The 57,671-nt window shown below is 48.2% G+C and carries 51 protein-coding genes (1 of these 51 cut by a window edge); 30 read left to right on the top strand and 21 right to left on the bottom strand.

All coding sequences use genetic code 11. The annotated features are described in order from the left end of the window. The first annotated feature begins 265 nt into the window (after nucleotides 1-265). From DXD65_RS05020 to miaA, 24 genes are all read left to right on the top strand, one after another. On the top strand, nucleotides 266-1,804 hold the full coding sequence (locus tag DXD65_RS05020) for a peptide MFS transporter (RefSeq protein WP_005823668.1): 1,539 nt from the start codon (nucleotides 266-268) through the stop codon (nucleotides 1,802-1,804). A gap of 41 nt (nucleotides 1,805-1,845) precedes the next feature. Then, nucleotides 1,846-2,382, top strand: a complete 537-nt coding sequence (gene hpt / locus DXD65_RS05015) for a hypoxanthine phosphoribosyltransferase (protein WP_005823670.1) — start codon at nucleotides 1,846-1,848, stop codon at nucleotides 2,380-2,382. A gap of 42 nt (nucleotides 2,383-2,424) precedes the next feature. Beyond that, the gene (locus tag DXD65_RS05010) at nucleotides 2,425-2,997 is read left to right on the top strand and encodes an adenylate kinase (RefSeq protein ID WP_005823672.1); all 573 of its coding nucleotides are present in this window, start codon (nucleotides 2,425-2,427) and stop codon (nucleotides 2,995-2,997) included. Between the two features lie 14 nt (nucleotides 2,998-3,011). Continuing rightward, complete coding sequence (gene obgE, locus DXD65_RS05005; RefSeq protein ID WP_005823673.1) at nucleotides 3,012-4,193, top strand: GTPase ObgE; 1,182 nt, start codon at nucleotides 3,012-3,014, stop codon at nucleotides 4,191-4,193. Further along, nucleotides 4,190-5,017 (top strand): peptidoglycan editing factor PgeF, encoded by an 828-nt coding sequence (pgeF, locus tag DXD65_RS05000; protein WP_009037100.1) that lies wholly within the window; start codon nucleotides 4,190-4,192, stop codon nucleotides 5,015-5,017. The genes obgE and pgeF overlap by 4 nt, the downstream gene beginning before the upstream one ends. Further along, a complete protein-coding gene (locus tag DXD65_RS04995; RefSeq protein ID WP_005823677.1) occupies nucleotides 5,017-5,682 on the top strand; it encodes a B3/4 domain-containing protein in 666 nt (221 codons plus the stop codon). The genes pgeF and DXD65_RS04995 overlap by 1 nt, the downstream gene beginning before the upstream one ends. Next, on the top strand, nucleotides 5,683-6,402 hold the full coding sequence (locus DXD65_RS04990; protein ID WP_005823679.1) for a M23 family metallopeptidase: 720 nt from the start codon (nucleotides 5,683-5,685) through the stop codon (nucleotides 6,400-6,402). A gap of 9 nt (nucleotides 6,403-6,411) precedes the next feature. After that, nucleotides 6,412-7,413, top strand: a complete 1,002-nt coding sequence (locus DXD65_RS04985; protein WP_005823681.1) for a PhoH family protein — start codon at nucleotides 6,412-6,414, stop codon at nucleotides 7,411-7,413. 27 nt (nucleotides 7,414-7,440) lie between these two features. Then, on the top strand, nucleotides 7,441-8,382 hold the full coding sequence (locus tag DXD65_RS04980) for a phosphoribosylaminoimidazolesuccinocarboxamide synthase (protein ID WP_005823683.1): 942 nt from the start codon (nucleotides 7,441-7,443) through the stop codon (nucleotides 8,380-8,382). After that, on the top strand, nucleotides 8,383-9,120 hold the full coding sequence (gene ubiE, locus DXD65_RS04975) for a bifunctional demethylmenaquinone methyltransferase/2-methoxy-6-polyprenyl-1,4-benzoquinol methylase UbiE (protein WP_005823685.1): 738 nt from the start codon (nucleotides 8,383-8,385) through the stop codon (nucleotides 9,118-9,120). A gap of 31 nt (nucleotides 9,121-9,151) precedes the next feature. Continuing rightward, a complete protein-coding gene (locus DXD65_RS04970; protein ID WP_016272588.1) occupies nucleotides 9,152-9,706 on the top strand; it encodes a hypothetical protein in 555 nt (184 codons plus the stop codon). A 48-nt stretch (nucleotides 9,707-9,754) separates the two neighbouring features. Beyond that, complete coding sequence (locus tag DXD65_RS04965) at nucleotides 9,755-10,501, top strand: shikimate dehydrogenase family protein (protein ID WP_005823689.1); 747 nt, start codon at nucleotides 9,755-9,757, stop codon at nucleotides 10,499-10,501. Next, on the top strand, nucleotides 10,501-11,496 hold the full coding sequence (locus tag DXD65_RS04960) for an alpha/beta hydrolase (RefSeq protein WP_005823691.1): 996 nt from the start codon (nucleotides 10,501-10,503) through the stop codon (nucleotides 11,494-11,496). Before DXD65_RS04965 ends, DXD65_RS04960 begins: the two co-directional genes overlap by 1 nt. A gap of 40 nt (nucleotides 11,497-11,536) precedes the next feature. After that, nucleotides 11,537-12,445, top strand: a complete 909-nt coding sequence (locus DXD65_RS04955; RefSeq protein ID WP_005823693.1) for a TPM domain-containing protein — start codon at nucleotides 11,537-11,539, stop codon at nucleotides 12,443-12,445. Between the two features lie 171 nt (nucleotides 12,446-12,616). Next, nucleotides 12,617-13,198 (top strand): LemA family protein, encoded by a 582-nt coding sequence (locus DXD65_RS04950; protein WP_005835359.1) that lies wholly within the window; start codon nucleotides 12,617-12,619, stop codon nucleotides 13,196-13,198. 112 nt (nucleotides 13,199-13,310) lie between these two features. Beyond that, nucleotides 13,311-14,480, top strand: coding sequence for an AIR synthase-related protein (locus DXD65_RS04945; protein ID WP_005835357.1), 1,170 nt, complete (start codon nucleotides 13,311-13,313; stop codon nucleotides 14,478-14,480). A gap of 4 nt (nucleotides 14,481-14,484) precedes the next feature. Further along, entirely contained in the window at nucleotides 14,485-15,597 is a 1,113-nt protein-coding gene (prfA, locus tag DXD65_RS04940) for a peptide chain release factor 1 (protein ID WP_005823698.1), read from the top strand. A 34-nt stretch (nucleotides 15,598-15,631) separates the two neighbouring features. After that, the gene (gene pyrF / locus DXD65_RS04935) at nucleotides 15,632-16,462 is read left to right on the top strand and encodes an orotidine-5'-phosphate decarboxylase (RefSeq protein ID WP_005823701.1); all 831 of its coding nucleotides are present in this window, start codon (nucleotides 15,632-15,634) and stop codon (nucleotides 16,460-16,462) included. A 6-nt stretch (nucleotides 16,463-16,468) separates the two neighbouring features. Next, nucleotides 16,469-17,695 (top strand): HD domain-containing protein, encoded by a 1,227-nt coding sequence (locus DXD65_RS04930; RefSeq protein ID WP_005835351.1) that lies wholly within the window; start codon nucleotides 16,469-16,471, stop codon nucleotides 17,693-17,695. A gap of 84 nt (nucleotides 17,696-17,779) precedes the next feature. After that, nucleotides 17,780-18,820 (top strand): UDP-3-O-(3-hydroxymyristoyl)glucosamine N-acyltransferase, encoded by a 1,041-nt coding sequence (gene lpxD, locus DXD65_RS04925; protein WP_005823705.1) that lies wholly within the window; start codon nucleotides 17,780-17,782, stop codon nucleotides 18,818-18,820. 3 nt (nucleotides 18,821-18,823) lie between these two features. Continuing rightward, on the top strand, nucleotides 18,824-20,209 hold the full coding sequence (locus DXD65_RS04920; RefSeq protein WP_005823709.1) for a bifunctional UDP-3-O-[3-hydroxymyristoyl] N-acetylglucosamine deacetylase/3-hydroxyacyl-ACP dehydratase: 1,386 nt from the start codon (nucleotides 18,824-18,826) through the stop codon (nucleotides 20,207-20,209). Between the two features lie 137 nt (nucleotides 20,210-20,346). Beyond that, complete coding sequence (gene lpxA, locus DXD65_RS04915) at nucleotides 20,347-21,123, top strand: acyl-ACP--UDP-N-acetylglucosamine O-acyltransferase (protein WP_005823711.1); 777 nt, start codon at nucleotides 20,347-20,349, stop codon at nucleotides 21,121-21,123. A gap of 48 nt (nucleotides 21,124-21,171) precedes the next feature. Then, entirely contained in the window at nucleotides 21,172-21,726 is a 555-nt protein-coding gene (locus tag DXD65_RS04910) for an IS1096 element passenger TnpR family protein (RefSeq protein ID WP_005823714.1), read from the top strand. A 108-nt stretch (nucleotides 21,727-21,834) separates the two neighbouring features. After that, on the top strand, nucleotides 21,835-22,740 hold the full coding sequence (gene miaA / locus DXD65_RS04905; protein ID WP_005823716.1) for a tRNA (adenosine(37)-N6)-dimethylallyltransferase MiaA: 906 nt from the start codon (nucleotides 21,835-21,837) through the stop codon (nucleotides 22,738-22,740). Here miaA and DXD65_RS04900 read toward each other — a convergent pair. From DXD65_RS04900 to DXD65_RS04880, 5 genes are all read right to left on the bottom strand, one after another. Next, nucleotides 22,716-23,954 (bottom strand): carcinine hydrolase/isopenicillin-N N-acyltransferase family protein, encoded by a 1,239-nt coding sequence (locus DXD65_RS04900; protein WP_117887397.1) that lies wholly within the window; start codon nucleotides 23,952-23,954, stop codon nucleotides 22,716-22,718. The genes miaA and DXD65_RS04900 overlap by 25 nt on opposite strands. A gap of 101 nt (nucleotides 23,955-24,055) precedes the next feature. Continuing rightward, nucleotides 24,056-24,826, bottom strand: a complete 771-nt coding sequence (locus tag DXD65_RS04895; protein WP_022401726.1) for a TlpA family protein disulfide reductase — start codon at nucleotides 24,824-24,826, stop codon at nucleotides 24,056-24,058. A gap of 12 nt (nucleotides 24,827-24,838) precedes the next feature. Further along, nucleotides 24,839-26,920, bottom strand: a complete 2,082-nt coding sequence (locus tag DXD65_RS04890; RefSeq protein ID WP_005823783.1) for a M56 family metallopeptidase — start codon at nucleotides 26,918-26,920, stop codon at nucleotides 24,839-24,841. 50 nt (nucleotides 26,921-26,970) lie between these two features. Continuing rightward, nucleotides 26,971-28,836 carry a TlpA family protein disulfide reductase gene (locus DXD65_RS04885; protein ID WP_005823784.1) on the bottom strand — a complete coding sequence of 622 codons (1,866 nt, stop codon included), beginning with the start codon at nucleotides 28,834-28,836 and terminating at the stop codon, nucleotides 26,971-26,973. Nucleotides 28,837-28,865: 29 nt separating this feature from the next. Then, nucleotides 28,866-29,228: a BlaI/MecI/CopY family transcriptional regulator gene (locus DXD65_RS04880; protein WP_005823785.1), complete on the bottom strand. Its 363-nt coding sequence runs from the start codon at nucleotides 29,226-29,228 to the stop codon at nucleotides 28,866-28,868. Nucleotides 29,229-29,438: 210 nt separating this feature from the next. Between DXD65_RS04880 and DXD65_RS04875 the strand changes: the two genes are divergently transcribed. Together DXD65_RS04875 and DXD65_RS04870 are read left to right on the top strand one after the other, a co-directional pair. Further along, nucleotides 29,439-30,143, top strand: a complete 705-nt coding sequence (locus tag DXD65_RS04875; RefSeq protein WP_008665531.1) for a hemerythrin domain-containing protein — start codon at nucleotides 29,439-29,441, stop codon at nucleotides 30,141-30,143. Beyond that, nucleotides 30,133-30,747 (top strand): response regulator transcription factor, encoded by a 615-nt coding sequence (locus tag DXD65_RS04870; protein ID WP_005823789.1) that lies wholly within the window; start codon nucleotides 30,133-30,135, stop codon nucleotides 30,745-30,747. The genes DXD65_RS04875 and DXD65_RS04870 overlap by 11 nt, the downstream gene beginning before the upstream one ends. Before the next feature lie 431 nt (nucleotides 30,748-31,178). Here the strand turns inward: DXD65_RS04870 and ccsA are convergent, their stop codons facing one another. The 16 genes from ccsA to DXD65_RS04790 form a co-directional block, all read right to left on the bottom strand. After that, on the bottom strand, nucleotides 31,179-33,230 hold the full coding sequence (ccsA, locus tag DXD65_RS04865; RefSeq protein WP_005823791.1) for a cytochrome c biogenesis protein CcsA: 2,052 nt from the start codon (nucleotides 33,228-33,230) through the stop codon (nucleotides 31,179-31,181). A gap of 28 nt (nucleotides 33,231-33,258) precedes the next feature. Continuing rightward, entirely contained in the window at nucleotides 33,259-34,413 is a 1,155-nt protein-coding gene (locus DXD65_RS04860) for a Rid family hydrolase (protein WP_005823794.1), read from the bottom strand. 65 nt (nucleotides 34,414-34,478) lie between these two features. Continuing rightward, nucleotides 34,479-35,195, bottom strand: a complete 717-nt coding sequence (locus DXD65_RS04855; RefSeq protein ID WP_008665536.1) for a hypothetical protein — start codon at nucleotides 35,193-35,195, stop codon at nucleotides 34,479-34,481. A 24-nt stretch (nucleotides 35,196-35,219) separates the two neighbouring features. Then, nucleotides 35,220-36,431: a porin gene (locus tag DXD65_RS04850; protein WP_005823796.1), complete on the bottom strand. Its 1,212-nt coding sequence runs from the start codon at nucleotides 36,429-36,431 to the stop codon at nucleotides 35,220-35,222. A gap of 29 nt (nucleotides 36,432-36,460) precedes the next feature. After that, nucleotides 36,461-37,894 carry a di-heme oxidoredictase family protein gene (locus DXD65_RS04845; RefSeq protein ID WP_085931069.1) on the bottom strand — a complete coding sequence of 478 codons (1,434 nt, stop codon included), beginning with the start codon at nucleotides 37,892-37,894 and terminating at the stop codon, nucleotides 36,461-36,463. A gap of 109 nt (nucleotides 37,895-38,003) precedes the next feature. Next, nucleotides 38,004-39,155, bottom strand: a complete 1,152-nt coding sequence (locus DXD65_RS04840; RefSeq protein WP_117599408.1) for an imelysin family protein — start codon at nucleotides 39,153-39,155, stop codon at nucleotides 38,004-38,006. Between the two features lie 29 nt (nucleotides 39,156-39,184). Next, nucleotides 39,185-40,567, bottom strand: coding sequence for a hypothetical protein (locus tag DXD65_RS04835; RefSeq protein WP_005823799.1), 1,383 nt, complete (start codon nucleotides 40,565-40,567; stop codon nucleotides 39,185-39,187). A 317-nt stretch (nucleotides 40,568-40,884) separates the two neighbouring features. Then, nucleotides 40,885-41,091 carry a hypothetical protein gene (locus tag DXD65_RS04830; RefSeq protein ID WP_005823802.1) on the bottom strand — a complete coding sequence of 69 codons (207 nt, stop codon included), beginning with the start codon at nucleotides 41,089-41,091 and terminating at the stop codon, nucleotides 40,885-40,887. 66 nt (nucleotides 41,092-41,157) lie between these two features. Next, a complete protein-coding gene (locus DXD65_RS04825) occupies nucleotides 41,158-42,516 on the bottom strand; it encodes an alpha/beta fold hydrolase (protein ID WP_117588957.1) in 1,359 nt (452 codons plus the stop codon). Between the two features lie 12 nt (nucleotides 42,517-42,528). Then, nucleotides 42,529-43,485 carry an SPFH domain-containing protein gene (locus DXD65_RS04820; RefSeq protein ID WP_117887396.1) on the bottom strand — a complete coding sequence of 319 codons (957 nt, stop codon included), beginning with the start codon at nucleotides 43,483-43,485 and terminating at the stop codon, nucleotides 42,529-42,531. Nucleotides 43,486-43,683: 198 nt separating this feature from the next. Beyond that, nucleotides 43,684-46,278 (bottom strand): xylan 1,4-beta-xylosidase, encoded by a 2,595-nt coding sequence (gene xyl3A / locus DXD65_RS04815; RefSeq protein ID WP_117887409.1) that lies wholly within the window; start codon nucleotides 46,276-46,278, stop codon nucleotides 43,684-43,686. Between the two features lie 88 nt (nucleotides 46,279-46,366). Continuing rightward, a complete protein-coding gene (locus DXD65_RS04810; RefSeq protein ID WP_034533042.1) occupies nucleotides 46,367-48,772 on the bottom strand; it encodes a TonB-dependent receptor domain-containing protein in 2,406 nt (801 codons plus the stop codon). A gap of 172 nt (nucleotides 48,773-48,944) precedes the next feature. Further along, on the bottom strand, nucleotides 48,945-50,579 hold the full coding sequence (locus DXD65_RS04805) for a helix-turn-helix transcriptional regulator (RefSeq protein ID WP_005835310.1): 1,635 nt from the start codon (nucleotides 50,577-50,579) through the stop codon (nucleotides 48,945-48,947). A gap of 25 nt (nucleotides 50,580-50,604) precedes the next feature. Next, nucleotides 50,605-51,774 (bottom strand): MalY/PatB family protein, encoded by a 1,170-nt coding sequence (locus tag DXD65_RS04800; protein ID WP_005835307.1) that lies wholly within the window; start codon nucleotides 51,772-51,774, stop codon nucleotides 50,605-50,607. Nucleotides 51,775-52,003: 229 nt separating this feature from the next. Further along, nucleotides 52,004-52,618: a CPBP family intramembrane glutamic endopeptidase gene (locus DXD65_RS04795; RefSeq protein WP_005823820.1), complete on the bottom strand. Its 615-nt coding sequence runs from the start codon at nucleotides 52,616-52,618 to the stop codon at nucleotides 52,004-52,006. Next, on the bottom strand, nucleotides 52,615-53,508 hold the full coding sequence (locus DXD65_RS04790; protein ID WP_008665553.1) for a prenyltransferase: 894 nt from the start codon (nucleotides 53,506-53,508) through the stop codon (nucleotides 52,615-52,617). The genes DXD65_RS04795 and DXD65_RS04790 overlap by 4 nt, the downstream gene beginning before the upstream one ends. Nucleotides 53,509-53,595: 87 nt before the next feature. On the opposite strand from DXD65_RS04790, the gene DXD65_RS04785 reads away from it, so the two are divergent. The 4 genes from DXD65_RS04785 to DXD65_RS04770 form a co-directional block, all read left to right on the top strand. Continuing rightward, nucleotides 53,596-54,396: a Cof-type HAD-IIB family hydrolase gene (locus DXD65_RS04785; RefSeq protein WP_005835301.1), complete on the top strand. Its 801-nt coding sequence runs from the start codon at nucleotides 53,596-53,598 to the stop codon at nucleotides 54,394-54,396. A 12-nt stretch (nucleotides 54,397-54,408) separates the two neighbouring features. Continuing rightward, complete coding sequence (locus tag DXD65_RS04780; protein ID WP_005835299.1) at nucleotides 54,409-56,151, top strand: ATP-dependent RecD-like DNA helicase; 1,743 nt, start codon at nucleotides 54,409-54,411, stop codon at nucleotides 56,149-56,151. A gap of 68 nt (nucleotides 56,152-56,219) precedes the next feature. Continuing rightward, the gene (locus tag DXD65_RS04775; protein ID WP_008665555.1) at nucleotides 56,220-56,834 is read left to right on the top strand and encodes an L-threonylcarbamoyladenylate synthase; all 615 of its coding nucleotides are present in this window, start codon (nucleotides 56,220-56,222) and stop codon (nucleotides 56,832-56,834) included. A 76-nt stretch (nucleotides 56,835-56,910) separates the two neighbouring features. Continuing rightward, a protein-coding gene (locus tag DXD65_RS04770; RefSeq protein WP_005823830.1) for an AI-2E family transporter crosses the window boundary here: on the top strand, nucleotides 56,911-57,671 show its 5' portion. The gene runs 262 nt beyond the window's last position; the window shows 761 of its 1,023 coding nt (coding positions 1-761); it begins with the start codon at nucleotides 56,911-56,913; the stop codon falls past the right edge of the window.

Here is a 57,671-nt window from a genome sequence, read left to right as displayed (position 1 = left end):
TGTCTTCAATGCAAAGGATTCTTAGAACAAAGCCTTTATTCTTAGAAACAAAAGCTCTATTTCTATAAACAAAAGCTTTATTTACAGAAACAGAAATTCTGTTTTAAGTTTGCGTAGGCTTACGGACAAGTTTGCACAAGCTTGTCGGCAAGTTCCCGCAGGCTTGTCGGCAAGTTTCTAATTATACCCATTAACTTACGCAAAATAATGACTAATTTTGTACCCTCAACATATAATAAAAGCCAAAACAATAAAAGCATATTCAATGAGTACATCCCGACACCCGAAAGGTCTTTACCTTATCTTCGCCACCAGCACGGCAGAGCGTTTCAGCTACTACGGCATGCGTGCCATCTTCATTCTGTTCCTCACCCAGGCACTCCTTTTCGACAAGGAGCACGCCGCCTCCATCTACGGCAGCTACACCGGACTGGTGTACCTGACACCCTTAATCGGCGGCTACATCGCCGACAAATACTGGGGCATCCGCCGTTCCGTCTTCTGGGGGGCCATGATGATGGCAGTCGGCCAGTTCCTGATGTTTGCCAGTGCCTCGATGCTGGAGGCGCGTGAGCTTTCGCATTGGCTGATGTACGGCGGACTGACTTTCCTTATATTGGGCAACGGCTGCTTCAAGCCCACCGTCTCCTCCCTGGTGGGGCAGCTCTACGAGCCGGGTGACAAACGGCTGGATTCCGCCTACACTATCTTCTATATGGGTGTCAACGTGGGTTCCTTCCTCGCCCCGCTGGTCTGCGGCTATTTTGGCGAGACGGGCAACCCTCACGACTTCCGATGGGGCTTCCTCATTGCCGCCATCGTCACCGTGCTGACGGTCGTCCTCTTCGAAACCCAGAAGAACAAGTACCTCATCGGCCCCGACGGCAAGCCCCTCGGCATCATCCCCGACGCCCGCAAGGAACGGCCCCAGGCAGACAACACCGCCCGGAAGAGTGCCCATGCCAACGGACGGACCATGCGCAACTACCTGCTGCTCGCCCTGCTCGCCATCGCGCTTGCCGGTTTCTTCTACTGGTGCTTCGGGGACGATTGGATAAGCATCGGCATCTTCACCGCCTGCATCGTGTTTCCCGTCAGCATCCTGCTGGAAGGCTCACTCACCAAGACGGAGCGCGACCGCATCTTCGTCATCTACATCATCGCCTTCTTCGTCATTTTCTTCTGGGCGGCCTACGAGCAGGCAGGCGCCTCGCTCACACTTTTCGCCTCCGAGCAGACCGACCGCGTCATCCTGGGGTGGGAAATGCCCGCCTCCTGGATTCAGTCCTTCAACCCCTTCTTTGTGGTGATACTTGCCGCCATCATGCCGGGCGTATGGGGCGCCCTGGGCAAACGGGGCATGGAGCCCGCCTCGCCCACCAAGCAAGCCATCGGCTTGCTACTGCTTTCACTGGGCTATCTCGTCATCTGCTTTGGGGTGAAAGATGTTCAGCCGGGCATCAAGGTGAGTCTCATCTGGCTGACGGGGCTCTACTTCATCCATACCATGGGCGAAATCTGCCTCTCGCCCATCGGGCTCTCCATGGTGAACAAGCTCACGCCCATCCGCTTCGCCTCGCTGATGATGGGGATATGGTACCTCTCCACCGCCACTGCCAATAAGTTTGCAGGCACGCTGAGCGGGCTCTACCCCGAAGCCGGAAAGGTAAAGACGCTACTGGGCTATCGCATTGAGACGATGTACGATTTCTTCATGGTGTTCGTCGTCATGTCTGCCACGGCATCGCTTATCCTCTTCCTGCTTTCAAAGAAATTACAGAAGATGATGCATGGAGTGGAATAAAAATCGTATTTTTGCGGCAACTTTCTAAAAACATCCCATCTATGGATACCATACAAATAAAAGACAAGATGTTCACAGTCTCCATCAAGGAGCAGGACATACTGAAAGAAGTAACCCGTGTAGCGAACGAAATCAACCGCGACCTGGCAGGAAAGAATCCTCTATTCCTCAGCGTACTGAACGGTTCGTTCATGTTTACCGCCGATTTGCTGAAACGAATCACGATTCCCTGCGAAATTTCGTTTGTCAAATTGGCATCTTATCAAGGAGTATCCTCTACCGGGGTAATTAAGGAAGTAATAGGCATCAATGAAGACCTCACAGACCGTACAGTGGTCATTGTAGAGGACATAGTAGATACGGGACTCACCATGCAACGCTTACTGGACACCCTCGGCACTCGCGGTCCCAGGGAGATTCATATTGCCTCCCTACTGGTGAAACCTGATAAGCTGAAAGTTGATTTAAACATAGAATATGTGGCCATGAATATTCCGAACGACTTCATCGTGGGCTACGGGTTGGATTATGACGGCTTCGGGCGCAACTATCCCGACATTTATACTGTAGTAGACTGATACAGACATAATATAGTAAATCATTAAATAATAACTAAGCAAATGTTGAACATTGTAATTTTTGGTGCTCCCGGTTCAGGTAAGGGAACACAAAGTGAAAAGATTGTAGAAAAGTATGGCATCAACCACATCTCTACCGGAGACGTGCTCCGTGCTGAAATGAAAAACGGTACAGAACTGGGCAAGACTGCTAAAGGTTATATCGACCAGGGCCAGTTGATTCCCGATGAGTTGATGATTGATATTCTGGCAAGCGTATTCGACAGCTTCAAGGATAGCAAAGGCGTGATTTTCGACGGCTTCCCCAGAACAATCGCCCAGGCTGAAGCATTAAAGAAGATGCTCGCCGAACGCGGACAGGAAGTCAGCGTGATGCTCGACCTCGACGTGCCCGAAGAAGAACTGATGAAGCGCCTCATCAAGCGCGGACAAGAATCAGGACGTGCAGACGACAATGAAGAGACAATCAAGAAGCGTCTGGTGGTTTACCACTCACAGACAGCTCCGCTGATTGACTGGTACAAGCAGGACGGCAAATACCAACACATCCAGGGCTTCGGCGTATTGGAAGAAATCTTTGCCGATGTTTGCAAGGCTATTGACGCAGTGAAATAACAATAAAACAGAATATGGCTGAATCGAATTTTGTTGACTACGTAAAAATATATTGCCGCTCCGGAAAGGGCGGACGAGGTTCTACGCATATGCGGCGTGAGAAATACATACCCAACGGAGGCCCCGACGGAGGTGACGGAGGACGAGGAGGCCATGTCATCCTGCGGGGTAACCGCAACTACTGGACGCTACTCCATCTGAAGTACGATCGCCACATCCTGGCAGGTCACGGAGAATCCGGTTCCAAAAACCGCAGTTTCGGAAAAGACGGAGCGGACAAGGTGATTGAAGTGCCCTGCGGCACGGTGGTGTACAACGCCGAAACGGGTGAATATATCTGCGACGTCACCGAGCACGAACAAGAAGTCATCTTGCTGAAAGGCGGACGCGGAGGTCTGGGTAACTGGCACTTCAAAACCGCCACACGCCAGGCTCCCCGCTTTGCACAACCGGGCGAACCGATGCAGGAGTTGACGGTAATCATGGAACTGAAGCTGCTGGCAGACGTCGGTCTGGTAGGTTTCCCCAATGCAGGAAAATCCACTTTACTGGCATCCGTTTCTGCGGCGAAGCCCAAAATCGCCAATTATCCGTTTACAACGCTGGAACCCAATCTGGGCATCGTGTCCTATCGCGACAGCAAATCGTTTGTGATGGCGGACATTCCCGGCATCATCGAAGGAGCCAGTGCCGGCAAAGGCTTAGGATTGCGTTTCCTGCGCCACATCGAGCGCAACTCATTGTTGCTGTTCATGGTGCCTGCCGACAGTGACGACATCCGTAAGGAATACGAAATCCTGTTGAACGAGCTTCGCACTTTCAACCCCGAAATGCTGGACAAACAGAGAGTGCTTGCCGTCACCAAATGCGACATGCTCGACCAGGAACTGATGGACGAGATAGAGCCGACACTGCCCGAAGGGATTCCGCATATATTCATCTCTGCTGTCTCCGGCATGGGCATCTCTACGCTGAAAGACATCCTTTGGGAAGAGCTGAACAAGGAAAGTAATAAGATAGAAGGCAAAGTGGACAGCATTGCCCATCGCGCCAAAGACCTCAGCCACCTGCAGGAAGAATTGAAAGAAGAGGGTGAGGACGAGGACCTCAGCTATGAATACGTCAACGACGACGAGGACATAGAGGACCTCGAGGACTTTGAATACGAAGAAGATTGGGAGGAAGATAAAAAATGATTCCTCTTACAGAAGATAGGAAAATGTTGGGATATGAGCTGCTTGCCTCATATCCCGGCATTTCTTGTTTTGTAACCACCCGCCACGGTGGATGCAGCCAAGGTAACTATGCCTCCCTCAACTGTACACCTTACACGGGAGACGAAGCCGAAGCTGTACGCCGCAACCAGGAAATAGTATGTTCTTCCCTGCCCCAACGCCCCCAAGAACTGGTCATCCCGTTTCAGACCCACGGGACAAAGGCACTTGTCATTGACGGAACTTATCTGCATGCAACAGCAGAAGAACGCCACTCCATGTTGCAGGGCATTGATGCACTGATAACCCGTGAACCGGGCTGCTGCATCTGCATCTCTACGGCAGACTGCATTCCCATCCTGCTCTACGACCGGAAGAATGCCGTGATAGCCGCTGTTCATGCCGGATGGCGCGGCACTGTGAATTACATCCTCGGCCACACACTCGACAAGATGCGTGCCCGCTATGGCACAGAGGGCAAAGAAGTGATAGCCTGCATCGGCCCCGGCATCTCCCTTTCCGCCTTCGAGGTAGGCGACGAAGTCTATGAAGCATTCCGTAAGAACGGTTTCCAGATGGATTACATCTCCGAATGGAAACCCGCCACCCACAAATACCATATCGACCTATGGGCTGCCAACCGACTGCAACTACTGGACTTCGGAGTACCTTCCGCACAAGTGGAGACAGCCAATATATGTACTTTTACCCAATATGAAGAGTTTTTCTCGGCACGCCGGATGGGTATCAAATCCGGAAGGATATTGTCGGGAATCATGTTAACCCATTCAAACGGATTGCATTAATGTATCATATCACACTTTCTAAAGAAATCAAGCAGAATTGCCCCGAATTCCGCGGTGCAGCCGTATTTGCCGAAGTGACAAATACCCCATATTGCGAAGGGTTGTGGCAAGAAATCGCAACTTTCACCCAAGAGCTAAGAGCCCGTGAAACCACGGACAGCATCAAGTACCAACCCGTCATTGCCGCCACCCGCGAAGCCTACAAACGTTGCGGCAAGGACCCCAGCCGCTACCGTCCCTCGGCCGAAGCACTGAGACGGCGACTGCTGCGCGGATTGGAACTCTATCAGATAGATACGTTGGTAGACCTTATCAACCTTGTCTCCCTACGTACGGGCCACTCTATCGGCGGATTTGATGCCGACGAGATACAAGGGACCGACCTTGAGCTGGGCATAGGACGTGCCGAGGAATTGTTCGAGGGTATAGGCCGCGGCATGCTGAACATAGAAGGGCTGCCCGTCTACCGCGACCGTATAGGCGGTATCGGTACCCCGACCAGCGACCACGAACGCACCAAGATGAAACTTGAAACCCGCCATATCCTTGCCATTGTCAACGGCTACAACGGGCAGGAAGGTCTGAAAGAAGCAGCCGAAATGATATTGGAACTGTTGGAGAAATATGCTTCCTCTACCAGTGGGACTATACAATATTTTGAATAAATGAGAATCCGTATTCTTGTCCCTCTCCTGCTCATAGCCCTTGGTGCCACGGCACAAGGGAAGAAAACGGTCTTTTCCACCATGGAAACCAACCATATCCGCGTTGCCACTCCGGGACTGTTTTCGCAAAGAGAACTGATAGAGCTACCTTTGGAGGACATTCCGGACACGGAATACTCCTTTCCCCTGCCTGGAGGAAAAGTCATCTCCCCTTACGGACGGGGGCGGGGACGCCACAGTGGCATAGACATCAAGACCTACGCCAAAGACACCATACGGAGTGCCTTCAACGGCGTAGTACGGATGTCCAAGCCTTATAGCGCCTACGGCAATGTCGTCGTCGTACGCCATGACTTCGGACTGGAAACGATATACAGCCACAACTTCAAAAACCTTGTACATTGTGGCGACACAGTCAAAGCCGGACAGCCCATCGCACTGACCGGACGCACCGGACGCGCCTCTACCGAGCATCTGCACTTCGAGACACGCGTCAACGGCCAGCACTTCGACCCCAATATCATCTTCAACATGAAGGAGCAGACGCTGAACCGGCAACGCATCGGATGCTCAAAAAAAGGAAACGGCATCGTCGTGCAACAATTACCGACAATCTACCCGAAGCCACTGCAAAAAAAATACCCAATGGAACTGTTTAAGTATCCAAACGTTTCACTACATTTGCAGAACGTTTCACTAAAAGAACGAATTGAACTTTAAAACATATCAATGATAGAAAAACTGATTGTTCTTGAAGATATTGACCCGGTAATATTTTATGGCGTAAACAACGCCAACATGCAGCTGATAAAGGCCTTGTATCCCAAGCTTCGCATCGTTGCCCGCGGCAATGTCATCAAAGTATTGGGTGATGAGGAGGAAATGTGTGCATTCGAGGAGAACATTACCAAGCTGGAGAAATACTGTGCCGAATACAACTCTTTGAAAGAAGAGGTCATTATAGACATCATCAAAGGCAATGCCCCGCAAGCGGAAAAATCGGGCAATGTCATTGTATTCAGCGTAACCGGAAAGCCGATTATCCCGCGCAGCGAGAACCAGCTGAAGCTGGTAGAGGCATTTGCCAAGAATGACATGCTGTTTGCCATCGGTCCCGCCGGTTCAGGAAAGACCTATACAGCCATCGCGCTTGCCGTGCGGGCACTAAAGAATAAGGAGATAAAGAAAATCATCCTCAGCCGCCCTGCCGTAGAAGCCGGAGAAAAGCTCGGTTTCCTGCCCGGCGACATGAAGGACAAGATAGACCCGTATCTGCAACCACTCTATGACGCCCTGCAGGACATGATACCTGCCGCCAAGCTGAAAGAGTATATGGAGCTGAACATCATCCAGATTGCCCCCCTCGCCTTTATGCGCGGACGCACACTGAACGATGCCGTCGTCATTCTGGATGAAGCGCAGAACACGACCACCCAGCAAATCAAGATGTTCCTCACCCGCATGGGAATGAACACCAAGATGATTGTCACGGGAGACATGACGCAGATTGACTTGCCTTCTTCCCAGACTTCCGGTCTGGTGCAGGCACTGAAGATTCTGAAAGGCGTAAAAGGCATCAGTTTCGTGGAGCTGAACAAGAAAGACATCGTACGCCATAAGTTGGTAACTCAGATTGTGGAGGCCTACGAGAAGTTCGACAAGGAAGCGAAAGCGGAGCGTGAACGACGCAAAGCCGAACAAGCCGATAGTAAGATTGAACAGAAACAGTAAATTCTCAAAATCGTAAATATTACAAAGATGAAAGCATTAACAGCAACTGAATTTAACTTTCCCGGACAGAAAAGCGTGTACCACGGAAAAGTTCGTGATGTGTACAACATCAATGGTGAAAAGTTGGTCATGGTAGCTACCGACCGCATCTCAGCCTTTGACGTAGTATTGCCGAAAGGTATTCCCTTCAAAGGACAAATGTTGAACCAGATTGCAGCAAAATTCCTGGATGCCACAACCGACATCTGCCCCAACTGGAAAATGGCTACACCCGATCCGATGGTGACGGTAGGTGTGATGTGTGAAGGATTCCCCGTAGAAATGATTGTACGCGGTTACCTCTGTGGCAGCGCATGGCGTGCCTACAAGAGCGGTGTACGTGAAATCTGCGGCGTGAAGTTGCCCGAAGGGATGAAGGAAAACCAGAAATTCCCTGAACCCATCATCACCCCGACCACTAAAGCCGAGATTGGCGAACACGATGCCGACATCTCCAAAGAAGAAATCCTGGCACAAGGTCTTGCCACACCCGAAGAATATGCCGTATTGGAGCAATACACCATGGCCCTCTTCAAACGCGGTACCGAGATTGCAGCGGAACGCGGATTGATTCTGGTAGACACCAAATACGAATTCGGCAAGCACGACGGCAAGATTTACCTGATGGACGAAATCCATACGCCCGACTCCAGCCGCTACTTCTACTCCGAAGGCTACGAAGAACGTTTTGCCAACGGCGAACCGCAAAAGCAACTCTCCAAGGAGTTTGTACGCGAATGGCTGATGGACAACGGTTTCCAAGGCAAGGAAGGACAGCAGGTACCGGAAATGACCGACGAAATCGTTACTTCAATCAGCGAACGTTACATCGAACTGTACGAACACATCACCGGCGAGAAGTTTGTAAAGGAAGATACCAGCAACATTGCCGAACGCATTGAAAAGAATGTAACCGAATATTTAAAGTAAATGGACTATCCCCAAGAACACATCAAGCCCTACGGTAATGACGGCAAGAAGAGCGAACAAGTGGAAGAAATGTTCGACAACATCGCTCCTGCCTACGACAAGCTGAATCACACCCTATCCATGGGCATCGACCGCAGCTGGCGTAGGAAAGCAATCAAGTACCTACGTCCTTTCCGCCCCCGGCGTATTATGGACGTAGCTACCGGCACCGGCGATTTCGCCATCCTTGCATGCCGCGAACTGCAACCCGATAGCCTGATTGGCACCGACATCTCGGAAGGCATGATGAACGTGGGACGTGAAAAAGTAAAGCAGGCGCACCTCTCGAACAAGATTTCATTTGTCCGGGAGGACTGCACCTCCCTCTCGTTTGCCGACGAAAGCTTCGACGCCGTGACCGTAGCGTTCGGCATCCGCAACTTCGAAGGGCTGGACAAGGGACTGTCCGAGATGTGCCGCGTACTAAAGACCGGCGGACATCTCGTCATACTGGAGCTCTCCACACCAGACCGCTTCCCGATGAAACAGTTGTTCACCATCTACTCCAAAGTTGTCATCCCCCTGCTCGGTAAATGTATTTCGAAAGACAACAGCGCCTACACCTATCTACCGGAAAGTATTCGCGCCTTCCCGCAGGGAGAAGTGATGCAGGAGGTAATCCGCAAGGCAGGCTTCAGCGAAGTGCACTTCAAGCGGCTGACTTTCGGGATATGTACACTTTATGTGGCAACTAAATAAAAAGAAGAAACTTATATAAAAAAGAGACCTTATGAAAGCTACACACACCCTCTATTTATTATTTATTTCCCTCCTTTGCGTTGCCGGTTTCACAGCTTGCGATGATTCGGGAAGTGATGATATGATATGGGATTTTGCTCCTATCGAACTGCATATCGCAGTACAAGATGCTCAAGGTAATGATTTGTTGAATCCTGAAACTCCCGGCAACATTGCCAAGCAAGGAATCAAGGCAATCTATAATGGAAAAATATATGAAAAGGACGTTCCAATAAGCCAAACCAAAGCTTACCTTGCACACTTCAACGGTCTGCAAACAATGAAATTTGAAACTGGCAAATACTTTCTCACTTTTGGAGAATTCAATGGCGACGATACATTCGATAACGAAAAAGTGATAATAGACTGGAACGATGGTACTCAAGACGTCATCACCTTCTCTAGCAAACTGATCTGGAAATCAAAAAATAAACCCGTATTCGACAGAAAGTTCTGTTTGAACGGAAAAGACAACGGATTGCAATTCGGAGGTTTTGTTATCATCAAAGAACCGGTAATCACCTCCTCAACTACTTCCGACCAATAATGTACTCCATAAACAAACGAATATAGTTCAATCAATAACTAAAATATTATGCAGAAATACGGTTTAATAGGTTACCCGTTGAAACATTCCTTTTCTATCGGATATTTCAATGAGAAATTCAAGGCAGAAAATATTGATGCAGAATATGTAAATTTCGAAATTCCACGTATCGAGGATTTCATGGAAGTTATCGAGGAAAATCCCAACCTCTGTGGACTGAATGTGACTATCCCTTACAAGGAGCAAGTCATCCCCTACCTGGACGAACTGGACAAAGACACAGCCAAGATAGGCGCCGTCAATGTCATTAAGATTATCCGCCTTTCCAAAGGCAAAGTGAAACTGGTTGGCTACAACTCCGACATCATAGGATTTACACAATCCATAGAACCACTTTTGCAACCACAACACAAGAAAGCCCTGATTTTGGGTACCGGCGGTGCATCGAAAGCCGTATATCGCGGGCTGGAGAACCTGGGTATAAAAAGTTCCTTCGTATCACGCGCCAAGAAAGAGGATAAATACCTCACATACGAAGAACTGACACCGGAAATCATGCAAGAGTACACAGTGATTGTCAACTGTACCCCAGTAGGCATGTATCCCAAAGTGGATTTCTGTCCCAATATTCCTTACGAACTACTGACTCCCAACCATTTGCTCTATGATTTGTTATATAATCCAAACGAAACCCTTTTCATGAAGAAAGGCCAGGCACAAGGAGCCGTCACTAAGAACGGTCTGGAAATGTTACTGCTGCAAGCCTTTGCTGCATGGGAAATTTGGAATAAATAATGAAGAAAACCATAAAATATTCGATTCTCGGTCTGGCTGCCCTCTGCACCGTAGTACTGTGCGGAGGGTACTATATGCTGGGGCATGCTCTGAAACCCGAAGGCCTTATCACACGCAGTCGCAACATTGCCGAATCCTACAACTTCATGTTCGAGCAATATCCCGAACTGCAACCGTGGGTAGACAGTTTGGTGACCGTAGGAGCATTGAAGGACTTCTACATTGAGAACGACCATGGAGAGACGCTACACGCACTCTACGTTGCCGCCACCCACCCCACCCCAAAAACAGCAGTCATCGTACACGGATATACAGATAATGCCGTGCGCATGCTGATGATAGGCTATCTGTACAACAAGGAGATGGACTTCAACATCTTGCTGCCCGACCTCTACGGGCACGGGATGAGCGAGGGAAACCATGCACAGATGGGCTGGAAAGACCGGCTTGACGTACTGCAATGGACCGAAACCGCCGACGAACTCTTCGGGCGCCGCCATACAGACAGCGTAGCATCCCGCAGCACAGAGATGGTAGTGCACGGTATCTCCATGGGAGCCGCCACCACCATGATGGTATCCGGCGAAGTGGAGCATGGTCAATACCAACAGCCTTTCATCAAGTGTTTCGTAGAAGACTGCGGCTACACAAGCGTATGGGACGAGTTTCGCGGAGAACTGAAAGCACAGTTCAACCTGCCCGCCTTCCCTCTTCTGCATACAGCAAACTGGCTCTGCCGGCAAGAGTACGGATGGGACTTCCTGGAAGCCTCTGCTTTGGAGCAAGTAAAGAAATGTACTTTGCCGATGCTCTTCATCCACGGCGATGCCGACACCTTTGTGCCGACGTGGATGGTCTATCCCCTCTACGAAGCCAAGCCCGAACCCAAAGAATTATGGATTGTGCCCGGTGCCACGCATGCTATGTCTTACAAGGATTATCCGCAGGAATACACCGAACATGTAAAGAAATTCGTAGGAAAATACATACATTGATGTGATTTTACCTATCTTCGCCGCAACAAATATTGGTAGTATGAGACGATTTATTTCCATAACATTCTTCTTATGCCTGCTCTTATCCTTGCAGGCACAAGAAGTCTACACCACTAAGAATATTCCTAAAGTACACCTTCAGGACAAGACACGCTATGTGTGCAACCCAGCCGGAATCCTATCCACGGAGGCATGTGACAATATAGACCGTATGCTCTATGCATTGGAGCAGCAAACTGGCATTGAAACGGTAGTTGCCGTTGTCCCGTCCATCGGACAAGAAGACTGTTTTGATTTCTCACACCAGCTGCTCAATGAATGGGGAGTAGGGAAAAAAGAAAAAAACAACGGTTTGGTCATTCTGCTGGTAACCGACCAACGCTGCATCCAGTTTTATACGGGATACGGTTTAGAAGGGGACCTTCCTGATGCCATCTGCAAACGTATACAGACCAAATACATGATTCCCTATCTGAAAGACGGTAATTGGGATGCTGGAATGGTAGCGGGTGTAAAGGCAGTCTGTTCACGTCTTGACGGCACTATGGTGAATGACACGGAAGAGGAGGATGACCTCTCCGTAGGAGGTATCCTACTGGGGCTTATCGGTTTCCTCGCAGTGGCATCTATTATAGGCATCCTTGCCCAACGCGCTGCCAACAAATGCCCCAACTGCGGACAACATAAATTGCAACGTAGCAGCAGCATACTCATCTCACGCCGCAATGGAGTGAAAACGGAAGATGTGACCTACACCTGCCGCAATTGCGGACATAAAGTAGTGCGCCGCCAGCAGTCATACGATGAAAATTACCGGGGAGGAGGCGGAGGTGGTCCGGTCATCTTCGGTGGTGGAGGTCTCTTCGGCGGAAGTGGCGGAGGAGGCTTCAGCGGTGGTAGCTTCGGAGGCGGTATGGGAGGTGGCGGTGGAGCCGGTTCCCGGTTCTAACGCCGAGGATGTGTCATCTGTGTGCCATCAACCGTTTTGACACACCTTCGAGGATACTGGAAGAAAATAAAACGTTTACATAGAATATAATTAAATGATTAATAACTGCCTTCCCCTCCTCCCCTCTCTCTATCGGAGAGGAATCGGAGGTGAGGCCTAAAAATGAAAAGTATGAAGAAATCAACCATTATCATTATCGTTGTTATAGCTCTTCTCGCCATTTGGGGTGTAACCGGCTATAACGGACTCGTAACCATGGACGAAAATGTCAGCGGACAATGGTCGAACGTAGAAACCCAATACCAACGCCGTGCCGACCTGATTCCGAACTTGGTGAATACCGTGAAAGGATATGCCACGCACGAGAAGGAAACACTGGAAGGTGTAGTAGAAGCCCGCAGCAAAGCCACTCAAATCAAAGTGGATGCGGCAGACCTTACTCCGGAAAAGCTGGCTGAATATCAGAAAGCACAAGGTGCGGTGACTTCCGCCCTCGGTAAATTGCTTGCCATCACAGAAAACTATCCGGACTTGAAAGCAAATCAGAATTTCCTGGAACTGCAGGCACAGCTGGAAGGTACGGAAAACCGTATCAACGTAGCACGTACCAACTTCAACAATGCAGCCAAGAACTTCAATACAGCCATTCGCCGTTTCCCCAAGAATATCCTTGCCGGTCTCTTCGGTTTTGAGAAACGAGCTTATTTCGAAGCGGCAGAAGGAGCGGAACAAGCTCCCCAGGTACAATTCTGATAAATACACAACTCTATAGCGAGGCACAAAGGCGAGAAACTTTGTGCCTCGCTTTGTGTTGTAGAAGATTAGATGTATCTTTGCACATTCAATTGAACAAACCTATTATCTCATGAGTAATCAACGATACATGATGCGAGGCGTCAGCGCATCAAAGGAAGATGTGCACAACGCCATCAAGAATATCGACAAAGGTATTTTCCCGCAGGCTTTCTGCAAAATTATCCCCGACATTTTGGGCGGTGACCCGGAGTATTGCAACATTATGCATGCCGATGGAGCAGGCACCAAGTCCAGTCTTGCCTATATGTACTGGAAGGAAACCGGCGACCTGGGTGTGTGGAAAGGCATTGCACAAGATGCACTGATTATGAACATCGACGACCTGCTTTGTGTGGGTGCGGTAGACAACATTCTGGTATCCTCTACCATCGGACGTAATAAACTGCTCATCCCCGGCGAAGTAATCTCAGCCATCATCAACGGTACGGATGAACTGCTTGCCGAACTCCGCGAAATGGGAGTAGGCGTTTATGCCACCGGTGGCGAAACAGCCGATGTGGGCGACCTTGTACGTACCATTATCGTAGACTCGACAGTGACCTGCCGCATGAAGCGCTCAGATGTTATAGACAATGCCAATATCCGTCCGGGCGATGTGATTGTAGGTCTGGCATCTTACGGAAAGGCTACTTATGAGAAAGAATACAATGGCGGTATGGGCAGTAACGGACTGACCAGCGCACGCCACGATGTATTCTCCAAATACCTGGCAGAGAAATACCCTGAAAGCTATGACAAGGCTGTACCCGAAGAACTGGTATACAGTGGCAAGCTAAAACTGACAGACAGTGTCGAAGACAGTCCGCTGGATGCAGGAAAGCTGGTACTTTCCCCCACCCGCACCTACGCACCGGTAGTTAAGAAACTGCTCGATGCGCTCCGTCCCCAAATCCACGGTATGGTACACTGCTCGGGCGGCGCACAAACCAAGGTACTGCACTTTGTGGGAGACAACTGCCGTGTCATCAAAGACAATCTCTTCCCCGTTCCACCGTTGTTCAAGACCATCAAGGAGCAGAGCGATACGGACTGGAGCGAAATGTACAAGGTGTTCAATATGGGGCATCGCCTGGAAGTGTACCTCTCTCCCGAACATGCAGAAGAGGTGATTGCTATTTCGAAGAGTTTCAACATCGATGCACAGATTGTAGGCCGCGTGGAAGAAAGCGACAAGAAAGAACTGATTATCAAGAGCGAATTCGGAGAGTTCAAGTATTAAATATATGGCAGACAACAATACCATACTCGAAAAGCTGGAAGGGCTTGTCGCCCGCTTCGAAGAAGTGTCGACCTTGATTACAGACCCGGCAGTGATTGCGGACCAGAAGCGTTACGTCAAGCTCACCAAAGAATATAAAGAACTGGGCGACCTGATGAATGCCCGCAAAGAGTACATGCAAGTACTGGGCGGCATAGAAGAAGCCAAAGAAATTATCGCCAACGAAACAGACCAGGAAATGCGGGAAATGGCACGCGAAGAGCTGGATGCCTGCCAAACCCGCCAACCGGAACTGGAAGAGCAGATAAAGCTGCTGCTCGTCCCCGCCGACCCGCAGGATGGCCGTAATGCCATCCTCGAAATTCGTGGCGGCACGGGTGGTGACGAAGCGGCAATCTTTGCCGGCGACCTCTTCCGCATGTACACCAAGTACTGCGAATCCAAGGGATGGAGAATGGAGATATCCAGCGCCAACGAAGGTGCAGCCGGCGGTTTCAAGGAAATTGTCTGCTCCGTGACGGGCGACAATGTATACGGCACACTGAAATATGAATCGGGCGTGCACCGCGTGCAGCGCGTACCGGCCACAGAAACGCAAGGACGGGTACACACCTCAGCTGCCAGCGTAGCCGTGCTTCCCGAAGCCGAAGAGTTCGACGTAGTTATCAACGAAGGTGAAATCAAGTGGGACACCTTCCGAAGCGGTGGTGCCGGCGGTCAGAACGTGAACAAGGTGGAATCCGGCGTGCGCCTGCGCTACAACTGGAAGAATCCCAACACAGGCATAGTCGAAGAAATCCTCATCGAATGTACCGAGACGCGCGACCAGCCCAAGAACAAGGAACGCGCCCTCTCGCGCTTGCGTACCTTCATCTACGACAAGGAACACCAGAAGTACATCGACGACATCGCCTCCAAGCGTAAGACGATGGTCAGCACTGGCGACCGCTCCGCCAAGATACGCACCTACAACTATCCGCAAGGACGCATCACGGACCACCGCATCAACTACACCATCTACAATCTCGCCGCCTTCATGGACGGAGACATCCAAGACTGCATCGACCACCTGATTGTGGCGGAAAATGCAGAAAGACTGAAAGAGAGCGAACTGTAAGGCAGTGATAAGTAACCCGTAACTAAAAAATAATATGAACAAACAGCAATTATTCGAGAACATCAAGCGCAAGAAGTCATTCCTTTGCGTAGGTCTTGACACCGACATCAAGAAAATACCCGAACATCTTCTGAAAGAGGAAGACCCTATATTCGCTTTCAACAAAGCCATCATCGACGCTACTGCCGACCTCTGCATCGCCTACAAGCCCAATCTGGCATTTTATGAGAGCATGGGCGTGAAAGGCTGGATAGCTTTCGAGAAAACCGTAAACTACATCAAGCAGAACTATCCCGACCAATTCATCATCGCCGACGCCAAACGCGGTGACATCGGGAACACCTCTGCCATGTATGCCCGTACCTTCTTCGAAGAGCTGGATATAGATTCCGTAACCGTAGCTCCCTACATGGGCGAAGACAGTGTGACCCCGTTCCTTACGTACGAAGGCAAATGGGTAATCCTGCTTGCGTTGACCAGCAACAAAGGCTCGCACGACTTCCAGCTGACGGAAGACACCAACGGCGAACGCCTCTTCGAAAAAGTGCTCCGCAAATCCCAGGAGTGGGCCAGTGACGAACAGATGATGTACGTAGTAGGCGCCACACAAGGCCGCGCCTTCGAAGATATCCGCAAGATTGTTCCCGAACACTTCCTATTGGTTCCCGGCGTAGGCGCACAAGGCGGCTCCCTGGAAGAAGTCTGCAAGTATGGCATGAACAAGACTTGCGGCCTGATTGTCAACTCCAGCCGTGGCATCATCTACGTGGACAAGACAGAGAACTTCGCCGCCGCCAGCCGAAAAGCAGCCCAAAAAGTGCAGGCACAGATGGCGGAAGAGTTGAAAAAAGTGATTAACGACTAACGCTTAATGTTCGAAAGAAAGATTATCAACGACCCTGTCTTCGGGTTCATCAACATACCAAAGGGGTTGTTGTACGATGTTGTACGACATCCTCTTTTGCAACGTCTAAACCGTATCAAGCAACTGGGGTTGTCCTCTGTCGTATATCCCGGTGCGCAGCATACACGGTTCCAACACTCTTTGGGAGCCTTCTACCTGATGAGTGAGGCCATCCAGCAACTTGCCACCAAAGGAAACTTTATCTTCGACAGCGAAGCCGAAGCTGTGGAAGCCGCTATCCTGATGCACGACATCGGCCACGGCCCCTTCTCCCACGTACTGGAAAATACCATCGTGCAGGGCGTCTCCCACGAAGACATCTCCTTGATGCTGATGGAACGTATCAACAAGGAAATGAACGGACAGTTGACACTCGCCATTCAAATTTTCAAGGATGAATACCCCAAGCGCTTCCTGCACCAACTGGTAAGCGGGCAACTGGATATGGACCGCCTGGACTACCTGCGCCGCGACAGCTTCTATACCGGAGTGACCGAAGGCAACATTGGCTCCGCCCGCATTATCAAGATGCTGGATGTAAAGGATGACCACCTGGTAGTAGAGTCCAAAGGCATCTATTCTATTGAGAACTTCCTCACCGCCCGCCGCCTGATGTACTGGCAAGTCTATCTGCACAAAACCTCCGTTGCCTACGAGAAAATGCTGATTAGCACCCTGCTCCGCGCCAAGGAACTGGCAAGCCGCGGCATAGACCTCTTTGCCTCACCCGCCTTGAAATTCTTTCTATACAACGACATCAGCCGGGAGGCATTCTACAACAATCCCGAATGTTTGGAGAATTTCATTCAGTTGGACGATAATGACATCTGGACTGCCCTCAAGGTATGGAGCCGCCATTCGGACAAGGTTTTGTCCACCCTGAGCGCCGGCATGATTAACCGAAACATCTTCAAAGTCGAGATTTCTACCGAACCTATTAGTGAGGAACGGAAAAAAGAACTAACTTTGCAAATCAGTGAACAACTGAACATCCCTCTCTCCGAAGCGAGATATTTCATCTCTACCCCCAGCATCGAGAAGAATATGTACGACGAGGCAGATGACAGTATTGACATCCTCTACAACGACGGCAGCATCAAGAATATTGCCGAAGCATCGGATATGCTCAATATCTCTCTTCTGTCCAAGAAAGTAAAAAAGTACTACTTATGCTACCAACGTTTGCATAGATAAGTATAAAATATTCACCTCAGGACAAGGAAATATAAAAAAAAAGTCCGTTATTTGCGTTTTGAAACCATCTAACAAGAATAAGACATGGAGTTCTCTGCTAAACAAATTGCAACATTTATCCAAGGAGAAATTGTTGGAGACGAGAATGCTACCGTTCACACCTTTGCGAAAATCGAAGAGGGAATACCGGGAGCCATCTCCTTTCTATCCAACCCCAAATATACCCCCTACATATACGAAACCCAATCAAGCATTGTTCTGGTAAACAAGGACTTTGTTCCGGAACAAGAAGTGAAAGCCACCCTGATTAAAGTGGACAATGCGTATGAAAGTCTTGCTAAATTGCTAAATCTTTATGAGCAAAGCAAGCCAAAGCGGGTGGGAATTGACTCTCTGGCCTTTGTTGCCGAGACAGCTAAAATTGGCAAGGATGTTTACATTGCGCCTTTTGCCTGCATTGGCGAATACGCAGAGGTGGGAGACAATACGGTCATTCATCCGCACGTCACGATTGGCAGCGGTGCCAAAGTGGGCAATGACTGTATTATTTACGCTAACTCCACCATCTACCACGATTGCCGGGTAGGAAACCACTGCATCCTGCACTCCGGTTGCGTTATCGGTGCAGACGGTTTCGGCTTCGCCCCCACTTCCGAGGGCTATGAAAAAATACCGCAAATAGGTATCACTATCCTGGAAGACCATGTGGAAATTGGTGCCAACACGTGTGTGGACCGTGCTACTATGGGAGCCACCATCGTACATAGCGGTGTGAAACTGGATAATTTGATTCAGGTGGCACACAATGATGAAATAGGCTCCCACACCGTAATGGCGGCGCAAGTAGGTGTAGCAGGTTCTACCAAGATAGGAGAATGGTGCATGTTCGGCGGGCAGGTAGGCATTGCAGGTCATATTCATATTGGCAACAAAGTGAACCTTGGCGCACAGTCTGGTGTTCCCAGTAGCATAAAGGACGGTAGCCAACTTATCGGTACCCCTCCTATGGAGCTGAAACAATATTTCAAGGCATCCATCGCACAAAGAAGTTTGCCGGAAATGCAAGTGGAACTGCGCCAGCTCCGCAAAGAATTGAATGAACTTAAACAACTATTAAATAAGTAACCAATGTTAAAACAAAAGACTCTAAAAGATAGCTTTTCGCTTAGTGGAAAAGGTCTTCATACGGGACTTGACCTAACCGTTACTTTCAATCCTGCTCCGGATAACCATGGATACAAAATCCAACGTATCGACTTGGAAGGACAGCCTACCTTCGATGCCGTTGCAGACAACGTATCCGAAACTACCCGTGGAACTGTAATCTCCAAAAACGGAGTAAAGGTGAGCACAGTGGAGCATGGTATGGCAGCCCTCTATGCATTGGGTATCGATAACTGCTTGATACAGGTAAACGGACCGGAATTTCCCATTCTGGACGGAAGCGCCCAATATTATGTCAACGAAATAGAGCGCGTAGGCACTGTAGAACAAAATGCCGTAAAAGATTTCTATATCATCAAGTCCAAAATTGAATTCCGTGACGAAACAACCGGCTCTTCCATCATCGTGTTGCCGGACGAGAACTTCAGCTTGAATGTATTGGTATCATACGATTCCAACATCCTCCCCAACCAGTTTGCAACGCTGGAGGACATGACGAAGTTCAAGGATGAAATCGCCGCAAGCCGTACTTTCGTGTTTGTACGCGAAATTGAGCCGTTGCTGCAAGCCGGTCTTATCAAGGGCGGCGACCTTGACAATGCGATTGTTATTTACGAACGCGAAATGTCCCAGGAGAACTATGACAAGCTGGCCGACGTGATGGGTGTTCCTCATATGGACGCCAAACAATTGGGATATATCAACCACAAACCTTTGGTGTGGCCCAATGAATGCGCCCGCCACAAGTTACTTGATGTCATCGGTGACCTGGCCTTGATAGGCAAGCCCATCAAGGGCCGTATCATCGCTACCCGCCCGGGACACACTATCAACAATAAGTTCGCCCGCCAGATGCGCAAGGAAATCCGTTTGCACGAAATACAAGCCCCTACCTACGACTGCAACCGCGAACCGATTATGGATGTAAACCGCATCCGCGAACTTCTGCCTCACCGTTACCCGATGCAATTGGTGGACAAAGTCATAGAAATAGGTGCCAACTACATTGTAGGTGTCAAGAACGTAACTTCCAACGAACCTTTCTTTCAGGGACACTTCCCGCAGGAACCCGTAATGCCCGGTGTGTTGCAGATAGAGGCAATGGCACAGACGGGAGGTTTGCTTGTTCTGAATTCAGTGGATGAACCGGAACGTTACTCCACCTACTTCATGAAGATTGACGGTGTGAAATTCCGCCAGAAAGTGGTACCTGGAGATACCCTCATCTTCCGTGTAGAGCTGATGGCCCCCATACGCCGCGGCATCTCTACCATGAAAGGCTATGTGTTTGTAGGCGAAAAAGTTGTCTGCGAAGCAGAGTTTATGGCGCAAATAGTTAAGAACAAATAATAAAATTTACGATTAGACTATTTACGATTTACGATTCAAATTATTCGTGAGAATTATCACATTCGGATAAAATCGTATATACAGTAAATCGCAAGTATTCTCAATCGTAAATCGTAAATAGCTAAATCGTAAATAATATGATAAGTCCCTTAGCGTATATTCATCCCGAAGCCAAAATCGGGGAAAACGTAGAGATTGCTCCTTTTGTTTTCATTGACAAGAATGTGGTAATCGGTGATAACAACAAGATTATGGCAAATGTCAACATTCTGTACGGTGCACGCATCGGCAATGGAAACACCATTTTCCCGGGAGCCGTTATCGGTGCTATTCCCCAGGATTTAAAGTTCAGAGGGGAGGAAAGCACTGCTGAAATCGGAGACAACAATATCATACGTGAAAACGTAACTGTCAACCGCGGTACAGCTGCCAAAGGCAGAACCATCGTCGGTAACAACAATCTCCTGATGGAAAGTGTACACGTGGCCCACGATGCTCTGATAGGCAACAGCTGTATCATTGGCAACTCTACAAAAATGGCGGGTGAAATTGTCATCGACGATTATTCCATCATCAGCGCCAATGTACTGATGCACCAATTCTGCCATGTGGGCGGTTATGGAATGATACAAGGCGGTTGCCGTTTCAGCAAGGACATCCCACCGTACATCATTGCCGGACGCGAGCCTATCTGCTATGCGGGAATCAATGTGGTAGGGTTACGCCGCCGTGGCTTCTCCAACGAGACCATTGAGAAAATCCATGATGCCTATCGTATTATCTATCAAGGCGGTCTGAACAATACGGATGCCTTGAAGAAAATCGAGGATGAAATGGAAATGACACCGGAAATAAGCTATATCGTAAACTTTATACGTGAATCAGCCCGCGGCATTATCCCCGCAGGAAAATGAAAAACGTATGATTTACACAAAGTCAGAAATCATAAATTATAAATCATCATGATCTACAGATTTACAATCATCTCTGATGAGGTGGACGATTTTGTCAGAGAAATACAGATAGACCCGGAAGCTACCTTTTATGACTTCCATGAAGCGATTCTAAAGTCGGCAGGCTACACTAACGACCAAATGACGTCTTTCTTCATTTGCGATGATGACTGGGAGAAAGAGAAAGAAATTACGCTGGAAGAAATGGATGACAATCCGGAAATGGACAGTTGGGTGATGAAAGAGACCCAGCTGAGCGAACTGGTTGAAGACGAGAAGCAGAAACTTCTCTATGTATTCGATTATATGACTGAGCGCTGCTTCTTCATCGAGCTTTCTGAAATCATTACCGGAAAGGAAATGAAAGGAGCCAAATGCACCAAGAAAGCAGGTGAAGCTCCCAAGCAGACCATTGATTTTGAAGAGATGGCAGCTGCTGGCGGTTCCCTTGATTTGGACGAAAACTTTTACGGCGACCAGGACTTCGATATGGAAGATTTCGACAAAGAGGGTTTCGGCGGTTTGGACGAAGCCGGAAACTCCTTTGAAGAAGAGAAATATTAAACAGACATACCATACAGATTTCTTTTAGGCACGGATTACACGGAAACACACGGTTGTTATTGAATATTCCGTGTAATCCGCGTAATCCGTGCCTATTTTTTTACCCGCATGCACACCCTAATCGTACTTATCGGTCCCACCGGAGTAGGCAAAACAGAGCTCAGCCTCCGATTGGCAGAACATTTCCATACTTGTATCGTCTCGGCCGATTCGAGACAACTCTATGCAGATTTAAAGATAGGCACGGCTGCCCCTACACCGGAGCAACTGCAACGGGTACAGCATCACTTCGTCGGTACCCTGAAGCTGACAGACTATTACAGTGCCGCCCAATACGAAGCGGAAGTGATGAAGCTGCTGGAAGACCTGTTTACAAAGCATAACACCGTACTGCTGACCGGAGGCTCAATGATGTATGTAGATGCAGTCTGTAAAGGAATTGACGACATTCCGACCGTAGATGCCGATACACGCCAGCTCATGCTGCACAAATACGAAACAGAAGGTCTGGAAAGACTTTGTGCGGAACTTAAGCTGTTGGATCCGGAATATTACAAAATAGTAGATTTGAAGAATCCCAAACGCGTAGTCCATGCTTTGGAAATCTGCTACATGACGGGAAAGGCCTACACTTCCTTCCGCACTCAACAAAAGAAAGAACGCCCCTTCCGTATCATCAAAATAGGATTAACACGTAACCGGGAAGAGCTTTATGAACGCATCAACTGCCGGGTGGACCAAATGGTGGAAGAGGGTTTAGTGGAAGAAGCGCGCATGGTCTACCCGCATAAAAGTCTAAATTCCCTAAATACAGTAGGCTACAAAGAAATATTCAAGTACCTGGATGGTGAATGGACATTACCCTTTGCCATCGAAAAGATAAAGCAGAACTCACGCATCTATTCCCGTAAGCAAATGACCTGGTTCAAACGAGACGAGGAAATCCACTGGTTCCACCCGGAGCAGGAAGGGGAAATACTGGAATACTGTCATTGTTCCATCAAAGGCGTATAAGCCTTTCGGACAAGTGCTTCCACATCTTGATAAAGCTTCTGCATTTCTTGAGAATCAATGCTTCCTTGCTGTCTCCAGCTGTCCAACAATAGGCATGTACGGCGAAACACCTCTGCCTCTACCGTAACAAGCTGCTGCATATAGCCATTATTCTCCATATTGTACAGTTTTTCCCAATTCAGATAACGATTGGTTCCCATCCCCTGATTGTAACAAAAGACATTGTTGGAAAGCCGGAGTGACCAATCACTGAGCGGAGCGGCGACACACGCCTTGTCCCAACATACCATCGGAGGCAGAAGTCTATCCGCATCCTTCACCCAAAGCGGCACGGCAATACCCGTAGGAGGATATCCCAGCATTGTCCACATCGTAGTAAGTTCCGCCTTCTCACCCGGTTTTACGCCCTGCACCACAATGGAACAAGAAGTGCTGTTACGGGGAATAAAATCCTGGTCGACAAACCAACCGGAACCTTGCGGGCGATTAAACTTCCCGCTCTTCAAATCAATATCGAGCATGCCATTGCGAAACGAACGTGAAAGATCATTGAAGATACCCTGCGGCGTAATTCCCCCCATTGCAGAAGCTCTCATCAGTACCCGGTCTGCCTCCATATAGCGCACATAACCCGCCCCCCGATTCACTTCACCGGCAAAAGAGAAGTTGGTACGGGCAATGTAGCCGTAAGGAGCATCTTTGGGATTATTGGCATCATACATCGTATATTTATAATAATCCACCTCAAACATGGCGGCAGCGCCTTGAGCGTCGATTACGCCAAAATTGGCCTCTATCAAGCTGGGCTTGGAAATGGTATCGAGGAAATGGCAGAAATCCTCCACCGTGGCACAAACCTCCAAGGCACGGTAGATAATCCTCCCGTTGGCTGCCCCCCGTTCTTCCCCATCTTTCACTTCCACCAGATTGTAGGATTGGGTGTTCATCAAGGCAAAACCAACGGAGTTTGTACCCATCCATGCCTCTTTCAAGGCAGGAAAGTTAGCACTATTCACATCGGCAATGAAGTTATACTTCTCCCCTTTTATATAAGCAACATGATTTCGCAGATAGTCCGTATCACGGTTTTTCCATAGCAACGGACGGCCGTCAGGAGTAACCTTTCCAGAAACGACGGCAGATGTACAAGCCAGAACCGGCTCAGCAGTGAGTGCCGCAAGCAGTCCCCATATTAAAAAAAGATGTTTTATCATAACCTTGCCTTCCTTAGATTTATATTCGCAAAGGTATGATAATCTGTGAAAGGGCAAAAGAAATCCTCTGAAATCCTTATCCCCTATTCATCAGGAAAGAATTATTCGCTGACAAGTTTCTGCAACTTATCCTGCATATACCGAAGTTTCGCAGTTCCAGTACCTTGTTCTATATGACGGATAATGCCTTTCTTATCCACCAGTATAGTGACCGGCATACCACTCACATGAAAGGTCTCGAAGAAAAACAAGTCATCGGCTATCTGGGTAAAGAGGAAAGGACGGCTCTCTACAATTTTCTTTATTTGTACAGCACTGTCAAAAGTCGTAGCAAGATAGGTTACATCAGGATAGACTTCTATCCATTTGTTCAGCTCCGACATTTCACGGATACAAGGACCACAGCCGGTATACCAGAAGTTCAAGACCATAGGACGTCCCGTCACATCGGCCTTGCTCCATTCCTGTCCTTCTGTGTCTTTCACTTTGAATTCCGGAAAAGCCTTTCCTATCCATTCTTCCTTCTTCAAAGTCTGTACGGCACCGCCTATCGGCAACTTCTTCCCCGTTCCTCCACGGTAACTCATCAAGAAAGCTTCCGCACCAGGCACCTCGTCGGCAGGAGTAGCATATTCTCTCACCTCCTCAGACAGCACAATGCCCTTGCGCAAGCGGAGTTCCGTAACCTCGTGTCTCGCGCCGTCCTCATGTATTATGAAAGCCGCCACGTTGTCCGAACCCACACCAGGCGGCATGCCTTCGAAGAAAAGCCCGCCCACCAAATAATATTTCTTACCGGCTGTCTGGGCAGAGCAAAGCCCTGCCCCCACAGCTACCAGAATCAGAAACAAAGAGAGAATTTTCCTTATCATAGTTGTTAGAGACTATTCACTTTTCAGCGTAATCGTAAGCTTGGGCTGCACCTTCACTTTGCCGGTAGCCATGCCTATATACGAAACAACCAATACAGCATCCTTAGAAGGTACAGAAAGGACAAAATTGCCATTGACATCGGTAACGCTTCCCGTAGTGGTACCTTCTATCAGAACAGCCGCACCGATAACAGGCTCACCCTGCTCATCCACCACTTTGCCTTCCACTTTCATATTGCCTTTGGCAATGGTCTTTTCTACAGCTTTAGTTTTTTTAGTAGTGATGTAAATCTCACCTTTTCCACCTGCCTCTTTCTTCACCTCAATACCCTCAATATTCTCGGCAGGTATTAAATCATCGATAGTTTTAGTACCCAAGTCAACCTTTTCTCCATCAATATAGACAGTCTTTATTAAATCAAGACTACTCTTATGCTGTACTTTAGCATTCTCTGCCACCTCATTACCCCGGCGGATAACCATACCCGGAGTTCCTTGTTTCAGGGTTATCAGAACAACGCCATTCTGTCCCTCTTCTCCATATAAATCCGTGGCAGATTTATCTTTCAAAACCGTTACACGTTCTATCTTATCAGGATTCAATGCACTCATGACAGATGGCGTCACCTCTTTTCCATCCACAATATACAATGGCTCTTTCCCATTACCTGCATATCCTTCAACTGTAATACCATTGGCAGAAGAAGTTTTTTCAAGTTTGTCGTCGTCCAGCCTGAACATCACCGGCACCGTAAATTTCACAGCCACCGGCTGCCCCTTCTGTCTCCCCGGCTTCCACTTCGGCATAGTGTTTATCAATCGCAGCGCCTCGGCATCCATATCCTTATCCACAGAACGGAGCACCTTGGAGTCCTTGATGCTTCCATCTTCATCCACCACAAACTGGACAGTGACCCGTCCCTGCGTACCGTTCTCTTTGGCAGATGCCGGATAACGCATATTCGTCTTGATATAATCCATGAAAGCACTCATTCCGCCGCCGGGAAATTCCGGCATCTCCTCTGCCACCTCGAAGACCAGAGTTCCCTTCAACCGCTTGCGGACTTCCGCCGGTACATACTTCACATCGGCAGGCTTCGTAGTGTCACCTGCACTTTCCGCCACTTTTGTTTCTACAATTGCAGCCAAATCGTTAACTTTGACGCTTGAAATCTTCTCCACTTTATCGGAGACTTCGGGACGGGCAAAAGCTGTCACTGCAATGGCAGCTACCGGAAGTACATAAAGATACTTCAAACGTGCCCACGGGCTTGATTTTTCTTTTAACATCATAGTGATACGTTTTTTAAGTTTACTGTGATTAAAGCTGTTGGCCATAGAGTAGAGCCTTGTGCCGACAGCTTTTTTTATTAATAATAGTTGATACTGTTTTGCATCCACACCCTCCTTTATCACCGTTTCATCCGCTTCAAACTCATGGATATTCTGCAATTCCTGCTTCAGGAGCCATGATGCCGGATTGAACCACTGAAAGAAAATGCAGACATCAGCCACCAGCAAGTCCCAGGAATGGCGGTTATGGATATGGGCAAGCTCGTGGATAAGGATTTCCCGTCCGTTCTCCTCCAAGTCTTTCCGTGAAATGACAATATATCCCATCCAACTGAACGGAGCGATGTCACAGTTGTGTACAATCAAAGTAACGCGCTCTTTCCTGCCCGGTAAGTAGCTGCCAATATCCTCTTTTTTACCCGATTTCAGCAACATCAGTAACCGTACCAACGAATATACGTTGCGGAAGGCAAAGAAAACGATTCCTGCCAGATAGACAAGCAGCGCCACTTGTATCCAGGTGACTGTTGCCGTTTCAGCCCTTGCTCCGGCCTCAGTGGCATTCACTGCATCTGCCATCATCAGCAACTGCTCCAATGTCAGCATCGTCTGGTGCACTTCCGTCTCCTGCTTCACACTTACCTCTACCAAAGGCAATAGGCAGGACAACAGCAAAATGCCCAACAATGAAAAACGGTTGAAACGATGAAACGTCTCGCGTGCCAGCAACAAGCGATAAAACAAATAGAATATCGCCAGGCAAACAGAAGATTTGAGTATATAAACAAAAAACAGACCCATGGAATTATTTACTATTTAGGGATTTACGATTTACTATTTACTATTTACAGTTACTTGGTCAGTTCATTCCGTAGCATCTCCACTCCGGGAAATCCGGTTGCTTTGTAGGAAATATCTCCTTCACGGTTCACGACGAAATAGGTCGGGATACCCGGATATTCGTACAGCTTTGCCAATGCCGTACTTTGCTCATTGCTAATGCGACAGTGAATACCGGGTATATCCGGTATCATTACTTTCCATTTTCCTTCAGGAGATGTTTCGTCGACAATATATAGATAAACCACCTCTTTCAGCTCCTCTTTCAACGGTTTCAGGCTTTTCATGGCCCGCATACAAGGACCACACCAGGTGTTCCACATATCCACCAGTACCATCTTGCCACGATAAGGACGAGTAATGACCTGCAACAAACTGTCTGCCGCTACCTCCTTTTCCACCTCAACAATCTTATATCCGGTCTTTCCCTTAGTAGCTTCCAACTCTGATTTCAGTTCGGCTTCAATCCTCCCGTTTCTCATCAGGAACAATTGCCTGAGGTCGGGAGAAGCGATGCTGTCCACCGTCCGACGCTCTTCCTCAGTCAAAGGCATGTACTTGCTCAGATTACGGGAAGCACGCCCGGCAAGAAGCATGTCCGGCCAAAGAGGGTCTTGCACAAACTTATCCCGGAAATTTCCGGTAGCGGTCTTCACAAAGTCCGTATAATAATTGTAATATTTCTGTTCGGGGGTATGCAGAATATCCAGTTGCAGTATTTCCTTGAAGTATGAGGTACTGTCCACCGTCATGTCCGCCCTTTTCACCCCCTTCCTGCCCGAAAGCATCGGGGCATAACTAAGGTTACTCTTGTAATTATAGATAAGGCTGAACAGATTCATATCCAGATTTGCCCGGATATAAGTACGGCAAGCCTGGCTCATATCCTTGTTTTTTACAAGTTTCTTTTGCATATCTTCATAATGCCTGAACAGATACTTTTTATATGCCTGCGGAGTCATCCCACAAATATCTGCATAAAAATCATCAGCTCCCGATAAGCTTTTCATTTCACCGAACCGCAGCAACTCGGTATTCAGACCGGCATAGTCTCCTTCAAACCAAACACAGTTGTCCGTTACACCATCCCTTTTCCGGCTTAAAAGACGGCTTTGCGAATAGAATATTTCAGGCAGATTGATTGTGACATCCAGTTCTCCACCCGGAACGAGAAACAATTCTATTTTCGAACGGGATATCCACAGCGTAGCACCGCTCGGCAACAGCACCTCTGTCTCATAACGGAACGTGCCATCCTCCGCTATCTTCAAGTCCTTACCGGTGAAATACATGAAGAACCAAGGCGAGTCATAGTAGCGTAACGTCACTCCATACTCCGGTTTATACCCCAATATCTGCCCCTTTATGACAGTCTTTCCCATATTCAATTCCGGTCCGGGCAATGGCAAAACCTCATCCGGTTTCTTATTCCGCAAACGTTCGGGAATATCCACCCGAGGTTTCTCTCCGTTGAGCTGTATACCATAAATTACCCATCCTTCATCACTGTCCGGTGTCTCTACAAAATCAAAGCTCTCAGTATCCATCGGAAGCGGACTAAACTTCAAAACAGCAGTCATTTCACCGGAAGCGGGAATATGCGTCCATTCATCCCTGGCAAAACCGGTATTTCCCAAATATCCGTAATCCTTTCCGGATGCCCGCAACACAGCTGTCGAATCAATCCTGACCCTATCGCCCTGCATGCCATAAAGCCTCACCGCCAGCCAGGTCGTATCTTTTCCAAGCGTCACTTGCTCCACTTCAATGCTACGCGTATTGCATGCCATGAAATAGGGTACCTTTACGATTTTCTTTGCCTGCAATCCGCAGCAAATACTTACCAGCAGCAAACAAACCAATCCGATGTTTTTCATAAGCCAGAGTTATTAGAGCCTCAACAATCTCAGTCCCTTCCCTTTTCCACGTCTTGTATCAACTGCTTCAGTTCTTCCAGGGATATATCCTCTTCCTTCACCAGAGACGACACTGCGCTGAGATAGGAATTATTGAAATATTTGCTGATAACGTTCTTCAGTGTCCGCTTGCGGAAATCCTCCTCGCTGACCACCGCATAATACTGATACGTGTTGCCGTACGTATGATGGCTCAGGAATCCCTTATCCTCCAATCCTCTCACAATGGTGGACAAAGTATTGAAATGTGGTTTCGGCTCTTCATAGAATGCCAGCATTTCCTTCACAAACAAGGGTCCCTTTTCCCAGAAAAAGCCCATGATTTCTTCTTCTTTTGCAGTCAATCCTTTCATAACATTCTTTGTTTTCCGCAAATAACTAAATTATTTAGTTCAAAAACTAATTTCTCTCGTTAAATAAAACTAAAGCTTTTAGTTTATTCGGCAAACACCAGTCTCCAACCGTCTCCCGACAAGCAAAATACCTACTAATAGTGATTGCAGTTCTCGGATAAAAGCCGTTACTTTGCGCACGAATCAGAGAATTAAAAACAATAACATACAATGAATGAGCAACATAAGTACCGCTCCACGGACAAGATGAGCGACCTCATCTGTGACAATTACTCCTTATTAATGGTGATGAGCCGCTTCGGACTGTCATTAGGATTCGGAGACAAGAGCGTGAAGGACGTCTGCGAAGCACAAGGCGTCGATTGCCCTACATTCCTCGCCGTAGCCAACTTTATCAGCGAAGAACAATACTCTTACAGCGGCAATGAAAGTGATTTTTCCATTCCCGCCCTTATGGATTATCTGAAGCGTGCCCACACATATTTCCTCGACTTCAACCTGCCGGCCATCCGCCGCAAACTCATCGAAGCCATCGATTGTTCCAGTACAAACGATGTAGCCTACCTCATCCTGAAGTTCTTCGATGAATATGCCAAGGAGGTACGCCGCCACATGGAATATGAAAACCAGGCCGTATTCACCTATGTAGAGCAATTACTCCAAGGCAACCTATCGGATGAATACAACATTGCCACTTTTGCCAGCAAACATAATCAGATAGATACCAAACTGAAAGAGCTGAAGAACATCATCATCAAATACTACCCGGAAAAGGAGAACAACAATCTCCTGAATGCGGTCTTGTTCGATATATTCAACTGCGAACAAGACCTTGCCACCCACTGCCAGGTAGAAGATTATATGTTTGTTCCCGCCGTAGCGCAAATAGAAAGGAAACTGAAAAATGAACAATAATACTTCTTTGAAGATTGTCATTGCAGAAACTTCGGTCATCATCCGGAGTGGCCTGACGGCTGTTTTGAAGCGTATTCCCAACTTGAATGCACACCCTATTGAGGTTTCTTCTCCGGAATCGCTGCAGAACTACATTCACATGCATCCGGCAGACATTATCATCATCAACCCCACTTTCGGTGGCTGGTTCGACCTGCCCGCCTTCAAGGCAGAACACGGAAAATCCGGTATCAAGTACATTGCTATGGTATGCTCCGTCATCGACAACAACATATTGAAGGAATATGACGAGAACTTCGCCATGTGCGATGACGTAGATGTCATCGCCTCCAAAATCAACCACTTGCTACACACCGAGGAGGAAGAGGAAAAAGACAGCGAACAAGAAACCCTGAGCCAGCGCGAAAAGGAAATCATCACCTGCGTTGTGAAGGGCATGACCAACAAAGCCATCGCCGACAAACTCTACCTCTCCATCCATACCGTCATTACCCATCGCCGTAACATTGCACGCAAACTGCAGATACATTCTCCGGCAGGGCTCACCATCTACGCTATTGTCAACAAGCTGGTAGAATTGAGCGACATCAAGGACTCTCTATAAGATTCTTCCGGCAACCGTTTCCCTACCCGCTGCGGCCTATAGGGAAAAACCGGATGAATCCCTTGCAAAAGTATGCTCCTCCATACGGGAAAAGCCCTCTGCCTATTGATTAAGGTTTATCTTGTGCTTGAAGACAAAGCTCATCCCCTATGTCATCCCTCCCCATCCTATGACTCTTTATGCCCCACAAGTATCCTTATCCAACCTTACCCACAGTATCCGTCACGCCATACACAAATCCCCGCTTCACGATATCACATCGGGAAGCGGGGATCCTTTTATCTTCATAAAAGTGGTTACGTAATTATGACTAACTAATTCATTCAAATCTGATGTTGCAAAGATAAGGCATCGGCAGACAGTACGCAATCACTTAAATTAGGTATAATAAAACAAGTCTGTCATCATAAATAGGTAGAACCACCCACAAATCAGGCATTGGCATAGCTGTGCATTCCTCCAAGGATGTAGTTCACCCCGAAATAGGTCATCAGGACTGTCAGAAAGGCAACAATCATATAGATATGGAAGAATAACGGACTGCGGAAAATGCGCAGGCTGCGCGCATGGAACGCCGCTCCATAAACCATAAAGGTAATCAGCGCCCATACTTCCTTCGGGTCCCAAGCCCAATAACGCCCCCAAGAAGCATTGGCCCAAACCGCACCCAGAAAAATGCCGGCTCCCAAAAAGAAAACGGCGGGATAAAGCAGCAATCGGCTGAGCAGCATCAACATCCGGGCTGAACGGCGAAGACACAATGCCAGTATGCCGTTCAGCATCATAAAGGCAAACAAAGCATAAGACATCATTATCAACGACACATGCGTACTGAGCCACGGAGAAACGAGCACGGGCATCAAGGGAGTGATTTGGGGATTCATCTGTCCCAAATAGGACACCAGTAAGGCAAAACCGGACAGCAAAAAACCGAAAGGCACCATAAACGGGAAGCGCCGCCGAAACAGACAAGCCAGGAACAGCGCACACAATGCCATGAACTGCATCGTTTCGTATCCATTACCCAACGGGATACGCCCGCCGATGTACCACCTCAGACCATACCCGAAGAGCTGAAAGAGAAACGCCGCATAAAGAGAAAACGGGAAAAAAGTATCTGCCAAACGCGAAGAGAAAGAGAGCGCTACAATCCTACCGGAAGAGTCTGACAATGCCGACGAACGGCGCAGGCCGCGATACAGCAGACGGAAGAAAGCCAGCATCCCCACCGTAAGGTTGAACATGAACAGCAATTTGCTGAAAGGAATACGGTTATACAGCAATTCGGCTTGTATTTTAGTATCGGAAACAGGCTCCACACTCCCGTCTTCCGGCAAAGGACGAATCAATGTACCATTTTGGAGCATCAAAATCAGTCCCACCTTTTCATCCGCCTCTACAATGGCCTTTTCCAGAGAAGTCATTTTCTGATGATGGTCTTGCTTCCCCTTCCAGAACTTCTGCAAGCGATACTTCTCACCGTCGAACAAATCAGCCAGACATGCATAGGGTGTCTCCAAATGAAGCAGGCGACGGAGTGCCTCGTTTTTGATATAAATCATCGGCTCATTCTGCCAAACCTCCGGACGCAGAAGCCATCCGCCAATCACCTGCTCCGGCGTCATGCCTCCATAAGACGATTTTCCCGTCAGTTTCAGTACAAAATCGCGCGCAAGGGTATTGAAAGGAACCACACGGTCATTATAAATCACCTGCTTACGGGCAAGACTATCCGCCTGCTTGCGTGCCAGTGCCGGAAGGCTTCTCTTCTGCGCATGTACCCCACTTCCCAGACACAGCAACAATAGAACAAACATTCCTCCCTTCTTCAACAACGGATGCCTCAGCAGCCTGCGGAACTCTCCGCCCCGGCTGACCAGCATCCAGAGCATGGAGACACCTAACAAGAGGTATCCACTATAGGTAATCCCTATCCCCCACGGGTCATAATTCACTGTCAGCCAGCTCCCCTGCATATCCTCATCAAAGGAAGACTGATAAAAGCGAAACCCCTGCCGTGAAAGAATACGGTTCATGGAGACGGGCGTCTCACCGTGAATATAGCTGATATAATCTGCAGGAGCATCCGTACCCGGATAGTACTCAATCCGGAAACTGTCCAGACGTAAGGTGAACGGTAACTCTACAACCTGCCTGCCGTCTTGTTCCAAAAAGCAGTTCACCTCACTGCCGACAGTAAGATGCACATATCCTTTTCGGCCACAAAGAAACGTAGTCATGGCTCCCGCCAAAATCACGAGGAAGGAGCCATGCAACAACAACGTCGGGAGACGCCGCCACAACCGCTGTCTTACAAGCACAACAACAGTCATCGCAGCAAGGGCTCCCCACAAACAACAGAACCAAATCGTATGATAAACATGCTTTTCTACAAAATCCGTACTGTATGTCTGCTCTACAAACGTAGTTGCAGCAAGTAAGAGCAGCAAACAACCATAAACAGCTATGAGAAACTTTTTCAATTAAGAGCTATCAATTAAAAGTAAAAAATCAATATGGAGCAAACTCCTTGTTTTCTAAAGACTTGACTCCCATACATTCCATCTCTATCAGCCAACCCGGACGACATACGGGAGCATATACAAACACTCTCGGAGTATCCGGAAAACGCTCGTCATACATTCCTTTGACCACGGTATAGTCAGCAACATCCCGCAGATAAACAATCATCTGTCCTAAATCATCAAACGTACAGCCAGCCTCTTTCAACAAAGCCTCCACATTCTCCCACATACGTTCCGTCTGCTTGCGAATGTCCCCGGGATATACCACCTCACCTTTATTATTGATGCTCGCAGTACCCGAAATAAACACCTGGCGACGGTCGCCATAATCCACATACGTACCTCGCTCGAAACTCACACCGTATTCGTATGTGGGATTCAGATGTGTCGGTGCGTAAAGGTAGTGAATTTGTTCAGATTTCAAACCATCTACAGCATAAGTATCCATCTGAACCGTCACTTTTGGGTCGGCATGACGGCCACCGATACCGGTACTGGAAATATAATGAGTCTTCTCCGTCAAGTCCTGGGTAACAAACACCTCATTACGCGCCTTCACCACTCCGGTATAATTCACATCCACGTTCTGTACAAAGAACCAGGTACGTATGCAATTATCAGCCAGCTTGCAGCCCTGTTCCATCAGCTGCATCACATAGTCATTCAACAGCAGACGGGTCTGGTATTCCGAATTGGCGGCACGATTGAAAGAGCCGCCTCCCCAAAGGTGACGGTAGGCGCCATGTCTCACTTCGAACAATCCGTTATGAAGTACCTGTGTTTCCACACCTTTCTGCAGATAGACCCACAGTGCAATCTTTGTACCGTTCAACGGCGGCTGCTCTACCACGGAGAGTGCACAATCCGAACATTCTGCCGAAAGCGCCAGTAGCATATCTGCCTGATTGGCGGCGTCACTTAGAAAGTAGCGTTTAAAGATGGCAACAGCACCTTGTAGCTCACTTTCACGTAGTTGGCAGTAAGTGTCGACCACCGCATTCAGCTGTTCTTCATAAGTCGCTTCCGGTCTGGTGGCATGAATCATTACATGATATTCCGAAACACCCGCTTCTACCTCATATTTAAAGATTTCGGTTAAGGTATTCTCCAATTGATTAGTTTGTTGTTGTTTATTTTTCATATTAAATATCAATTAGTCGTTGTTGTTCAAAAAAGTACCGGTATTACCAGTAAGGCCCATCATTATTACGGCTGTGCACCATCGTCAATCCAGTTGCCAATCAAAGACTGCATATCAGATGAGGTTATCATCTGAGAATGGTCTATACGCCAATCCGAGCTGATGTCCGTACCCAATATGAGATGCAAGACACTTTCTGACGCATTGCCGGGCATAACCCTCATTTTACCGTCCACCGTCGTTGAAGCCCGGTTGACCAGATCAGCATGGCTATGTCCTTCCAGCAGATTCAAGCCACCACCCGGAGTGGTGCTAAGACCATGGCAAGCCGTACAAGTGGCATTGAATATTTTTTGTTGAATGGCATTGTACATACTTGCATCAACTGTTCCTGCATCCATAAGTATAGTATCAGCGATTTCAGTACATTCCATTGCCACCAAACTGACAATGCGCTTCCTCAACTTATTGATTACACATAGCTCGACAGTTGTCACCTCATCCGTTATGCCGGACATTGTCAACTGGATTTCATCATTATCCGATTCGGATGCCGGAACAACCTTTGAAACAATGGCATAATCGCTTTCATCATCAAATCCTGCCACTACCACACTATAGTCGCCCGACCACTTATCCACACCACTAATCCGGCCTGTCATCTTCACTGTGCGTCCTTCACCCGTGGCCACTACGGCATTCTCATAAATTCTCCCCTCATCGCATGCATGCAGACCTATAAGAAGCACGGGCAGAAAAAAGAAAAGAATGTATTTTTTCATAGACGAATCCTTTCCTGACTTCATTTAGAATGTATATTGAAGCATCACCGTGGCAGAGTGAGTGGCCAGACCTAAATTATCATTATCACGGTCGAGCTGCGTGTCGTGTCCCCAACGGGCTACATACTGATACATTGCCTGCAATTTCAGGTTGCATCCTCTGAAAAAGTAATTCATACCTACAGCTGGCATATTCAGGAAACCGTCGTCATCCGTACCGTTACGATTGAAGATATCGTAGCGTGCGGCAAGCTGTAGGCGGGGAGCGACAAAGTAACCACCTTGCACATAACCGCCTAAAAAGCTATACGATTCATTTATCTTTTGCCGTTTGGTGAAACCTACATTCATATAATAAGCTTCAGCCGCCAGATAGAGCTTGTTCTTCAACATGGCAAATTCCAACCCCACACGGGTATCATTGGTACTCTCATTTTCACTCTCCACATTGATAGAACCCGAAAGACCGAATAATATCTTATCCTCGTTCAAACGGTTAGGATTACCTTGTGTGGAAGGCATCACCCCCTTGGGCATATAAGTCAGACGTCCGGCATACAGCAATGAAGGGATATGCCAGTCATCACTCATCGTCTTTGAAGCTGTATTCACGGAAGCTCCGGTTCCATTGAACAAGCCGACTTCATAACCGAACTTATCTGCCACCAGACCGTGAATTTCAACACCCAGGTCAAATCCCGTACCGATATTAGGCGTCACGGCATTCAACGAATAAGGCAAAATTACAGAAGACGTCAGAGAAACCGGCAACTGGGGAAGCAGTGTTTCGCCAAGAGTTGTCAGATAGGCATGCGAGAATGGAGTCTTGAACTTTCCGACACGAATCGCAAATTGTTTTTTCAGCTGTACATCAAACCACGCCTGCTGTAACAGCGCTCCTCCACTTGCAGCAGCATTGATGGACAGATTGAAAGCTACTTTTCCAAAAGCCTTGCCAGTAAAGCCAAGTACGGCATAAGGAATGGAAAAACCCGAATTGGCAATATTATCTTGGTTATAAGCCTTATCCAAGCCTTCATCATCATACCAATTGAAATTAGCACTCGTTTGTACCAACAGATAAGGCTTGAAAACAAAATCACCTTTCTTTGTTTCAATGGTAAAACCTTCTCTTCCGGCCAATGACACTACACCATTCTCCGTATCTTCCTCATGTTGCGCCATAGCGGTCAAAGGCAAAACAGCCAGCATGGCGACATATAAAAATTTCTTCATAATTACTTTTTATATAAAGCTTATTAGTTCTAAAGTGAATTTAAAAATACAATCAGGGCATCACGGTCATCCTTACTCATGTTCTTAAAGAGATTTTTCGATGCTTCTCCCTCTCCCCCATGCCACATTATGGCTTCAACAAGATTGCGGGCACGACCATCGTGCAAGAAGTAGGTATGTCCGTTTACCTTTTCCTGAAGCCCGATACCCCAAAGCGGAGTAGTGCGCCATTCATTGCCACGCGCCAACCCACTTACATAGTTATCATTCAGACCGACTCCCATAATTTCGGAGCCCATATCATGCAGCAAAAAATCCGAATAGGGGTGAATTGTCTGACTTCCCAACCATGGCAAACGGGTACCGTTCAACAGCACGGAGCCCCGAGGCTTGGTATGCAACGTGGTGACATGGCAAAGATGGCACTTGGCTTTATAGAAATTCTGTTCTCCCCTTATCACCTGCGGGTCATTCACATTACGCCGTGCAGGAACACCAAGACTCTGCATATACAAGTCAACATCTTCCATATCTTCTGTAGAAACATCCAACTGGGCATAAGAAAGCCCCATCATGCTGCCTTGATTCACCTGGGACTGCCCCTCGCATATCTCTTCCGGATAGCGGCTATTGGTAACACCCATATCACTTGAAAAACCAAGTTCAACAGTCAAATCCGCATGTTGAGCCTTATTTCCCGACAGCCCCAAGCTTCTCACACCACGTTCGGTAATGTAATTGCAACGGCCACTTATACCATACTCCGGATAATTACTTTTTGCAGCAAGCGCTTCAATCTCCGTAGGTTCCAAAGCCATCATTTGCCCCATACCGACATGTCTCAACGGGATACGCACCGTACAGAACATATCTTCAGGCTTTATACTGTCAGCATACCATTCGGATATGGAATAAGCCGGTCTGCAAAGTTCATACTTCTCTCCGTCGGGAAAGGTAAAAGTCTCATAAGTATACTCCACAGAAAGCTTCCCCTCCGGTTTCACTCCATAAATGGCCTGGTCATGGAGGACACGACCATAATCCTGAAAAAACGCACCATTCTTGCGGCTTATATAAACCAGCATCGAGGAAAACCCGTAACTACCCGATCCACCTTCACTCCACAGCGTCGGTTTGGTACGGCCGGCATTACGATGACAACTGCCACAAGAATACCCCGCATAGACCGGGCCAAGACCACCTCCCATGCCATTGCTACTCGTACGCACATCATCGTAAAGCCCGTCACCATCATTAAAGCGACTGTTGTAAACACCCGACACCCAGTCTGCCGGTGAATCATAGGCCTTGGATGAATTCATGAAGATTGTGGACGTTCCGGCAGACAGAGCGTATCCTTCAGGAATCTCTATATCCAACACGTCAATCCCATCATCATCACAAGCAGTCAAACCTGCCGACAAACAAAGGAGAAGACATGAATATCTCATTAAACGATTCATCATCTTTATCTACTTTTTAATAATGGCATATCCAAACATGCCAAAGAAGTAAAGGCAGGATTCTCCAAATCCTCCCCTTTACTTCTTGAGTATTGTTTATAAATAATTCTTATTTAACTGTACGAGGCTTGCCATCCTTGAAAAGCAGGAATTCCAAAGTATGGAATCCGCGTACATTTTGAGCAGATTCAACTTTTGCATCATCATCACCCTCGCTCCATTCCAAATCGCCCCATTTCTGGGAATTCAGAATCTGGACAATGGCGTTCTGGTCCAAAGGCCAACTATCCATATTCGGGTCAAGTCCCAGCTCATCCACCGGCCCAAATAGGAACGCCTCACTTTCCTCCCAAGGTTCACGGGCTGTTATCCAAGCATTGCATGCCGTCTCAAAAGCACTGTTAGAGGGATTGTTGGCAAGAGCCACCACAGCGTCATACAGCGTACTATTCTTCTCCTTCAAATCCTTATAGGTAGGCAAAACCACAACATTGACATAATTTTCAACAATCGGGTCAAGTGCTTCATTGCTGTTAATGGTGCTATTGTCCCTGATATAAGGTTTCAACTCCTTATCCAATACACTTTCCAGTTCTTCACAAGCCTTGATAGCCGCTACCGTTTCCTGACTGTTGATATTATTACGGAAAGGTTGGGGAATAGCCTGAATAGCCGATGCTGCCGTAGTGATAGCTGCCGACACTTTCGTATCCAACTCCGCATTGACTCCAGCCACCAATTTTGAAATTGACTTGTCGCTCACCTTACCGTCCAAAGAGCCGTAATAGGCATTGCGGATTGAGTAAATATTATTGGTATAATCATCACGGGAATGCCAGCTATACCATGACTCAACAGCATAGAGGGCCTCTGTAACATTGTTTGCCATATATTTATTATATGGATCACCAATCTTCGTCTCACCTACCTCATTGGAGATTTCAACACAACCGTCGATAACCTGCTCTATACAGTTCCAGGCACTTGAAAAGTTATAGGCACCATTATGAGCTTTGAAGGAAGTTGCAAAACTTGCCCCACCCTTATAACTCGTATTCCAAGAATCATAAAGATTGGTGGCATCTGTCTTCAACAAAGCCGCCACATTTCTCATGTAGTTGTGCCAACTTGCCGCATTCTCCGAATTATACTCAATGTCAGCAGGATTAACTGTACTGTTGTCATCATCATCGCTACAAGCAGTAGCCGTAAATGCCAGCCCTAATACCAAAGCTGTCGCATAAAAGAAATTTTTCTTCATCTGTATAAAATTAATTGATTACTATTCATCTACTTCTTGACAAACCAACCGATATAGGCAATACCAATCGAAAACTCATTTTCACTATTATACTTGCCAGTTCCAAAAACCTTGTTTGTTCCGATTTGGCGGGTAGTGTAGTCAGCCTTTACCACCAGATTAGGCAAGGCATACCAATTCAATCCAGCAGTCCACATGCTTACCTGACAACGTTTCTCCATTATCTGGCTGGCCTCTCCCTTTTCTTGCGGATTATAATATTCATAACGTGCAAAGGGGTAGATAACCGGAACTTTCCTGTTTCCTTTGAAGAAAGCGCTGATATTCAAACCGGCCTCGGCTGCATAACTGACTACATTCTTTGCAATGGGGGTTATACGGCTGTAAGGAGATTTATTCGACAATTTGGTATTTGCCTCACTAAGCTTCGCTGAATTACCCAAATTTCCGTATACCATATTGGCACGGGCAACCACATATTTATTACGGTATTGGGCATCTGCCGTATAAATTCTTACCGGAATCTTACCGGTAGACGAATAAGTATCCGCTTTGTCAGAATTGGAACCGGCATCAGCGCAGTAATAGAACGAAGCACCTATACGCAACCCCGGAACCCCCTTATAGTCCAGACGAGCCACATAGCCCGGTGAAGTAAAGTTGTCTTCTTCAAAGATGCCTTGTTTGCCACTTGCTATCCAGGTGTTACGGTCAAAGCCATTGGCATTCAGACCGGCCACTATCATGGCCTGATAATCAAAGCTGGCATATCCTTTTCCAAAAGAACCAAAAAACTCGAGTCCGTTTTCATGCCACGTAGAAGGAAGGATGGTTGTCTCTCCTTCCGGCCGATAAGTTCCAAAGAAATTGATTGGTTCATGATGGGCGTTGGTCAATCCTACCGGGACAATGATGTGACCGGCACGTATGTTGAATTGTGGAACAATTAAACGGGTAATGTGGAATTGCTCGATAGCCACTTCGCCACCCTTTTCCACCTCCGTTTCATACTCACCGTTTTCCGTATTCTCAAGTTCATAAGCAGTACCCGTACCACCGGATTCAAACTCGATTTCAGCACCGAGTATCCATTTGGAATTGAACTTGTAATCCAGAGCCAACACGAAACGGGGTATAGAAATTGTATTCCTATGTTTGTCTGGATTGCCTTCAGGTGCACCATAGAAACGGTTAATACCATAATCCTTAAAACTTGCAACCATTTCTCCGTATCCACCGAAACGGAATTTCTTGTAGTTGTCGCCATCATTCGCTACTTTTTCCTTTTTCTCTTTGTCTGTTGAAATCTCCGTACTCTCTGCTGCAGAAGTAACTTTTTCAGGTTCAGCAGCCTGCAAAGCATTGGCAGAAAGCAAAAAACATAAAACGAATAAGCCAGTTAATTTTCTCATCTTTTATCTTAAATTTTGTTGGGAGCAAAGGTAGAGGTAGTTAAAAAGGAGAACAATACCTAAAAATTGCGAAAAGAAGAGAAAGAGTAACCATTAGTAGGTAATGGCAGATTTATAACAACAAATAAAGATGAAAAAGGAGGATAAATGGTAAAAGAACTATTAAAATGCTAATCCACGTAACGAGCACGATAAGCAGGGCCGTACCTTCCAGAATACGGTCAAGCACAGTGGGTTGGAAACGGACATTAGGGCATTTCTTGCCGGAATAAGGACCAAGATTAATCATATTATCTACGATTTAGAATCTGTTATCACTAATCCTCCTTTGCTTTCTCTTCAGACGGAGGAGGATTCTTGGACTTCTTCATCCGCCCACTCTTCCGCAATGCTTCAGCGATAATCCACTGAAGCTGTCCATTGGTACTACGGAACTCGTCGGCTGCCCATTTTTCAATGGCATCCATCGTTGCAGCATCCACACGGAGGACAAAGCTTTTGGTTGAAGTTTCTTTTTTAGCCACTATTTATTTACTATTTAACAATTTACGATTTATGATTGAAGTTACTTTGATATAACCAAGTACCAATCAAAGAGTATTCTGCTTGCCCCGCACGAAGGAGGCAATGTCATCCATAACATATGCCGGGACGGGCGAAGCATGGCTATACTCAAACGGAGTCGCCTTGCCGCTGCCTTCCTGCAACAAGTGATTCAATTTCGGATAAGATTTGAAGTACGCATTCTTACAACGCAACAGACCGGAACGCCATAAACCGAAGTCTTCCATAGTCACTTGATAATCTCTCTCCCCTTGAAGAACAAATATGGGCAGCTTTAGTTTAGCGGCAACCTCCACCGGTTTGTAAGCGTTGGCAAACAGCCAATATGAGCGAGGCTGCCCCAACGGTAAGGGAATTGCCTCATCGAACTCTTCGGTACCAAGCTTTTTGACATTCACCAACTGTTGTTTCAGTTCATCAAGTTGAGCCTTTACATTGACTGAAGAATCCGTCAAAGAAGAGGTATAATAAAACTGTTCCTCAAGAGCATCTTCAAGCGGTCTTGCCAGTCCGGCAAGGATAATGATACCTGCCAAACCTTTCGAACGCCCGGCAATACGGGGAGCCAATGTACCTCCCAGGCTGTGCCCCAACACATACACACTGTCAGAAGCCAGCTCGGGCAAAGCCCTTACCTGCTCCACTATGGCAACGGCATCGTCCACGGCCTCAGTATCATAATCGAGTTCGCGACCGGCAGGAACGCAAGCCGCACCATATGCTTTTGTCCGTTTTTCATAGCGGACGACGGCAATGCCGCGTTCCGCCAATCCCCAGGCCAGGTCACGGAAAGGCTTGTTGGGACCTATCGTCTCGTCACGGTCGTGAGGACCGGAACCATGTACCAGAATAACACAAGGAACCCTGCATACATCCGAACCGACTGCCCTCTTGGGCAAAGTCAACGTTCCGGGAAGCTTGTAGCCGTCGGCTCCCAGCGTAATATCCCTTTCATCCATTTTTGTCTTATCATAGGCTACCGGTTGGGCAGTGCTAACAGCAGGTGCAGGGACTAGCCGGATTGTATTCAGTGCCCCGTCAGCATCAAAAGCCACTAGAAAGCGGAGATTATAACGTTCAAATTCCACATCGGAATAATAGATAGTAATTCCCTGGGCAGAATCGGTCTTCCATTCTCCTTTTGATATGGATTTACCAAACATTTTCTCTGCTTGCCGGAAAGAATCATTGAAGAGTGCCGGAGCCAGTTTCTCCTGCAACTCCCGGTTCAATGCCGCATGGATGCTGTCACCTTGCCCTGCCACAAACAATTCATAAATGTGCTGCGCGCGCGCAGTATTCGCATCTTGTGCAAAGCCCCCATATACATTGCCCAGCAAGAGCAGTATAAGAGCCCACCGTCCTATGCCTCCCATCTCTTTCATCCGTATCCTTTATCAATGGTTCAACGTTCCCGTATTGACTACCGGTTGGGCAGCCTCGTCCGCACAAAGCACTACCAACAGATTGCTGACCATTGCTGCTTTCTTGTCTTCGTCCAGTTCAACAATTTCTTCTTCAGAAAGTTTATGGAGCGCCATTTTTACCATAGAGACTGCCCCTTCCACAATCTTCTCGCGTGCCGTAATAATGGCAGATGCTTGCTGGCGACGCAGCATCACAGCGGCAATTTCGGGCGCATATGCCAGATAGTTGATACGCGCTTCCACCACTTCCATACCTGCCATGGCCAGGCGTTCATTCAATTTCTGCTCCAGCTGTTCATTGATTTCCTCACCGCCCGAACGAAGTGTCAACTCTTCCGTATCAGCCTCATTATCATCATAGGCATACTGACCGGCAACCTGGCGAAGAGCGGCATCACTCTGTATCATGACGAAATTCTCGAACGCATTCATACGGTTGGCCACCGCATTGCCAAGACTGACCTGGTTCGTATTACCCGCTGTCGGAGCGGATGCAGCCATTGTTTGTGAATCAATCTCAAACATGGCTTTATAGGTGTCCTTCAGCTTCCACACCAATACCAGTCCTATAAGAATAGGATTACCAATCTTATCGTTCACCTTTATCGGCTCCACATCCAGGTTGCGTGCACGAAGCGAAAGCTTCTTCTTATTAAGGAAAGGGTTTACCCAGAAAAAGCCGGTCTCCTTGAACGTCCCTTTATATTTACCAAAGAACACCATAGCACGCGCCTCGTTCGGCTCCAGCTCCATATAGCCGGCAAACATAATAAACCATATCAGACACAGACACACCGAAAGGATCAAGGTAGGCACAGAAATGATAAACCCAAAGATTATCACTGCCGTAAGCACTACCAAATGAAGGAACAAGGCCAAAAAGCCATTCATCTTGAAACCACTGAAACCACACTCTTTTGTTTCCATATTCTATAGATTTAATTGATATCATAATGATATCACAAATATATCAATTAAAATTAGATAAGAACAGAGAAGCAAGGAAGTTAACATATTGTATTAAGGATTATTAAGAACATGTATCCCCAGTACACAAAAATTCCGCTTGAGGGTCATGACTTACCTTCAAGCGGAATTTTCTTTTTCGACTTTGTCAGCAATGTATCAAGGCTGAATGACAAAAGACCGGCGCAGCAAACCAGCAGTCTGCGAGCTACCGCCCACCATAAGTTCATAACTGCCTTCGGAAACGCACATGGTATTGCTTTGCGGATTCCACCACACCAACTCTTTATCGCCCAAATCAAACTCTACATCGACCGTCTTTCCTGCCGGGATATGTACCCGTTTGAAAGCACGCAATGCCTTGCTCGGTCCTTCGACATCATCGTTTTTCTTCAAATAGACCTGCACAACCTCTTCACCGTCACATTTGCCGGTATTGGTTACGGGGACATTCAATCTCAATTTCTCACCGGACTTTATATTATCCGAACCAAGCACCACAGCGCCATAGCAGAAAGAGGTATAGCTCAATCCATGACCGAAGGGGAAAAGCGGTTCCTGGGTCATGTAACGGTAAGTCCGGCCGGTCATATTATAATCCTCAAAATCAGGAAGCTGTGACACATTACGGTAGAAGGTGACCGGCAAGCGTCCTGCCGGATTGTAATCACCGAACAAGACTTCGGCTACAGCCGTACCACCTGCCTGACCGGGATACCATGCCTGCAGGATAGCTCCACACCTCCCGGTTTCCGGCTCCAAGCCGATAGGAGAACCTGAACAGTTCACCAACACCACCTTTTTACCGGCACGGTGCAAAGCGGCAATCAGTTCCCGCTGGACAGCAGGCAACTCTATATCGGTACGGTCGCCTCCTCTGAATCCGGGAAGCTCAACACCCATCTCCTCGCCTTCGAGGTTCGGAGAGACTCCTCCCACAAAGACCACGACATCAGCATCCTTTACACGCTCCACAGATTTCCTCACATCCACTTCATTCTTAAATCCAAGGTCAAAGTTCAGCTGTGCATCGCTACGGAAATATTCAAAATCCAATTCAACGTCATACGTTTTTCCTGCTTGTACCTGCAAAGTATAAGCACTCTTCTGCCCACCGTGCTGATTGGAGAATCCTCTCACTTCCTCCCCATTTATCCGCAATCTCCCTGAGCCATAAGCATAGATGTCAAAGACCACCTCTCCCGACTGGTCGGGAGTGAATACGCTGTTGTAGGTAGCCGAGAAGTCGGTAAGGTTCACACCCGGAGCAAAAACCGTGGCACCGGATGTACAGAAATGGAAAGGAGTGGTCACTTGGGCAGTAGTGACTGGCTCACCGTCACGAGTCACGTTATTCCAGTAGCGTGCAGTAAATCCGGGTTTCCCGTCGGCAGTCTTGCAACGGTTGAAGACGCTCTGTATCTGAGCTCTCTCCACCCATCCGCAGCCTTGTTCATAAATAAGCCGATCATCACTCCCCAAAGCTTTTCTAATTCCGTCCAGAATGGTAACTGTGTGCGGAGGCATACCGTTATAATTTCCCCACTGCATCACAGAATCATTGGCGTTCGGACCCATCACGGCTATAGTCAGCCCTCCACGCTTCAACGGCAAGGTATTATCCTTGTTCATAAGCAGTGTCATTGACTTGCGAGCCATGTCGAGCGCCAGAGAGTCGTGTCCGGCAGAAGCCACCACAGAAAAAGGAATGCCGGTCCAGGACACCTTCTCCGGCTCGTCCATTTCACCCAAGGCAAAGCGAGCCGTCAAAAGACGCTTGACTGCTACATCCACTGCTTTTTCATCAATCTTTCCCTGCTTCACCGCTTCTACCAGGGCCTCGTAACTCGAACCGCACTCCAAGTCAGTTCCACTCAGCACCGCAGCCGCCGAAGCGGACTCTGCATCAGGATGCGTCTTATGACCATAGTCTCTGTAAAAATCGGCAATAGCTCCACAGTCCGAAAGGACAATACCGTCAAATCCCCACTCATCGCGCAAAATCTGCATCAGTAGGCGGTCGCTACCGCAGCAAGGATCGCCCTCAAAACGGTTGTAGGCACACATCACCTCCTTCACTTTTCCTTCTTTCACCAAAGCCTCGAAAGGAGGAAGATAAGTTTCATACAAATCACGGGGCTTGATATTTTCCGCATTAAACTCATGGCGGTTCCATTCCGGACCGGAGTGTACGGCAAAGTGCTTGGCACAAGCATGCAGCTTGTCATATTTTCCATCGTTCGTACCCTGCAAACCTTTTACAACCATCACACCCATACGGCTGGTCAGATAAGGGTCTTCCCCATAAGTCTCTATACCCCTTCCCCAGCGGGGGTCGCGATAGATATTCACTGTAGGCGTCCACATCGTCAATCCTTGATAGCGTTCATGGCTTTCCTGGGATGTATAGTAGGCATTCTTGGCACGGGCCTCATCGGATACGGCAGTAAATACCTCGTATACAGTCTCCGGCGAGAAAGATGCCGCCATACCAATCGGTTGGGGAAACACTGTGGCCAGCCCGGCACGCGCCACTCCATGCAACGCTTCATTCCACCAGTTATAGGGCTTGATGCCCAGGCGTTCCACCGGTTTGGAGCTGTCCATCATCAAGGACACCTTCTCTTCGAGCGTCAGTTCCTTCAGCAAAAGTCCGGCACGCTCTTCTGCCGGCAGAGATGCATTCTTGTAAGTAGCCTGTCCACATCCCGACAATAGGAAGAGTGGCAAAAGGTAAAGAAGTTTCTGTTTCATCATAGTTTTATATTAATCGTTGTTACAATCGCTTGTATCACAAAGATAAATATTTTCTTCCAATTGCCAACACGCAATAAACTTCTTATTATAGCCTCCTCTGAATATCCCCGTTACTGTTCCGCTGACCCTTACTACGTATATCACCACCGAAAGTATAGGATACACCGATACGGAAACTGGCAAAGGCAAACTGATTGTCGGCAATTATCTTCAGCCCGTTGGACATGGTTTCCAATTTGGAATGGCTGACAAACAAATTGTTGACATTCAGGCTGAGGTTGAGCTTATTGTCCAACAACCGGTAAAGCATACCTGCACTGACGCTGTAAGTGGGACTCATCAGATAGATGCCCTGATACTGACGGGAAGAATAGGAACCGGACAACGTGGCCAGAAGAGTCTTCTTTTCATTGAAGAAGAAAGTGTTGCGCAGACTGGCGTCATAAGCCCATCCTTTCTCCTCGGGAGAGGTGGTGGCAGCGCTGGAGGTAGTCCGGCGATAGCTCACTCCATGCTGGGCGTAAGCTTGCAGCCATTTGGTACGGAAAGTGTACGAATTGTTAAGCCCGAAAGCATGCGTCTGCATGAAATTCTCCCAAAGGAAAGAAGTCACATTCGTTTCGGCATCCAAGTCCACAACCTGGAAGAATACATCGTCCGAATAAGAATAATAAGCGGAAACATTGAAGTTGTTCTTCAACGTATATCCCAGTTCTGCATTGTAAGTGTAGCTGGGTTTCAAGTCCTCACGTCCGCAGGCATACGTATATTTGTTCTGATAGAACGGAAAAGGATTGACCATATTCTGTGACGGACGGGAGATGCGGTTGGAGAAACTGAAGTTCAGCGCATGCCCGTCTGTAGGCGAATAAAGCAGATAGACAGTAGGGAACAAGCGCGTATAGTCGTGCTTGTCCTCCGTATCCTTCGCTTCGGAAATACCGGTAGTGCGGGTGTGCTCCATACGCAAGCCCAACTGCATGGAAAAACGTTCGGAAAATTCACGGCTATAATCAGCATATAAGGCATAGATTTGCTCCTTGTAACGGAAATAATCATCCTGCACCAGCGTAGGGTCCGATGTATCGTAATTGATACCGTTGCGAGTGTTGGTAAAGGAGACCTTGGCACCTGCCGTTATCTTGTACTTTTCAAAAGGAAGGATGAAATCAAGAGCGGAGGAGACTACATCTACCTTGCGATGTTGCAGATAGTTGTAATCGAAGTTTGTGCCCGGAATCTCCGTACCGTCAGGCAGGAGGGTTTTCGAGAGAAAGCCCATATTTTCGTCCCGGTTGTCACGCAGGTAATCCACATCCCAAGTCATTTTCTTGCCTTTGTCATCCCAGACCTTATCGGTATGAAAATTCAGATTGAGGCGGTCGGAACTGGTATCCTTGTCACTGTTGGAGTACAGCAAAGAATCCAATACGGCGGTAGAGGCATCGTAAACTTCCGTCCATGAAAGGGCGTTGCCCGGTTTGGGAGCACTGTGATTATAGATGGCCTGCATACCTACAGTCCAGTCCCGTTCCAACGATACGTCCACACCTCCCTGAAGGTAGAAGCTATTCATGTAATTGGTGTAGTCGGCACGGCTGTTCCAGGTGTTCTGCGGAAAATAGCGGTAATTCTTCTCACGCGTCTCATAGTTGCCCTGCGTAGTACCCCCGTTGAGGAAGGATGACACGCGCCCCTTGCTGAGGTTCAGGCTTACCCCGCCATATCCGTAATTGTCCTTTTCACCAGCGCTGTAGGAAGCGGAAGCCGTACCACCCACGTAATCTTTGGGACGTGACTTCAAGCGAATATTGATGATGCCTGCATTTCCGGCGGCATCATATTTGGACGGAGGCGTGGTAATCACCTCCACCTTCAGTATCTGGGAGGCGTCATAGGAACGGAGGTAATCTATCAGTTCATCTCCCGACAGCTTCGTCTCACGGTCGTTGATATAAACCTTGATACCCCCTTTACCTATAATACCAATACTGTTTTGTCCAACCTGCAGACCGGGCACTTCACGCAGAAGGTCGAGTGCACTGCCTCCGGCAGAGGCTATGGTATTATGTGCATCGAACACTACCCTATCCACCAGACGCTTGATAACGGGACGCGCGGCCGTAACGGTCACTTCGTCCAGCAAGGCGGAAGAAGATTTCAATGTCAATTCGCCAACGTTTTTGTTTCCTTGCAGCACAACGGGAACGTAGAGGTCTTCGCTGCCGATAAGGGTAATATGCAACAAGTATTCTCCCAGTGGCTGGTCAAAGGAAAAACAACCTTGTGTGTCGGTCAGCATACCGGTAATATAGGTACTGTCTTTTGCCTGCTTCAGCAGCACATTCGCCACCTCTACCGGTTGGCGGTTCTCGTCCTGCACACAACCGGAAAGCCGGTAAGTCTGAGCAGGAAGCAGAGTTGCCATACTTGCCAAGGCCACCCATACCATCACTCTTTTTCTAACGTTGTTCAGTAGTTTTTCTTTCATCATGCGTTTGATTTCAATATTTCACACCTTGTATTTCGCTGATACAAAGGTAGGGGTAAAACATGCCTCAAACGGTCTATATCGAGGAATAAAAAGTCTATATCCCAAAACTACAAATCACTACATATCAACACTTTAATTTTACAAAAGTCTATATTATGCCTTTTCCGGTCTATATGCTGCCTATAAACTCTACGATGCCTTCCTTCTCCCCCATCCCCAGTTTCTTGCGGATATTCGTCTTTCGCTGGTAAATGGTAGGAATGCTCTGTTGTGTCACCACACTAATCTCCTTCGTCGAGAAGTCCGCACAGAGCAGGCAGCAAAGCTGCTTTTCTTTGTCAATGAGCACATCGCCAAAACAGCTGTCCATCTTTGTGTAGAAGTTATCATAAATCCGGTCTATGATAGGATACAAGTCCTCCCATACCAGCAAACTCTCTACCGGCAGTTCATGGCTGGTAATACCCGAAATGCGGCGAAGCAGCTCCTGATTCTGTGAGGTAGGTTGTTTAGCCACCAGCCGTATCATGCCTAATTGCTGCAACAGTATTTTCCGAAAAAACTGCCCGTCTTCCCCTTTCGACTGGTTCCTGGTCGCATCTTCCAGCAACCGGGTCAGTGTTTCCGCCCGTTCTTCCGCTTCAATCAGCCGGTTGCGCCGGTTACGGATATAAAGGGACACACCACCACCTGCAAGCACCAGTACCAACAGTGCCAGCAACAAATTCAGTTGTGCCTGCTTCCGTTCCACCGTCAGAATCAAGTTGGCTTGCGAAAGCGTCTCCTTCGACTCGTCCTTACGCCGGACAGTACTCTGCAACGCAGTAAGAGCATTGGCTACAGAATCATTATAGCGCGCCACGTCCAGCACATCAAACGTACGGTGACGTGTATAATCTATCAATGCCCTATATACCGCCACCATATTCTCTTCCGTCAAAAACCGGTTCCGGCCCTCGCCACGTTTCCTCTCCTTATTCAAATAGTATTCCGCCGAATCAAGCAGCCCTTCTTTCAAGAACACTTCCACTTTCACCAGATCTCCCATACGCAACTGCACCGGGTCGATGACATACTGCTCCATACGACGAATAGTAGCTATTGCACCGGAAGGTTCATCAAAAGAGTAAGCCTGCATCTGGGCATAGTTACGCAAATAATGCACTATCTTACTGGTATCTTCTGCCTCCACTGCCAGTTCTATGCTGCGCTCCATGTAATAGGATGCAGAATCATTCTTGTTCAGCCCCATGGCAATTCCCATAGAGAAGAAGCTTCCGGCTCTTGCGTCCAAAGCTATGGCGGTACGGAAAGTTTCTATCGCTTTCTCATAATCTTTCCAGACATACACATACCAGTATGCCTTATCAATCAGCATATCAGCCATTCTTCCCGTGTCCTGCAGCGCCTTGGCCAAAGCTACGCCGCTGTCAATGGCAGCTATACACCGTTCGTGCTCTTTCAGCCAATACCAGTACCAGGCTTTCAACTGATAGGAAAACAGATTCTTCGCCGTGTCGTTGCGGAAGACGTAATAATCGGAAGCAGGCAATATCAAGGAATCTTCCGCCATCGAGTTGTGCCGCTTATAGTGCACATAAGCATTCAGCCATCCATACAACAGCCTCTCCTCATCCGAAAGTTGCGATGGCCTCTCTATCTGTACCAGCAAGGCATACACGCTGTCCACATTCATATTCACCTGTTTTTCTGCCAGATGTAACAGATGTGCCTCATTCATCTGCCGGCAGGCAACAAGGCACAGCAACGCAAACAATAGTCCAAGGAAAGGTAATCTATTCATAATATAGGAGATATAGTTTTTTCTATCATTTGTCTGCAACCGCAGTTTCCAGTTGCTTCAGCGCCTGCTCCAACACCGAACGCGGGCAGCCGATATTCAGCCGCATAAATCCCTTACCCGGTTCACCGAACATGGTGCCGTCATTCAGTGCCAGGTGTGCCTTGTCCACAAATAGTCTCACCAGTTCCTCCTGAGTCAGCCCCAATCCCCGGCAGTCCAGATAAATCAGGTAAGAAGCCTGCGGACGTATCATGCCGATGCCCGGAATATGCTCGCGCAGGTAGTTCTCCGTGAAATCGATATTGCCCTTTATATAGTCCAGCAGCTGTTCCAACCATTCCTCACCATGCATATAGGCAGCAGCCGCACCGATATAGGCCAACATGTGCCCTTCGCTGAACTCGCCCGCTTCCATGAACTCCTGAAAACGGTGGCGGATGTCCTCATTGAGGATAATGGCGTACGAACTTCCCAATCCCGGCATATTGAATGTTTTGCTGGGTGCCATGAAGGTGAGGGAATTCTGCGCGGCAGCCCCCGAAACAGTAGCAAAAGGATGGTGTTTGTAAGGTGGCAGAGTCAAGTCGGCATGAATTTCATCGGAGATGACAAACGTATGGCTTTCCGTACAAATATCAGCAATCCGGCGTAATTCGTCCACCGTCCATACACGCCCGCCCGGGTTATGGGGATTGCAGAGAATCAATACTTTGCATCCTTGTATATCCTTACGGAAACGCTCAAAGTCAATCTGATACTGTCCATCTTTCAGGTCGAGCGGAGAGTAAACCACTTCGCGCTTCATGCGTTGCGTCACCAGGAAGAAGGGATGATAAACGGGAGTCATCACCATTACCCGGTCGCCGGGATTGGTGAAGCATTGCAATGCGAAGGCTTGACCGCGGACAATGCCGGGTACAAAAGTCAGCATCTCGCGAGTGACGTCCCAACCGTGGCGACGACTGAGCCAGCTACAAATGGAAGTATACCATTCCTCACACGCAGACGTATAGCCCAGCACTTCATGTTCAAGACGCTTCCGCAAGGCTTCCATCACAAACGGGGGCGTGCGGAAATCCATATCCGCCACCCACATGGGGAGGAGGTCATCGCGTCCCCATACACTCTTCACACCGTCCCATTTCACGGAGTCGGTACCACGGCGCTCTATTACTTCATCAAAATTGTAAGTCATTTGCTTGTCTTTTTATTGTAGTTTCACTAATTCAACGCATCAATTTGTCTTGTTTTTATACCGCCCGAAAGAGAATTTACAACTATCTGATTATCAACATGTATAAATACATCCTATTTCTGTCGTATACTGAGCCCTATTCAGTCGTATACTGAAATAGGTTCAGTATACGACTGAATAGGGCTCAGTATACAATCCATTACTGCCACCTTATTTTTGTAAATAATAATCATATCGGGAAAAATATAAATACCGCCACATCCCACACTGCATGAGACAAGATAATAGCGGCAAAGCGGTTCGGAAAGAAACGGTAAAGCGCGCCCCATGCCGCCCCCACCACCAGAGCCGCCATGACCAGCATGAAGTTGCAGGAACCGGCATGCACCAGTGCATAAATCAAAGTAGCCACCACAAAACCCGCATTCGGATTCCAGCGTTTGGAAAGCGTGCGTTGCACATAGCCGCGCCAGAAAATCTCTTCCGCCGGCCCTATCAGCAACAGTAGCAATGCCGCCAACAGCCAAGGAGACTCTCCCTCTTTCATCCCATAAATGGAGTCCACCTGCGGACGGGCAAAATCGAACATCCAAGATGACACCTTGTCTCCCAACCAGAAAACGCCCCACAAAGCAACAGCAATGCCAATTCCCAGCAAGACATTCGGCAAGCTCCACTTCACCTCCCGCCACCAGCCGGGATTGAACAAGGTGGCAAACACGGACAGCGTGAGCGCAGAACCGGTCATCATCCACCAGAAATTCACGAAAGGAGCCGTCCAAGGCGAAAACATGACCGTCCACAGCACGGCAGCCAGCAGAATGGTAAAAATCAGCTTCTTCATGACAGCAAACCGGCTACAACGAACGACAACGTGAACAGCAGACTGAACAACAACTGGAGTTTTGCCGTCATCTCATCCAGACCGGCTATGGCACTTTCTCCCTTTCCGGGAAAACGGGACACCACCCGTACATTGCCTATGGCAGGAACCAGTGCCGGCATCACCAGCAGGGTCCATAGAGGAAGAGTTCCCGCAGCTATCAAGCCGGCTATCCAGCCAAAAGGGAAAAGGACTTCGGCACAATAAACGTACATCGACGCCTTTCCTCCCAGCTTCATGGCCAGTGTCTGAATCTCGGCACGGGCATCGGTACGCATATCCCGTGTATTATTGGCATGCAGAATGGCCACCGTAATCAGTCCCACCGGCAGAGCTATCCACAAGACATTCCAGTCAACTACTCCCGTAGCCACATAGCAGGTACCCAACGTCGGCAGCAAGGCATACGCCAAAAAGATGACGACATCGCCCAACGCACGATACTTGAGCGGCGGATAAAGCAACGAGCAAGCCGCGCCGCCTATACCGATGTACAGCAACGGCAACCCCGTACGCCACAGCAGGCCGACACCCGCAACAAGGGCAACTGCCAGCAATGCCATCGACAAGCCATATATCTCGCGCGGAGCAAACATCCCGTCGGTCAAGGTCTTGGCGCCAAAGGTATCCCTTGCATCGACCTTATGCTTATAGTCAAAATAATCGCTCCAGGTATTCCCGGCAGCGTGAAACACGACGATGTTCAGCAATGCCCAGATGCCGTTCACCCAGTTTATGTCCTGCTGCATCCAATACAGATATGCCAACGTCACCACCACCGGCATCGAAGAGGCGGGGAATGACCACGGACGCACCGCTATCATCCAATCTTTCAAAGAATGTTTCTTCATTTGTTATTTATCATTTATTTGTGCGCAAAAGTACGAAATATCTTCGCTTTTTTAAGTAATTTCGCGCACAAGATAAAAGAACCCCTTATGATAAAAGCTCTGTTTTTTGACATCGACGGAACCTTGGTCAGCTTCAAGACCCACGAAATTCCCGTTTCCACTATTGAAGCGTTGACTGCCGCCAAGGCCAAAGGCATACATATCTTCATTTCTACCGGACGTCCGCGCGTCATCATCAACAACTTGTCCGCCTTGCAGGAACGGAATCTGATAGACGGCTACATCACGATGAACGGCGCCTATTGCTTTGTAGAAGACACCGTTATCTACAAAAGCCCCATACCGACAGCGGAAGTGGATGCCTTGACAGCTTTCTGCCACGAACGCAACATCCCATGCATCCTGGTGGGAGAGCACGACATCTGCGTGAACCAGCCCGGCGAAGTAGTGGAGGAAATCTTCCATCACCAATTGAAAGTGGACCCCATCGAAGCAAAGCCCTATACCGACAGCCATGCCGACAAAGCCTTCTTCCAGCTGACTCCCTTTATCAACGCCGAGGAAGAAGCAATCATCCTGCCCTCCGTCCCCCACTGCGAGATGGGCCGCTGGCATCCTGCCTTCGTAGACGTGACAGCCAAAGGAAACACCAAGCAAAACGGTATCGACCAGATTATCCGCCACTTCGGCATCAAGCTGGAAGAGACCATGGCCTTCGGCGACGGAGGAAATGACATCAGCATGTTGCGCCATGCCGGTATCGGTGTAGCCATGGGCAATGCCAATAACGACGTAAAAGCTGCCAGTAACTACACAACCACTTCTGTTGATGAAGACGGCATCGCCAACGCCCTGAAATATTTCGGCATAGTCGGGAATCCATCATAAATCTGAAATCTTTTGAGCTTCGTTCCCGATACACAAAACAAAGAGTTTCAAGATGCCTTGAACCTCATTCAGTATACCCGTCAGTCCGTATTCCTGACGGGCAAGGCAGGTACGGGCAAATCGACCTTCCTGAAATATATCTGCGCGAATACGAAGAAAAAGCATGTAGTGCTTGCCCCTACCGGCATAGCCGCCATCAATGCCGGAGGCAGTACCCTGCACAGCTTCTTCAAACTGCCCTTCTACCCCCTGCTGCCCGATGACCCGAACTTCAGTCTGCAACGGGGACGCATCCACGAATTTTTCAAATACACCAAACCCCACCGCAAACTACTGGAAGAACTGGAACTGGTCATCATCGACGAGATTTCCATGGTACGCGCCGACATCATCGACGCCGTAGACCGCATCCTGCGCGTCTATTCCCGCAACCTGCGCGAACCCTTCGGCGGCAAACAGATATTATTGGTGGGCGATGTGTTCCAGTTGGAACCCGTCGTCAAAGGAGATGAACGGGAGATACTGAACCGATTCTACCCTACCCCTTATTTCTTCTCTGCCAGGGTATTCGGCCAGATAGACCTTGTCTCCATCGAACTGCAGAAAGTATACCGGCAAACAGACAGCAAGTTCATCCATGTGCTGGACCACATCCGCAACAATACCGTCGGCTCTGCCGAACTTCAGCTGCTCAACACCCGCTATGGCACCCAAATAGAGCAATCGGAAGCCGACATGTACATCACCCTCGCCACCCGCCGTGACAATGTGGACTACATCAACGACAAAAAACTGGCGGAACTTCCCGGTGACCCGGTCACCTTCTACGGCGAAATCATGGGAGACTTTCCCGAAAGCAGCCTCCCCACCTCGCAGGAACTGGTACTGAAACCGGGCGCACAAATCATCTTCATCAAGAATGACTTCGACCGCCGCTGGGTGAACGGCACCATCGGCGTCATCAGCGGCTTCGACCCTATCGAAGAGACCCTCTACGTCATCACCGACGACGGCAAGGAATGTGACGTCAAACGAGAGTCGTGGCGAAACATCCGCTACAAATACAACGAAGAAAAGAAACAGATTGAAGAGGAAGAACTGGGAACCTTTACACAATATCCCGTGCGCCTGGCATGGGCCATCACCGTCCACAAGAGCCAAGGGCTGACCTTCAGCCGGGTAGTCATCGACTTTACCGGCGGCGTGTTTGCCGGTGGGCAGGCATACGTAGCCCTCAGCCGCTGCACCTCGCTGGAAGGCATCCAGCTGAAAAAGCCCATCAGCCGTGCCGATGTATTCGTGCGTCCGGAGATTGTCAGCTTCTCCGAACGCTTCAACAACCGCACCGCCATCGACCGTGCCTTGAAGCAAGCACAGGCAGACGTTCAATACGTTGCCGCCGCCAAAGCCTTCGACAAAGGGGACTTCGGCACTTTCCTGGATGAGTTTTTCAAAGCCATCCATTCCCGCTACGACATCGAGAAGCCCAACGTGCAGCGCCTCATCCGCCGGAAGCTGAACATCATCAACCGTCTGAAAGAGGAAAACCGTGCACTGAAACAAGCAGCACTGGAGAAAGAGAAAGCCCTCGTGAAGTATGCCCGCGAATACATCCTTATGGGTGACGAATGCCTGAAGCATGACATGAAGGAGGCGGCCATGAAAAACTATGAGAAAGCCGTCACCCTCTGTCCCAAATTCAAAGAGGCCTGGAAGAAGATAAAGAAACTGGAGAAAGAGATGCTAAAAAGGTGAATTGCTTGTTTATAAGCCGATTATTATCTATTTTTGCATGTAATATAAAACTCAAATCCATTTCTGCCATGCTTCTGAAACTTTATGAAAAAAATAACAATCCCGCCGACCTGCAGCAGGTGGTCGACCTACTGAATGACGGTGGTATCCTTATCTACCCTACCGACACCATGTATGCCATCGGCTGCCACGGACTGAAGGAGCGCGCCATCGAGCGCATCTGCCGCCTCAAGAATATCGACCCCAAGAAGAACAATCTTTCCATCATCTGCTACGACCTGAGTAAAGTAAGCGAATACGCCAAAGTAGATAACGCCACTTTCAAGCTGATGAAGCGTAATCTGCCCGGAGCCTTCACCTTTATTCTGAACGGCACCACCCGTCTGCCCAAGATATTCCGCAACCGTAAGGAGGTCGGCATCCGTATGCCGGACAATTCCATCATTCAGGAAATAGCCCGCCTGCTGGATGCTCCCATCATGACAACTACATTGCCGCATGAGGACAATGAGGACATTGAATACTGCACAGACCCGGAACTGATTGACGAGAAATTCGGTGATATTGTCGATTTGGTAATAGACGGCGGTATCGGCGGTACGGAAGGCTCTACCGTAGTGGATTGCACCAATGGGGAGCCGGAAATCATACGCCAGGGGTTAGGCTGGCTGGACGAAGGATAAATATTGAATTCCGGCCACAATTTCCAAACCTTTTCAACTTCTTTTATGTTTCTTTACTAAGAAATACAGGAACTTTATGAGCACAAAAGAACAATACTGGAAATATTCATTGATAGCCATCATTATCGGGCTGGGAATCATTCTTTTCAGACAAATAGCCCCATTCATGGGCGGTCTGCTGGGAGCCTTGACTATCTATATCCTGGTGAGAAAGCAGATGATGTACCTTTCCGACAAGCGGAAAATGAAGCGCAGCATAGCTGCCACCCTCATTACGGCAGAGGCAATTCTCTGCTTTCTGGTTCCACTTGGGCTGGTGGTATGGCTGGCTGTGGTCAATCTTCAAAACATCAATCTGGACCCGCAAGCCATTATAGCTCCTTTCGAAGAAGCGGCCAACATCATTAAAGCCAAAACCGGCTACTATATCTTGGGGAAAGACACGGTGGCATACGTCATTTCAATTCTTCCCCGCATCGGGCAAGCCATCATGGGAGGTATCAGCAGTTTTGCCGTCAACATCTTCGTACTGGTCTTTGTACTCTACTTCATGCTGATAGGGGGCAAAAAGATGGAACAGTACGTCAACGACCTACTGCCGTTCAACGATGACAATACACAAAACGTCATCCACGAAATCAACATGATTGTCCGCTCCAATGCCATCGGCATCCCCTTACTCGCCGTCATACAAGGAGGAGTAGCCATGATAGGCTACTGGATTTTCGGTGCTCCCAACATCTTGTTCGCCGGTTTCCTGACCTGCTTCGCCAGCATCATCCCAATGGTAGGAACAGCGCTGGTATGGTTTCCGATAGCTGTCTACATGGCATTGAT

The organism is Bacteroides sp. 4_1_36, from assembly GCF_003466325.1.
Classification (GTDB): Bacteria; Bacteroidota; Bacteroidia; order Bacteroidales; family Bacteroidaceae; genus Bacteroides; species Bacteroides uniformis.
Note: the sequence above shows the minus strand (reverse complement) of the source record. Positions and strands in the feature narration are given on the sequence as shown.

Excerpts from the sequence above, each read along its gene's own strand:
- DXD65_RS04965 (WP_005823689.1), top strand. The coding sequence starts at position 9,755 with ATGCAGAAATACGGTTTAATAGGTTACCCGTTGAAACATTCCTTTTCT.
- lpxD (WP_005823705.1), top strand. The coding sequence starts at position 17,780 with ATGGAGTTCTCTGCTAAACAAATTGCAACATTTATCCAAGGAGAAATT.
- DXD65_RS04850 (WP_005823796.1), bottom strand. The coding sequence starts at position 36,431 with ATGAAGAAATTTTTATATGTCGCCATGCTGGCTGTTTTGCCTTTGACC.
- xyl3A (WP_117887409.1), bottom strand. The coding sequence starts at position 46,278 with ATGAAACAGAAACTTCTTTACCTTTTGCCACTCTTCCTATTGTCGGGA.
- DXD65_RS04840 (WP_117599408.1), bottom strand. The coding sequence starts at position 39,155 with ATGAAGAAAAATTTCTTTTATGCGACAGCTTTGGTATTAGGGCTGGCA.
- lpxA (WP_005823711.1), top strand. The coding sequence starts at position 20,347 with ATGATAAGTCCCTTAGCGTATATTCATCCCGAAGCCAAAATCGGGGAA.
- DXD65_RS04775 (WP_008665555.1), top strand. The coding sequence starts at position 56,220 with ATGCTTCTGAAACTTTATGAAAAAAATAACAATCCCGCCGACCTGCAG.
- DXD65_RS04980 (WP_005823683.1), top strand. The coding sequence starts at position 7,441 with ATGAAAGCATTAACAGCAACTGAATTTAACTTTCCCGGACAGAAAAGC.
- DXD65_RS04930 (WP_005835351.1), top strand. The coding sequence starts at position 16,469 with ATGTTCGAAAGAAAGATTATCAACGACCCTGTCTTCGGGTTCATCAAC.
- DXD65_RS04945 (WP_005835357.1), top strand. The coding sequence starts at position 13,311 with ATGAGTAATCAACGATACATGATGCGAGGCGTCAGCGCATCAAAGGAA.
- prfA (WP_005823698.1), top strand. The coding sequence starts at position 14,485 with ATGGCAGACAACAATACCATACTCGAAAAGCTGGAAGGGCTTGTCGCC.
- DXD65_RS04795 (WP_005823820.1), bottom strand. The coding sequence starts at position 52,618 with ATGAAGAAGCTGATTTTTACCATTCTGCTGGCTGCCGTGCTGTGGACG.
- DXD65_RS04860 (WP_005823794.1), bottom strand. The coding sequence starts at position 34,413 with ATGAAAAATAAACAACAACAAACTAATCAATTGGAGAATACCTTAACC.
- pgeF (WP_009037100.1), top strand. The coding sequence starts at position 4,190 with ATGATTCCTCTTACAGAAGATAGGAAAATGTTGGGATATGAGCTGCTT.
- DXD65_RS04890 (WP_005823783.1), bottom strand. The coding sequence starts at position 26,920 with ATGGGTCTGTTTTTTGTTTATATACTCAAATCTTCTGTTTGCCTGGCG.
- DXD65_RS04800 (WP_005835307.1), bottom strand. The coding sequence starts at position 51,774 with ATGACTTACAATTTTGATGAAGTAATAGAGCGCCGTGGTACCGACTCC.
- DXD65_RS04920 (WP_005823709.1), top strand. The coding sequence starts at position 18,824 with ATGTTAAAACAAAAGACTCTAAAAGATAGCTTTTCGCTTAGTGGAAAA.
- DXD65_RS04950 (WP_005835359.1), top strand. The coding sequence starts at position 12,617 with ATGAAGAAATCAACCATTATCATTATCGTTGTTATAGCTCTTCTCGCC.
- DXD65_RS04880 (WP_005823785.1), bottom strand. The coding sequence starts at position 29,228 with ATGAAAGGATTGACTGCAAAAGAAGAAGAAATCATGGGCTTTTTCTGG.
- DXD65_RS04810 (WP_034533042.1), bottom strand. The coding sequence starts at position 48,772 with ATGAAAGAAAAACTACTGAACAACGTTAGAAAAAGAGTGATGGTATGG.
- DXD65_RS05020 (WP_005823668.1), top strand. The coding sequence starts at position 266 with ATGAGTACATCCCGACACCCGAAAGGTCTTTACCTTATCTTCGCCACC.
- DXD65_RS04835 (WP_005823799.1), bottom strand. The coding sequence starts at position 40,567 with ATGAGAAAATTAACTGGCTTATTCGTTTTATGTTTTTTGCTTTCTGCC.
- DXD65_RS04895 (WP_022401726.1), bottom strand. The coding sequence starts at position 24,826 with ATGATAAGGAAAATTCTCTCTTTGTTTCTGATTCTGGTAGCTGTGGGG.
- DXD65_RS05010 (WP_005823672.1), top strand. The coding sequence starts at position 2,425 with ATGTTGAACATTGTAATTTTTGGTGCTCCCGGTTCAGGTAAGGGAACA.
- DXD65_RS04885 (WP_005823784.1), bottom strand. The coding sequence starts at position 28,836 with ATGAAAAACATCGGATTGGTTTGTTTGCTGCTGGTAAGTATTTGCTGC.
- obgE (WP_005823673.1), top strand. The coding sequence starts at position 3,012 with ATGGCTGAATCGAATTTTGTTGACTACGTAAAAATATATTGCCGCTCC.
- DXD65_RS04790 (WP_008665553.1), bottom strand. The coding sequence starts at position 53,508 with ATGAAGAAACATTCTTTGAAAGATTGGATGATAGCGGTGCGTCCGTGG.
- hpt (WP_005823670.1), top strand. The coding sequence starts at position 1,846 with ATGGATACCATACAAATAAAAGACAAGATGTTCACAGTCTCCATCAAG.
- pyrF (WP_005823701.1), top strand. The coding sequence starts at position 15,632 with ATGAACAAACAGCAATTATTCGAGAACATCAAGCGCAAGAAGTCATTC.
- DXD65_RS04910 (WP_005823714.1), top strand. The coding sequence starts at position 21,172 with ATGATCTACAGATTTACAATCATCTCTGATGAGGTGGACGATTTTGTC.
- DXD65_RS04845 (WP_085931069.1), bottom strand. The coding sequence starts at position 37,894 with ATGAATCGTTTAATGAGATATTCATGTCTTCTCCTTTGTTTGTCGGCA.
- ubiE (WP_005823685.1), top strand. The coding sequence starts at position 8,383 with ATGGACTATCCCCAAGAACACATCAAGCCCTACGGTAATGACGGCAAG.
- DXD65_RS04870 (WP_005823789.1), top strand. The coding sequence starts at position 30,133 with ATGAACAATAATACTTCTTTGAAGATTGTCATTGCAGAAACTTCGGTC.
- DXD65_RS04805 (WP_005835310.1), bottom strand. The coding sequence starts at position 50,579 with ATGAATAGATTACCTTTCCTTGGACTATTGTTTGCGTTGCTGTGCCTT.
- DXD65_RS04825 (WP_117588957.1), bottom strand. The coding sequence starts at position 42,516 with ATGAAAGAGATGGGAGGCATAGGACGGTGGGCTCTTATACTGCTCTTG.
- DXD65_RS04985 (WP_005823681.1), top strand. The coding sequence starts at position 6,412 with ATGATAGAAAAACTGATTGTTCTTGAAGATATTGACCCGGTAATATTT.
- DXD65_RS04970 (WP_016272588.1), top strand. The coding sequence starts at position 9,152 with ATGAAAGCTACACACACCCTCTATTTATTATTTATTTCCCTCCTTTGC.
- DXD65_RS04900 (WP_117887397.1), bottom strand. The coding sequence starts at position 23,954 with ATGATAAAACATCTTTTTTTAATATGGGGACTGCTTGCGGCACTCACT.
- DXD65_RS04955 (WP_005823693.1), top strand. The coding sequence starts at position 11,537 with ATGAGACGATTTATTTCCATAACATTCTTCTTATGCCTGCTCTTATCC.
- DXD65_RS04875 (WP_008665531.1), top strand. The coding sequence starts at position 29,439 with ATGAATGAGCAACATAAGTACCGCTCCACGGACAAGATGAGCGACCTC.
- miaA (WP_005823716.1), top strand. The coding sequence starts at position 21,835 with ATGCACACCCTAATCGTACTTATCGGTCCCACCGGAGTAGGCAAAACA.
- DXD65_RS04990 (WP_005823679.1), top strand. The coding sequence starts at position 5,683 with ATGAGAATCCGTATTCTTGTCCCTCTCCTGCTCATAGCCCTTGGTGCC.
- DXD65_RS04820 (WP_117887396.1), bottom strand. The coding sequence starts at position 43,485 with ATGGAAACAAAAGAGTGTGGTTTCAGTGGTTTCAAGATGAATGGCTTT.
- DXD65_RS04785 (WP_005835301.1), top strand. The coding sequence starts at position 53,596 with ATGATAAAAGCTCTGTTTTTTGACATCGACGGAACCTTGGTCAGCTTC.
- DXD65_RS04995 (WP_005823677.1), top strand. The coding sequence starts at position 5,017 with ATGTATCATATCACACTTTCTAAAGAAATCAAGCAGAATTGCCCCGAA.
- DXD65_RS04855 (WP_008665536.1), bottom strand. The coding sequence starts at position 35,195 with ATGAAAAAATACATTCTTTTCTTTTTTCTGCCCGTGCTTCTTATAGGT.
- DXD65_RS04960 (WP_005823691.1), top strand. The coding sequence starts at position 10,501 with ATGAAGAAAACCATAAAATATTCGATTCTCGGTCTGGCTGCCCTCTGC.